The sequence below is a fragment of the Acinetobacter sp. AKBS16 genome (assembly GCF_002899995.1).
Lineage (GTDB): Bacteria > Pseudomonadota > Gammaproteobacteria > Pseudomonadales > Moraxellaceae > Acinetobacter > Acinetobacter baumannii.
In genome coordinates this window covers 1-51,615 of record NZ_POYH01000031.1, presented here as the reverse complement: position 1 = coordinate 51,615, position 51,615 = coordinate 1, and the positions used below count along the sequence as shown (strand labels likewise).

General features: G+C 36.6%; 55 protein-coding genes and 1 pseudogene. 40 read left to right on the top strand and 16 right to left on the bottom strand.

Features of this window, described 5'->3' with window-relative positions; all coding sequences use genetic code 11:
- The 12 genes from C1642_RS20170 to C1642_RS05035 form a co-directional block, all read left to right on the top strand.
- Positions 1 to 152 (top strand): hypothetical protein (locus tag C1642_RS20170; protein WP_416202827.1); only part of this gene is annotated, 152 nt, incomplete at its 5' end.
- Between the two features lie 84 nt (positions 153 to 236).
- Complete coding sequence (locus tag C1642_RS05085; RefSeq protein WP_000018791.1) at positions 237 to 530, top strand: hypothetical protein; 294 nt, start codon at positions 237 to 239, stop codon at positions 528 to 530.
- Positions 531 to 2,054: a PepSY-associated TM helix domain-containing protein gene (locus C1642_RS05080; protein WP_103236007.1), complete on the top strand. Its 1,524-nt coding sequence runs from the start codon at positions 531 to 533 to the stop codon at positions 2,052 to 2,054.
- Positions 2,051 to 2,389: a hypothetical protein gene (locus tag C1642_RS05075; RefSeq protein WP_103236006.1), complete on the top strand. Its 339-nt coding sequence runs from the start codon at positions 2,051 to 2,053 to the stop codon at positions 2,387 to 2,389. The genes C1642_RS05080 and C1642_RS05075 overlap by 4 nt, the downstream gene beginning before the upstream one ends.
- A gap of 135 nt (positions 2,390 to 2,524) precedes the next feature.
- A complete protein-coding gene (locus tag C1642_RS05070; protein ID WP_000956973.1) occupies positions 2,525 to 3,145 on the top strand; it encodes a GNAT family N-acetyltransferase in 621 nt (206 codons plus the stop codon).
- Positions 3,146 to 3,476: 331 nt separating this feature from the next.
- Complete coding sequence (mtlD, locus tag C1642_RS05065; protein WP_213064252.1) at positions 3,477 to 5,624, top strand: bifunctional mannitol-1-phosphate dehydrogenase/phosphatase; 2,148 nt, start codon at positions 3,477 to 3,479, stop codon at positions 5,622 to 5,624.
- Between the two features lie 104 nt (positions 5,625 to 5,728).
- Positions 5,729 to 6,355 carry a 2'-5' RNA ligase family protein gene (locus tag C1642_RS05060; RefSeq protein ID WP_103236004.1) on the top strand — a complete coding sequence of 209 codons (627 nt, stop codon included), beginning with the start codon at positions 5,729 to 5,731 and terminating at the stop codon, positions 6,353 to 6,355.
- Positions 6,343 to 6,861: a bifunctional adenosylcobinamide kinase/adenosylcobinamide-phosphate guanylyltransferase gene (gene cobU / locus C1642_RS05055; RefSeq protein ID WP_000939717.1), complete on the top strand. Its 519-nt coding sequence runs from the start codon at positions 6,343 to 6,345 to the stop codon at positions 6,859 to 6,861. Before C1642_RS05060 ends, cobU begins: the two co-directional genes overlap by 13 nt.
- Positions 6,862 to 6,863: 2 nt before the next feature.
- Positions 6,864 to 7,919, top strand: coding sequence for a nicotinate-nucleotide--dimethylbenzimidazole phosphoribosyltransferase (gene cobT, locus C1642_RS05050; RefSeq protein WP_103236003.1), 1,056 nt, complete (start codon positions 6,864 to 6,866; stop codon positions 7,917 to 7,919).
- Entirely contained in the window at positions 7,912 to 8,511 is a 600-nt protein-coding gene (locus C1642_RS05045) for a histidine phosphatase family protein (protein WP_103236002.1), read from the top strand. Before cobT ends, C1642_RS05045 begins: the two co-directional genes overlap by 8 nt.
- Before the next feature lie 124 nt (positions 8,512 to 8,635).
- On the top strand, positions 8,636 to 10,204 hold the full coding sequence (locus tag C1642_RS05040; protein ID WP_103236001.1) for a histidine-type phosphatase: 1,569 nt from the start codon (positions 8,636 to 8,638) through the stop codon (positions 10,202 to 10,204).
- A gap of 106 nt (positions 10,205 to 10,310) precedes the next feature.
- Positions 10,311 to 11,054 carry an adenosylcobinamide-GDP ribazoletransferase gene (locus C1642_RS05035; RefSeq protein WP_103236000.1) on the top strand — a complete coding sequence of 248 codons (744 nt, stop codon included), beginning with the start codon at positions 10,311 to 10,313 and terminating at the stop codon, positions 11,052 to 11,054.
- Between the two features lie 74 nt (positions 11,055 to 11,128).
- Here the strand turns inward: C1642_RS05035 and C1642_RS05030 are convergent, their stop codons facing one another.
- From C1642_RS05030 to C1642_RS05005, 6 genes are all read right to left on the bottom strand, one after another.
- Positions 11,129 to 12,238, bottom strand: coding sequence for a 3-deoxy-7-phosphoheptulonate synthase (locus C1642_RS05030; RefSeq protein WP_000572397.1), 1,110 nt, complete (start codon positions 12,236 to 12,238; stop codon positions 11,129 to 11,131).
- 96 nt (positions 12,239 to 12,334) lie between these two features.
- Positions 12,335 to 13,222 carry a sulfite exporter TauE/SafE family protein gene (locus tag C1642_RS05025; protein ID WP_023896794.1) on the bottom strand — a complete coding sequence of 296 codons (888 nt, stop codon included), beginning with the start codon at positions 13,220 to 13,222 and terminating at the stop codon, positions 12,335 to 12,337.
- 132 nt (positions 13,223 to 13,354) lie between these two features.
- Positions 13,355 to 13,657 (bottom strand): hypothetical protein, encoded by a 303-nt coding sequence (locus C1642_RS05020; RefSeq protein WP_000971114.1) that lies wholly within the window; start codon positions 13,655 to 13,657, stop codon positions 13,355 to 13,357.
- Complete coding sequence (locus tag C1642_RS05015) at positions 13,654 to 15,210, bottom strand: PepSY-associated TM helix domain-containing protein (protein WP_103235999.1); 1,557 nt, start codon at positions 15,208 to 15,210, stop codon at positions 13,654 to 13,656. The genes C1642_RS05020 and C1642_RS05015 overlap by 4 nt, the downstream gene beginning before the upstream one ends.
- Positions 15,203 to 15,502 (bottom strand): hypothetical protein, encoded by a 300-nt coding sequence (locus C1642_RS05010; RefSeq protein ID WP_000091759.1) that lies wholly within the window; start codon positions 15,500 to 15,502, stop codon positions 15,203 to 15,205. Before C1642_RS05010 ends, C1642_RS05015 begins: the two co-directional genes overlap by 8 nt.
- A 60-nt stretch (positions 15,503 to 15,562) precedes the next feature.
- The gene (locus C1642_RS05005; RefSeq protein ID WP_103235998.1) at positions 15,563 to 17,662 is read right to left on the bottom strand and encodes a TonB-dependent siderophore receptor; all 2,100 of its coding nucleotides are present in this window, start codon (positions 17,660 to 17,662) and stop codon (positions 15,563 to 15,565) included.
- 221 nt (positions 17,663 to 17,883) lie between these two features.
- Here C1642_RS05005 and lpxB point away from each other — a divergent pair, with 221 nt between their 5' ends.
- Positions 17,884 to 19,059, top strand: coding sequence for a lipid-A-disaccharide synthase (lpxB, locus tag C1642_RS05000; RefSeq protein WP_002064783.1), 1,176 nt, complete (start codon positions 17,884 to 17,886; stop codon positions 19,057 to 19,059).
- On the opposite strand, the gene C1642_RS04995 is transcribed toward lpxB, so the two are convergent.
- Entirely contained in the window at positions 19,056 to 19,703 is a 648-nt protein-coding gene (locus C1642_RS04995) for a TetR/AcrR family transcriptional regulator (protein ID WP_000091621.1), read from the bottom strand. The two genes, lpxB and C1642_RS04995, sit on opposite strands and share 4 nt — an antisense overlap.
- A gap of 118 nt (positions 19,704 to 19,821) precedes the next feature.
- Here C1642_RS04995 and C1642_RS04990 point away from each other — a divergent pair, with 118 nt between their 5' ends.
- The 4 genes from C1642_RS04990 to C1642_RS04975 are packed head-to-tail and all read left to right on the top strand — an operon-like array spanning position 19,822 to position 24,855.
- Positions 19,822 to 20,844, top strand: coding sequence for an HlyD family efflux transporter periplasmic adaptor subunit (locus C1642_RS04990; protein WP_103235997.1), 1,023 nt, complete (start codon positions 19,822 to 19,824; stop codon positions 20,842 to 20,844).
- A complete protein-coding gene (locus tag C1642_RS04985; protein ID WP_103235996.1) occupies positions 20,837 to 22,597 on the top strand; it encodes an ATP-binding cassette domain-containing protein in 1,761 nt (586 codons plus the stop codon). Before C1642_RS04990 ends, C1642_RS04985 begins: the two co-directional genes overlap by 8 nt.
- A gap of 10 nt (positions 22,598 to 22,607) precedes the next feature.
- Complete coding sequence (locus tag C1642_RS04980; protein ID WP_000006393.1) at positions 22,608 to 23,732, top strand: ABC transporter permease; 1,125 nt, start codon at positions 22,608 to 22,610, stop codon at positions 23,730 to 23,732.
- Positions 23,733 to 23,736: 4 nt separating this feature from the next.
- Positions 23,737 to 24,855, top strand: coding sequence for an ABC transporter permease (locus tag C1642_RS04975; RefSeq protein WP_103235995.1), 1,119 nt, complete (start codon positions 23,737 to 23,739; stop codon positions 24,853 to 24,855).
- Between the two features lie 49 nt (positions 24,856 to 24,904).
- On the opposite strand, the gene C1642_RS04970 is transcribed toward C1642_RS04975, so the two are convergent.
- Positions 24,905 to 25,774, bottom strand: coding sequence for a DUF2797 domain-containing protein (locus tag C1642_RS04970; protein WP_065709160.1), 870 nt, complete (start codon positions 25,772 to 25,774; stop codon positions 24,905 to 24,907).
- Positions 25,775 to 25,813: 39 nt separating this feature from the next.
- Here C1642_RS04970 and C1642_RS04965 point away from each other — a divergent pair, with 39 nt between their 5' ends.
- Positions 25,814 to 26,275, top strand: a complete 462-nt coding sequence (locus C1642_RS04965) for a DUF6231 family protein (protein WP_000840537.1) — start codon at positions 25,814 to 25,816, stop codon at positions 26,273 to 26,275.
- Positions 26,276 to 26,374: 99 nt separating this feature from the next.
- Positions 26,375 to 26,965, top strand: a complete 591-nt coding sequence (locus C1642_RS04960) for a YidB family protein (protein WP_000183451.1) — start codon at positions 26,375 to 26,377, stop codon at positions 26,963 to 26,965.
- Between the two features lie 108 nt (positions 26,966 to 27,073).
- Here the strand turns inward: C1642_RS04960 and C1642_RS04955 are convergent, their stop codons facing one another.
- The 3 genes from C1642_RS04955 to C1642_RS04945 form a co-directional block, all read right to left on the bottom strand.
- The gene (locus tag C1642_RS04955) at positions 27,074 to 28,180 is read right to left on the bottom strand and encodes a porin (protein WP_032030261.1); all 1,107 of its coding nucleotides are present in this window, start codon (positions 28,178 to 28,180) and stop codon (positions 27,074 to 27,076) included.
- A gap of 254 nt (positions 28,181 to 28,434) precedes the next feature.
- Entirely contained in the window at positions 28,435 to 28,848 is a 414-nt protein-coding gene (locus C1642_RS04950) for an HIT family protein (RefSeq protein WP_103235994.1), read from the bottom strand.
- 18 nt (positions 28,849 to 28,866) lie between these two features.
- A complete protein-coding gene (locus tag C1642_RS04945) occupies positions 28,867 to 29,136 on the bottom strand; it encodes a YARHG domain-containing protein (protein WP_001037927.1) in 270 nt (89 codons plus the stop codon).
- 264 nt (positions 29,137 to 29,400) lie between these two features.
- Between C1642_RS04945 and C1642_RS04940 the strand changes: the two genes are divergently transcribed.
- The 5 genes from C1642_RS04940 (at position 29,401) to C1642_RS04920 (ending at position 32,374) form a co-directional block, all read left to right on the top strand.
- A complete protein-coding gene (locus C1642_RS04940) occupies positions 29,401 to 29,826 on the top strand; it encodes a GFA family protein (protein ID WP_103235993.1) in 426 nt (141 codons plus the stop codon).
- A 130-nt stretch (positions 29,827 to 29,956) separates the two neighbouring features.
- Positions 29,957 to 30,157 carry a hypothetical protein gene (locus C1642_RS04935; protein ID WP_000564581.1) on the top strand — a complete coding sequence of 67 codons (201 nt, stop codon included), beginning with the start codon at positions 29,957 to 29,959 and terminating at the stop codon, positions 30,155 to 30,157.
- Positions 30,158 to 30,655: 498 nt separating this feature from the next.
- Entirely contained in the window at positions 30,656 to 30,880 is a 225-nt protein-coding gene (locus C1642_RS04930) for a hypothetical protein (RefSeq protein ID WP_103235992.1), read from the top strand.
- A gap of 178 nt (positions 30,881 to 31,058) precedes the next feature.
- On the top strand, positions 31,059 to 31,433 hold the full coding sequence (locus C1642_RS04925; protein WP_103235991.1) for a TonB C-terminal domain-containing protein: 375 nt from the start codon (positions 31,059 to 31,061) through the stop codon (positions 31,431 to 31,433).
- A 173-nt stretch (positions 31,434 to 31,606) separates the two neighbouring features.
- Entirely contained in the window at positions 31,607 to 32,374 is a 768-nt protein-coding gene (locus tag C1642_RS04920; RefSeq protein ID WP_000934177.1) for a class I SAM-dependent methyltransferase, read from the top strand.
- A gap of 80 nt (positions 32,375 to 32,454) precedes the next feature.
- Here C1642_RS04920 and C1642_RS04915 read toward each other — a convergent pair whose 3' ends face one another.
- Complete coding sequence (locus tag C1642_RS04915) at positions 32,455 to 33,540, bottom strand: alpha/beta fold hydrolase (RefSeq protein ID WP_103235990.1); 1,086 nt, start codon at positions 33,538 to 33,540, stop codon at positions 32,455 to 32,457.
- A 133-nt stretch (positions 33,541 to 33,673) separates the two neighbouring features.
- Between C1642_RS04915 and C1642_RS04910 the strand changes: the two genes are divergently transcribed.
- The 7 genes from C1642_RS04910 to C1642_RS04880 all read left to right on the top strand — a co-directional run bounded on the left by C1642_RS04910 (position 33,674) and on the right by C1642_RS04880 (position 39,137).
- A complete protein-coding gene (locus tag C1642_RS04910) occupies positions 33,674 to 34,852 on the top strand; it encodes an O-succinylhomoserine sulfhydrylase (protein ID WP_213064251.1) in 1,179 nt (392 codons plus the stop codon).
- A 177-nt stretch (positions 34,853 to 35,029) separates the two neighbouring features.
- Positions 35,030 to 35,266 carry a hypothetical protein gene (locus C1642_RS04905; protein ID WP_000917295.1) on the top strand — a complete coding sequence of 79 codons (237 nt, stop codon included), beginning with the start codon at positions 35,030 to 35,032 and terminating at the stop codon, positions 35,264 to 35,266.
- Between the two features lie 265 nt (positions 35,267 to 35,531).
- Positions 35,532 to 35,861, top strand: a complete 330-nt coding sequence (locus tag C1642_RS04900) for a YbaB/EbfC family nucleoid-associated protein (RefSeq protein WP_001024697.1) — start codon at positions 35,532 to 35,534, stop codon at positions 35,859 to 35,861.
- A gap of 9 nt (positions 35,862 to 35,870) precedes the next feature.
- Entirely contained in the window at positions 35,871 to 36,467 is a 597-nt protein-coding gene (recR, locus tag C1642_RS04895; protein WP_000490551.1) for a recombination mediator RecR, read from the top strand.
- A 304-nt stretch (positions 36,468 to 36,771) separates the two neighbouring features.
- The gene (locus tag C1642_RS04890) at positions 36,772 to 37,896 is read left to right on the top strand and encodes a ribonuclease D (RefSeq protein WP_000486120.1); all 1,125 of its coding nucleotides are present in this window, start codon (positions 36,772 to 36,774) and stop codon (positions 37,894 to 37,896) included.
- Positions 37,897 to 38,398: 502 nt separating this feature from the next.
- Positions 38,399 to 38,665, top strand: a complete 267-nt coding sequence (locus tag C1642_RS04885; RefSeq protein WP_000183704.1) for a hypothetical protein — start codon at positions 38,399 to 38,401, stop codon at positions 38,663 to 38,665.
- Positions 38,666 to 38,795: 130 nt separating this feature from the next.
- Positions 38,796 to 39,137: a hypothetical protein gene (locus C1642_RS04880; protein ID WP_103235988.1), complete on the top strand. Its 342-nt coding sequence runs from the start codon at positions 38,796 to 38,798 to the stop codon at positions 39,135 to 39,137.
- A gap of 70 nt (positions 39,138 to 39,207) precedes the next feature.
- Here the strand turns inward: C1642_RS04880 and C1642_RS04875 are convergent, their stop codons facing one another.
- On the bottom strand, positions 39,208 to 39,372 hold the full coding sequence (locus C1642_RS04875) for a hypothetical protein (RefSeq protein WP_000086293.1): 165 nt from the start codon (positions 39,370 to 39,372) through the stop codon (positions 39,208 to 39,210).
- A 442-nt stretch (positions 39,373 to 39,814) separates the two neighbouring features.
- On the opposite strand from C1642_RS04875, the gene C1642_RS04870 reads away from it, so the two are divergent.
- From C1642_RS04870 to aroC, 7 genes and pseudogenes are all read left to right on the top strand, one after another.
- Positions 39,815 to 40,120: a YcgL domain-containing protein gene (locus C1642_RS04870; RefSeq protein WP_000543500.1), complete on the top strand. Its 306-nt coding sequence runs from the start codon at positions 39,815 to 39,817 to the stop codon at positions 40,118 to 40,120.
- Positions 40,113 to 40,499: a hypothetical protein gene (locus C1642_RS04865; RefSeq protein ID WP_001206390.1), complete on the top strand. Its 387-nt coding sequence runs from the start codon at positions 40,113 to 40,115 to the stop codon at positions 40,497 to 40,499. The genes C1642_RS04870 and C1642_RS04865 overlap by 8 nt, the downstream gene beginning before the upstream one ends.
- Before the next feature lie 29 nt (positions 40,500 to 40,528).
- Entirely contained in the window at positions 40,529 to 41,380 is an 852-nt protein-coding gene (locus C1642_RS04860; RefSeq protein ID WP_001271636.1) for an AAA family ATPase, read from the top strand.
- 15 nt (positions 41,381 to 41,395) lie between these two features.
- The gene (locus C1642_RS04855; protein ID WP_000498059.1) at positions 41,396 to 42,583 is read left to right on the top strand and encodes a vWA domain-containing protein; all 1,188 of its coding nucleotides are present in this window, start codon (positions 41,396 to 41,398) and stop codon (positions 42,581 to 42,583) included.
- Positions 42,584 to 42,619: 36 nt separating this feature from the next.
- Positions 42,620 to 43,825: a tryptophan synthase subunit beta gene (gene trpB / locus C1642_RS04850; RefSeq protein ID WP_001164655.1), complete on the top strand. Its 1,206-nt coding sequence runs from the start codon at positions 42,620 to 42,622 to the stop codon at positions 43,823 to 43,825.
- Between the two features lie 236 nt (positions 43,826 to 44,061).
- Positions 44,062 to 45,066 (top strand): 50S ribosomal protein L3 N(5)-glutamine methyltransferase, encoded by a 1,005-nt coding sequence (prmB, locus tag C1642_RS04845; RefSeq protein WP_000441019.1) that lies wholly within the window; start codon positions 44,062 to 44,064, stop codon positions 45,064 to 45,066.
- A gap of 12 nt (positions 45,067 to 45,078) precedes the next feature.
- A pseudogene (aroC, locus tag C1642_RS04840) lies at positions 45,079 to 46,169 on the top strand (chorismate synthase).
- A 96-nt stretch (positions 46,170 to 46,265) separates the two neighbouring features.
- On the opposite strand, the gene C1642_RS04835 reads toward aroC, so the two are convergent.
- Complete coding sequence (locus C1642_RS04835) at positions 46,266 to 47,495, bottom strand: GGDEF domain-containing protein (protein WP_000775755.1); 1,230 nt, start codon at positions 47,493 to 47,495, stop codon at positions 46,266 to 46,268.
- Positions 47,496 to 47,815: 320 nt separating this feature from the next.
- Here C1642_RS04835 and C1642_RS04830 point away from each other — a divergent pair, with 320 nt between their 5' ends.
- Positions 47,816 to 48,568 (top strand): TenA family transcriptional regulator, encoded by a 753-nt coding sequence (locus tag C1642_RS04830; RefSeq protein WP_000126114.1) that lies wholly within the window; start codon positions 47,816 to 47,818, stop codon positions 48,566 to 48,568.
- Positions 48,569 to 48,614: 46 nt separating this feature from the next.
- Here the strand turns inward: C1642_RS04830 and C1642_RS04825 are convergent, their stop codons facing one another.
- Both C1642_RS04825 and lipA read right to left on the bottom strand, forming a co-directional pair.
- A complete protein-coding gene (locus C1642_RS04825) occupies positions 48,615 to 49,754 on the bottom strand; it encodes a helix-turn-helix domain-containing protein (protein ID WP_103235987.1) in 1,140 nt (379 codons plus the stop codon).
- Positions 49,755 to 49,911: 157 nt separating this feature from the next.
- On the bottom strand, positions 49,912 to 50,898 hold the full coding sequence (gene lipA / locus C1642_RS04820; RefSeq protein WP_000364554.1) for a lipoyl synthase: 987 nt from the start codon (positions 50,896 to 50,898) through the stop codon (positions 49,912 to 49,914).
- Between the two features lie 364 nt (positions 50,899 to 51,262).
- On the opposite strand from lipA, the gene C1642_RS04815 reads away from it, so the two are divergent.
- Positions 51,263 to 51,615, top strand: a 353-nt coding sequence (locus C1642_RS04815) for a thiamine pyrophosphate-dependent enzyme (RefSeq protein ID WP_265734988.1), incomplete at its 3' end; no start/stop codon positions are given.

Sequence of the window (51,615 nt, the reverse complement as noted above, 5' to 3'; positions counted from 1 at the left end):
AAGGTCGTGTAGATTTTGGTGTTTATAATGTGTGGAACCGTCAGTATCGAACAGTATTTGCTCAGCAAGCAGCCGTCTCTAATGCTAATCCGTTGTTAGCAATCCCTGCAGAAGGCCGTACTTATGGTTTAAGTTATACTTTTAACTATTAATGCAACTAACGAAAGAGATACCTGTATAGAGCAGGTATTTCTTTCAATCAAATCTGGCATATTTAAATTTTTAAGGCCATTTAAATGAGTCATCTAAAAAAACAAGAAAATTTTAATTTTACGTATAGCAGGATCTTTTTTATCTGTTTAGCCGCTTATTGCTACAGTTCATGGCTCAGCCTTGTTTTGGCTAAATGGTTACCTTTTGCTAAAGCAGAGAATGTTTATTTTTCGGTATTTATCAGTTTTATCTTTTTTATTTTTTATATTGTCTTTACGAGTTCCATTTTATCAAAACTATGGTTTTGGATGATCAATAGCTTAGGCGTAGTGTTATTAGTGAGCTATTGGCTATTAGCTAAATGGGGAGTGGCTTAAATGAATTTTCGTCAAATTCAGGCAATACTACATAGTTGGTTTGGAATTATTGTTCTTTGGGTTATCTTTTTCATTTTTTTTACGGGCTCTATTGCTTATTTTCGAACGGAAATTAATGTTTGGGCACAGCCAGAAGCAATCAGCCATATTCAAACAATCCCTTCTGCACAACATTCTGCGCAAACTGCGTTTAACTATCTCAATCAACATGCACCAAATGCCAAAAGATGGCGAGTCACAGTAGCCAATGAGCGGATGCCTGTGAATCTACTTCAATGGCAGGATAAAGAGGGGAAACATCAAGAGCTACAAAATCCTAATACCGGAGAGCTATTGGGGCCTGTACGGAAGACTTTGGGTGGAGATTTCTTTTTCAAACTACATTACACGCTTTATCCTTTGCCAAGCACGTTCGGTAGCTTAGTTGTAGCAGTTGTTGCCTTAATTCTATTAATTAGTTTAATCACAGGTGTGATTACACATAAGAAAATTATTAAAGAGTTTTTTACCTTTAGGGCTTTTAAAGGACAGCGTTCTTTATTAGATCTTCATCACATAACAGGAGTTATCACTTTTCCTTTTTATTTGGTGATGGCCTTTACTGGACTGTTGATTTTATTTTATCTAGTTTTACCATGGGGGTTATCGGAACAATATGGTAAAGCTGGTATACCTAAGTTCTATAATGAAATGCAGTTTACCGAGGTGGCAAAACCTCGAGAACCTTCCTTAACAGAAGCGATGCAACCTTTTAATCAATTCATGGCACAAATGCCTAAGCGAACAGAATCTGGAGCTATTTTAGATAAATTTGAAGTTCAAAAGCCTAATACAGCCGATGGCATGATTACATTTGACTATAACTATAAAAATATTATTACCTTAAATACTCCTCAATATATTTTTGCAACAAATACGGCTGAACGACTCAATCAGCCACGAAATTTAAGTGCAATTGCACAATTAGGTTCATCAAGTTATGGGATTCATTTAGGTTACTTTGCTTCTATCTGGATGCGTTTTATTTTGGCTTGTTTAGGAATAATAGGATGTGTCATGTTGGTTGCAGGCGCATTACTATGGCAAAAAAAGCGCATCAAAGAACAAAAGAAATTTGGATATAGATTAGTAAGACATTTGAACTTTTTTACTTTCTTAGGGCTGCCTTTTGCCTCAGCCTTTTATTTAATGGTTAGTCGGATTATACCTGCTTCATTTGAGCCGAGGGAACTATACGAGGTTTCAGCATTTTATATAGCATGGCTATTAAGCTTATTGATTAGCTTTAGCTGCTCAATAAGGAAGGGAATAATCATCATGCTATATATTACGGCTGCTGTTTTATTCCTTATTCCAGTTATTAGTGTCGTTCTGGTGCCAGAAGCCTCTTTATTAAATAGTTTAAAGTCTGTGCATTGGTCTCTTGCTGGTGTTGATCTGGCGCTCATACTGCTCGGGCTATTCTATTTAGTAGTACTACGCTTCTACCAAACCAAATTTATTACGTTAGGAGAGGCCAAATGAGCTTTGCATCATTATTTTGGGCTATTGCTGCCATGATGCAAGCATGCATGCTCAGCCAATTTGGTCAGAAAAAGCTTCAATATAGCTGGCTTAAAAGTACATCTAGACGAATTTTATATGGAACAACCATATTATTTTTGCTTAGTTCATTGTTTTGGAATTGCTCCTTTGAAGGAAGCTCTGTAGGAGCCTTATCATGGTTTTTTGCCATAATCACAACCGCTTTCTTTTTTCAAATTATTGTTTTTTATTTTTTTAGAAAATATTTTATTCCTATTTGGTTAATGGTAATCGTCGTTGCAATTATTTTCTCGATTGTTGAGTGGGTACCTTAAATATTAGTAGAGGGAAAGCTGAATTTTTTGTCCATGATTTATGCAATAAAAAAAATAGTAAAAATAAGCTTGCATCTTAAATAAAAATGATTATCATTATCAATTATAGGTTGTGTCATAGCAAGGACCGTTATAATGCTTACGCTTTCACAAAAGCTCCCAGATTATTTTGAATATATTGAAAATGATGTTAGCTACTCATTACGTCAGGTTCAGTATCCTCAAGATATACCACTATTACACCGCTGGATGCATGAGCCACACGTTATTCCTCAGTGGCAATTAAATAAAAGCGAAATAGAACTCAAAGTTTATTTTGAAAAAATGCTAGCTGATGATCATCAACGTTTAATGATTGTAGGAATCAATGGTCAAGACGTGGGTTATGCCGAAATTTATGAAGGGAAACGTGATCGCCTAGCTCGTTATTATAAAGGTGAAGACAATGATTTAGGTTGGCATTTACTATTTGGGGAGAAATCTGCTTTTGGTCAAGGCTTTTTGCGCCCAACAATTCGTTTATTGAATTTCTATATTTTTGAAAATTCCCCAACAAATAGAATTGTAGGAGAACCTGATCATACAGTGAAGCCTTATGCGGCTGTAGTAGAAGACATGTGCTATGAAGAGCAGGGCTTAATTCCAATGCCGGAAAAAACGGCAATGTTGTATTACTGTTTCCGTGAAAAGTTCTATGACAGATTTTTTGAGTTATACCAGGCATCGCAACAAAAATTACAGCAAAAAGCGAGTTAATTTCTGGTATGGGTAGACCTGCAAGACATAATAAAAACAATGCAGGTTTGTTTAGCAGTAAATGGACCTAAGAAAAATAAACATGATCAGCGCATAAAAAGAAGAAGCAAAAGTAGCAAGCGAGGAAGGCTTGCTACTTTTGTGTTTAAACTCAGTTTCAGAATTATCTATATTGTTCAACCTTTTTGAGTGTTTTAACTCTTCTCAGTAACAGATTGCTTATATTTTTGATTAAAAAATAACCACTAATGTTTCATTTATTATCATCCTGCCTTTTTTAGCAATTTTTTGTATACCCTGAATAAAACATGATCAAAAAAGAGGTAAAAACGTGCTTATTTTTCATGGAAAACCTGTTCATGGAGCTATCTTCGATATGGATGGGACAATGTTTGATACTGAACGGTTACGGTTTCAAACATTGCAACAGGCATCTCAAGAACTCATTGGGCAGGAGTTTTCACACGAATATTTAATGCAATGTTTGGGGTTAAGTGCGACTACAGCGGAAAAGCTTGCACAACGTTTATACGGAGTAGATGTTCCATATAAGGAAATTCGAAAACGTGCCGATGAGATGGAACTAGAACATATTCGAAAACACGGCGTACCTATTAAAAAAGGTTTGGTTCAAGTTCTAGAGCGTTTAAGAAAATCTGGTTTAAGAATGGCTGTGGCTACTTCAAGCCGTAGAGCAATTGCCGAAGAATATTTAATTAATGCAAATGTTTATAAATTTTTTGATGTCATTACTTGTGGGGATGAAGTAGAACAAGGGAAGCCACATCCAGAAATCTTTTTAAAAGCGGCTAGTCAACTTCATTTAGACGCTAACCAGTGTCTTATGTTTGAAGATTCGGAAAATGGTTTAACTTCAGCACATACATCGAAAGGTTTAACGATTTTATTAAAAGATATTAAAGAACCAAATGATGAAATGCTGGAAAAAGCGCATTTTTATTATGATCAGATGTATGACTTTTTAACCGACCTTGACCAATTTATTCCCGTTATGGACATGCCAGAAATGCAGGAACCTTTTCCGCAAAGTCTGAATCAGCTTACTGTTGGAATACATGGTTTCGGTGCTATTGGCGGTGGTTATATAGCGCAGATCTTGTCACATTGGGATGGTTATACGAAACCAAAACGTATAATTGCGTCAACACGAAATAGTCTTTTCCGCGAAGCTGTAAATGCGTTTGGAACCTATAGTATTCGCTATGGGCAATTTTCTTATGATGAACGTATTGAGAATATGACCATTGTTGATTCTGACAATGAACAACAAATGTTAGAGATGTATACTCATTCAAGTTTGATTGCATTATGTTTGCCTGAGCAAGCGATCGAACCTGAATCAAAGATAATTGCAAAAGGGTTATATGCGCGTTTTAATTCGCAACTTGAAACATGTATAGAACCTTTAACCTTTCTAATTATTTTAAATAAGGTTGGTGCGAAATATTTGGTTATGAAGCATCTTAAAGAAGCTCTACTAGAGTTAACCAACGATGAAGATGTAACCGAGCATATTTTAAAAGAGCATTACTTTTGCGACACCGTAGTTAATCGCATGGTTTCAAAACTTTCTAATCAGAATTTATATCGTCAACTTCGTATTAAACATAATTTCCTTGAACAGCATTTAGAAGATGTGGAGCAAGAAGACCAAATCGAAATTGAAGACTGTAATAAACTGAATCAAGATCAACTAAATCAGGCTTCTATCTATGTTGATAACATGCGCCGTAATTTCCAGCCGGGACATATCTTACAAAGCATGGATTTAATCTTGTTCCATAGTGAAACTGATATGCCAATCTATGTAGAGAAAGGCAGTCCTTTACTTGAAAAGTTGCGTCAGGTGGTATTGGTTGATCAAATTACTGACATTCAACTCATTAAAAATCGTTTATGGAATGGTGTACATGCGATGCTTGCTTGGTATGCATCTTTAATGGGTTATGAATCTATTGGTGTTGCCATGGGTGATCATTCAGTTAAAGCATTTGCAGAGAACTTAATTGCAGAAGTGAAGCAGGGACTTGCAATTGTATTACCTAATTATGCAAAAGATCTGGATCGAATGTCACAAAGTTTTCTAGACTCATGTGAATATGCATTTAAAGATCCTTGTCAACGCGTAGCAAGAGATCCACTACGCAAACTCAATCATAATGAGCGTGTCATGGCATCAATTGCTGTGAATATTCGTCATGATTTGTCTTATAAAAACTTAGTAAAAGGTGCTGCTTTAGGTTATGCCTATGCGATTCAATTTTTAGAAATTGAAGAGACTAAAGCTGTTGAACATCTGCAGCAGCAAATTCAGAACCTAGACTTGAGTACAACTCAAAGAAGACAGTTTGAAGCTGAATTGGTTCAACTTATCCAATATTTGTTTTCTGAACAAGGTAAACAACCTTTGGACATTAAGCTGAACAATACCAAAACTACATCAAATCAATATGTTTGAGTTTGCTTATTGAATTAACCTCAACAATTGAAAGACAAACATGTTTTAATACAAAATTTGAATAATTTTGAATTAAAACTGTGCTGTTAAAACCCTCCACACTCATGGTGCCAACACCTATACGGGATTATCCCGAATGGCACCTTGGGCGTCAAAATTACGCATTGTGGTATCTAGAAATTAATGATCAGAAATTAGTTCATTATCTAGATCAATTGCGTGCGCATTTTTCAGAATTTCTAGTAGAACCTAATCATCGTCAATATCATGTCACGCTGTTTATATGTGGTTTCTTGACTCATGAAACTAAAGTTCACTGTGATGATTTTAGTTTTACTGAATTTGAGCAGCATAAGAAAGTTCTAATACAAGAAAATTTTGCACCATTCCAATTAAAAATTGGTTCAGTTGATAGCTTTAGTAGTGCTTTATTTGTAGAAGTCCAAGACACCGAAAATAACTTATCTCTCATACGGCAAAAATTAGGTACAGTTTCTAATGAAATTGCCGCTTTAGATTACTGTCCGCACATTACATTGGGTTTGTATAAGAAAGACTATAGTAGTAATTTGATTTTACAAAAAATTTCTCAATTACCTGTACAATACACACAGGCTGAATTTGATCTTAAAGTTGAGCATTTAAGCTTTGGCTATTATCAAGCTCAAATTTTACAAGGTCAGCTGTATCCGTATCAGCATTCGTTTTTAGGTGATTCATGTTGCAATTGATTTTAGGTGGTGCCCGTTCTGGCAAAAGCCGACTGGCTGAACAAACGGCCATATCTATGCAATTAGCTGTCACTTATGTGGCTACGGCACAAGCGCTTGATCCAGAAATGCAAAGCCGAATCGTCCATCATCAAAATCAGCGTCCTGCTCACTGGTCTTTAGTTGAAGAACCATTATTTTTAGCAAAAACTCTGCAAGAAATTGATCGACCTAACCAAATTATTCTGGTGGATTGCTTAACACTTTGGCTAACCAATTTGTTACTTTTAGAAGATCAAAATATTCAACAATTTGAGTGTGAGCAGCTGTTAAGAGTTTTACCCACACTTCAGTCAGAAATTATTTTAGTAAGTAATGAAACGGGTTTAGGCGTTGTGCCACTTGGTGAAATTAGCCGCCGTTTTGTCGATGAAGCAGGAAGGCTACATCAGGCTCTAGGGCAAATTGCAGATAAAGTTGTGTTTTGTGTGGCTGGTTTTCCAATGATTTTAAAAGGTGAGAAATAAAAATGAACTGGTGGTTACAATCTGTGCAGCAACCTAATTTAGATACAAAACAACAAGCTGAGCAACATCAACTCCAACTTACCAAACCTACAGGTGCCTTAGGTGATTTAGAGCAGATTGCAATCACACTTGCCAGTTTACAGTCAAATGCGCATCCACAAGTTAACCATCCATGGATTACGATTTTTGCAGGTGATCATGGCGTAGTTGAAGAAAATATCTCTGCATATCCCCAAGCTGTTACCCGTCAAATGTTGCAAAACTTCACAACTGGCGGTGCGGCAATTAGTGTCATTGCCAAATATCATCAAGCTCATTTGCAAGTGATTGACTGCGGTACAGCAGGCGAAGCATACGAATATGCAGGTGTTGAACGTCATTGTATTCGTGCCGGCACAGCAAATTTTGCCAAACAAGCTGCAATGAATCTAGATGAATGTCGTGCTGCCTTAGAGTTAGGGAAAAAAAGTGTAGATACTGCTAAAGCGAATAGAGCAGATATTTATATTGCGGGTGAAATGGGGATTGGAAATACCTGTTCTGCCTCTGCTTTAGCATGCCTTTTATTAAATGATACTGCCGAGCAATTGACTGGAGTAGGTACAGGAATTGGTGCTGATCAGTTAAGACATAAAATTGAAGTAATTGAAAAGGCAATTGAACTTCATCACAAACATGTCATTGGTGATGTCTTCAAAAAACTATGTGCTGTAGGTGGTTTGGAAATTGCGGCAATTACAGGTGCTTATATCCGCTGTGCGCAAGTGGGTTTACCTGTGATTGTAGACGGTTTTATTAGTTCTGTAGCCGCTTTATGTGCTGTGCGGATGAATCCTCAAGTGCGTGACTGGATGCTTTTTGGCCATCAATCGGCAGAATATGGACACCAACGTATTTTACAAGAACTCAATGCTGAGCCGATTTTAAATATGAATTTGCGTTTAGGTGAAGGTAGCGGTGCTGGTACTGCCTTAGCATTGGTTAAAATGGCCTGCGCTTTACATAACCAAATGGCTACCTTCGCTCAAGCGGCTGTAAGTGGGAATAAAATTGGCTAAATTTAGGATCGATTTGCTCAGACATGGCGAAAGTCAATATAGCCATACTTTACGTGGTCATTTAGATGATGAGTTAACAGCAAAAGGTTGGCAGCAAATGCAGTCAACCATTGAGCAAGTTACAAACCAGACATGGGATGTCATTGTAAGTTCATCATTAAAAAGATGTGCTTGTTTTGCCGAGCAACTGGCCAAAACAGCAGAACTCCCTTTACTTGTAAATCATGACTTAAAAGAAATGTATTTTGGTGAATGGGAAGGCGTCCCAACTCAGCAAATTTATGAAACCTCACCCGAATTACTGGCAAACTTTTGGCAAAAACCAAGTCAATATTGTCCACCTCGCGCAGAAACATTAAACCAGTTTCAAACAAGGGTTCTTAAAGGTTTTCAGAATTTGCTGGAGCAGATGCAAAAGCAAAACTTACAGCATGCTTTAGTCATTACTCATGGAGGTGTAATTAAGCTATTGGCTTGTTTAGCCAGACAACAGCCTCTAGATGACTTACTTAAAATGCCGGCAGAGCTTGGAAAATTATATTCACTCGAATTTTCTGAAGCAGATGGTCAATTAACTTTTAAGTTAAGATAGTAGTTTTATATTTTTATACACTTGTAAGTTATTATTTTTAAAATGTTATTTTAGCCTGTGTAATAGAACTGTCATTGCTAGTATCTAAGCTATTGGCATTTCTTATTAACCATACATCTGGCTTATGAATATTTTATTTAAAACAACTGTGCTTGCAGCATCATTATTGCTCGCGGCTTGTAATAACAATGATGATCAAGAAGCTCAAACTGCACCATCTACAAACCCATCAAAATATTATCAAACGAAAACGCCTTACCAACCTCAACAAGACTTAAAAAGCTATGAACAAGCGCCGACTGGGTTCCAGCCAGTTTTTACAGAGTTAGTGGCACGTCACGGTTCGAGAGGTTTATCAAGTCTGAAATATGATTTAGCACTTTATAATTTATGGAAACAGGCGAAAGTAGAAAATGCCTTAACGCCACTAGGTGAGCAATTAGGTGCTGATTTAGAAGCAATGATGAAAGCGAATATTTTGTTAGGTTATGGTGTTGAAGGGATCCGTCAGTACGGTTATGGAAATGAAACCATGACTGGTATTTTAGAACACCGCGGTATTGCCGATCGATTATTACAGCGCTTACCAACTCTTTTAAATACGCAGGCGTCTATATTGGTACAAAGTTCTGGGGTGGATCGTGCGGTAGATAGTGCTAAATTTTTCACTGCTGAACTCATTAAACAACAACCCCAACTGAAAGATAAAATTGTTCCATTGTCTTATACCAATTTATCGAGTGAAAACGTGCCAAGTATTGAAGATGGTGGCGTTGATCGTTTTAAACTTTATTTTCATAGCTTGAATGCAGACGAAGACTTAGCTCAACCACTTAGTGTTAGCCAACAAAAAATTTATGATGCAAGTCAGGCTTATCAAGATTTTGAAGAAAATAATAAAGATTTAGCTCAAAAGTTAGATGAGTTATCAAAAAATACTCAGGCTGAAAAAACTGCCCAACTGGTACTCAGCCCGATTTTTAAAGCTGACTTCATTAAAAAGCTCGGTACCACGGGTTATAGCTTTAGCAATACCGGATCATTTACAGTAACTTCACCGAAAGGTGAGCAAATTACAGAAAAAGGTAAGGGAAAAAATACAATTGCCAGCGCAGTTGATGCAGCGGCTTATATTTATGAACTCTATTCAATTTCTGGTGGTATGAAAGATGAGTTAAAAGGTATTGATTTTGATAAATATATGCCTTTGGAAGCCGCAAAATTTTATGCTGAATTTAATGACGCCAATGATTTTTACGAAAAAGGCCCAAGCTTTACAGAATCAAATCAAGTCACCAGTGAAATCGCCCAAGGACTTAAACAGGATCTGTTCCAACAAGTTGATGCTGTGGTGAATAAAGCCCAGCCTTATAAAGCAGTTTTACGTTTTGCCCATGCTGAAATTATTATTCCTTTAGCAACCAGCCTAGATTTGCATAATATGATGCAGCCGTTACCACTACGCCAGACTTATAATTACTCGACAAGTGCATGGCGTGGTGAAGTAGTTTCACCTATGGCGGCAAATTTACAATGGGATATTTACCAAAATAGCCAAGGCAATACTTTGGTAAAAATGCTTTATAACGAAAAAGAAACTTTATTTAAACCTACATGTAATTATGCACGTTATACACCAACCAGTTTTTACTATGACTACATCAAATTGAAACAGTGCTATCAAATGCAATAGATTTTCAGTTTTTGAAGTCTTTAATGGGAATAGGGATTGCTATTCCCATTTTTATTTCTTCATAATTCAATTTGTTTTTAGATATAGATCAGTTAGAGACTTGGATATGACACCTTTTTGGATAGCATTGCAATTTTTAACTGTTCTGCCTATTGAGCTAAAAACAATACCAACGGCACAACAAAATGGTCGAGCTATTCTGTTTTATCCTCTAATCGGCCTGATTATTGGGGGCATACTTTTTCTTGTTACCTGTATTTTTGTTAAATTACCCGCTCTTTTACTTGCGGCAATCGTACTCTCTTTATGGATTTGGCTGACAGGTGGATTGCATTTAGATGGGCTAGCAGATACGGCCGATGCGTGGGTAGGTGGTTTTGGAGATAAACTACGTACTTTACAAATCATGAAGGATCCAAGTTGTGGTCCAATTGGAGTCCTCAGCTTAGTTATCATATGTTTGCTCAAATTTGCACTAGTTTATGTGTTGATTGAACAGCATCAATCTTTATTTTTAATATGCATTCCTATCCTTGGGCGTGTGGTGCCATCTATTTTGTTTTTAACTACACCATATGTCCGCGAAAAAGGCTTAGGCCGTTCTTTGACAGACCATTTACCCAAAACTGCTTCATGGATAATAACTGGGTTCGTTCTGTTATTACCTTTGTATTGGGAGTGGCAAGGGCTTATTGCCATCATTAGTTTTTTAATCAGTCTTGTTTATTTAAGACATGTGTTTATAAAAAGGATTGGCGGTATTACAGGGGATACCGTCGGTGCAGCGATTGAAATAGGTGAAACTGTACTGATTTTTACTTTTGTCGTAAGTTATTTTTATTTAGTTTGATGTTAAATTCCACCTCAATAAAATAAAAAGCCCTCAAAAAATGAGGGCTTAATTTTCAATCTCAAAAAGATGAATTAGCGGTTTGGTAAAACTTCTTTTAAAGCTTCATGCATTTCAAGCAATGTCTTTTCAGTAGTTTCCCAGTCAATACAACCATCCGTTACTGATTTGCCATATTCAAGGTCACAAAGATTGTCAGGAATATCTTGACGGCCGCCTTTTAGATGACTTTCGACCATAATACCTACAATTGACTTATTGCCGTCTAAAATCTGTTCAGTAATGTTTTTAAGAACAAGCGGCTGTAAGTAAGGGTCTTTATTCGAGTTAGCGTGGCTTGCATCAATCATAATTTTGTTGCTCACTTTTGCTTTCGCTAAAGCGTTTTCTGCTTCTGCAACAGAGCCAGCATCGTAGTTTGGTTTACCATTACCGCCACGTAATACCACGTGTGCATAAGGGTTACCTTTTGTATTAATGATTGAAACCTGACCGTCTTCATTTAAGCCTAAGAAACTGTGGCCATATTTAACAGACTGCATGGCATTGGTTGCGACAGTTAAACCGCCGTCTGTACCATTTTTAAAACCTACTGGTGATGATAGACCAGAAGACATTTCGCGGTGAGTTTGGCTTTCGGTTGTACGTGCACCAATTGCAGACCATGAAATTAAGTCTTGATAGTACTGTGGAGAGTTAGGGTCAAGTGCTTCTGTTGCACAAGGTAAGCCTTTTTCATTTAACTCAAGCAAAAGTTTACGACCAATACGTAAACCTTTTTCGATGTTAAATGAGTCATTCATATCCGGATCATTAATTAAGCCTTTCCAGCCAATTGTAGTACGTGGTTTTTCAAAATATACACGCATAACCAGATATAAAGTATCTTTAACCTTTTCGCTTAGCGCTTTTAGGCGATCAGCATATTCGTGAGCAGCTTTTGGATCATGAATAGAGCAAGGACCAATAACGACAAATAAACGTTTATCTGAACCATCTAAAATATTACGAATAGTTTCGCGGCCTTTTAGAACAGTTTGTGAAGCAACATCAGATAACGGAAGTTCTGATTTAAGCTCAGCTGGTGTTACAAGAGTTTGGATGCTTTTAATGTTAACGTCGTCGATATCTGGCTTGGAAACGGAATTTGAATGTGTAGTCATTGCTGTCACTGGTTCGATCATACTAAAGGTTGTTTTGTGTACTGAATATACCATGAAATAATTATGAAAATACTACATCTCATGGCAATTCAGTTTGGAAAAATCCCATTGATTTTACTATCTTTCGGTCGAGTTGCCTGTTTTTTCAGCAACTAATGCTTGTTGTTGTACCACAGCTGCTTTTGGTTTGGCTTTGACTGGGTGGACCATAAAGTTAACACCAAGAGCAAATAGTGTAATACCCAAAATTTTACGGATTAAACGTTCCGGCATACGTGAGCTAATTAATGTGCCAATAATAATTGCCGGAATTGAACCTACTAATAACCACATAAGCAGCACAAAGTCGACATTACCGGCACTCATATGCCCAAGACCTGCGACTAGGGTTAAGAGTACAGCGTGTACGACATCGGAACCAATAATACGAATCATGGGTAAGTTAGGGAACATGATTACAAGTGCCATAATTCCAAAGGCACCAGCGCCGACTGAGGATAGTGTTACGAATACGCCCAAAATAATACCCATAATCACAATATAGGTGCGTTTATTTTGAACAGCTAATTGCTCATTTTCAGTTTGAGTATTCTCTTTATTTCGGAATTTATTAAAGAACTTTTCAATCCGAGTACGGAAAATGATAGAAACACCAGTTAAGGTCAACATAAAGCCTAATACCATGGTTAATACAGCTTTATAATGAGTTGACTGACTTAAATAATGCTCAAGTACCCACGCAGTACCAAAAGATGCAGGAATACTACCGACTGCTAGCCATAAAACAATCGGCCAGACGATATTAAGTTTTTTTGCGTGAACCATCGATCCACAGAACTTAGAGATCGCGGCGTAAAGTAAATCAGTACCAATTGCGATATGCGGTTCAATCCTAAAAAGACCAATTAAAATTGGTGTCATTAATGATCCACCACCAACTCCTGTAATACCTACACAGAAGCCAACTAACATACCTGCCAAGATAAATTCAAAAGCACCAGACATCTTTATCGCCACTTATCACGAAACGCAGATATCTTATTCCTTTTAGAGATAAACAGTTGTCATGAATAATGATTTACTTATGCAAAAAAAAGCTAAGCAATCAAAATCATGCTTAGCTTGAGGAAATTTTATTCAAATTGATGACTTAGAGGAAGTTTTTGATGGCTTGAGCGGATTAAGCCAAAGTATCAGCAAAAAGGTTAAGGGTGTTGCAAAGATCCACCAGCTGACAAAACCAATTGAAAAACCATATTTTTTGATGAGAATAAACCCGCTCAACGCAAATAGTAAAAAGGCCAATATCCTCAACAATGAATAATATTTTTGAGCTAAAGGTTTGAAATGACCAGTTGATTTCGGTGAGCGATATTTTTCAGTCGATATGAATAGTAAATACATGCCTAGTAAAGTCAGGATAAACACAAAGAACATCATGAATTCACCTCAATATTTAACTTACTCAGCTTTTTTTGAATTTTATCTGAAGCTTTATTTTGAATAGGCTTAATTTTAAGAAATATAAAAAAGGCTAAAGCTGCAAATAACCAGAAAAATATATCTATACGTGCAAAATCCCAATAACCACTAAAGTTTTGAATATAATTGTTTTTTAGTAAATAACTTATATTCAAGATAGGGAGTGCAATACTAAGCAGAATAAAAATACCTAGCTGAGTTGGCCATAAATATTGTTTTTTAGTGATGAGCGCAATAATAAAGCTCATGAGCCACACGAAGAAGAAACTATAAATTTCATAATTAACAGTGGTGGCCGTGACAGTAAACAATCGATTCGCATACAAATAAGCAAGAGTTGCACAAGGCAAACCTACAAAGGTAGCAACATTTAAACGGTCAACTAAATAGTGCCCTAAATGAAACTGACTATTTTTACTTTGAAGTTGGCGTTTAAGACTCCAAAGCAACAAGCCAGAGGCAATCATTACACAGCCTAAAATGCCAGAGAAAAACAATCCTAAGCGAAGTAGAGGCTGAGCAAAAGTTGCCATATGTAGGCCATATACTCCCGCATAAAGTGTGGCAATAGGACTATGATTACGTGTATCACCCAAGACTTTAGCAGTTGTAGCATCTAATGTGATTTGTGCTTGATTACGGGTAATAGAATGGTCTTCTTGCTGAATAAACGTAATTTGAGCCTGATTCGTATTTGGGTTTTTAACACTCATAGTTGCTAAAGTTTGATTTCCCCAACGCTGTTTAAGTTGGGCTAATAGCTTTTCAACTGGTAAATTCTGTGCAGGATGCGGTGTTGTACTTTCTGTGACTGTTTTTGTACGTATATCATTGAAATATTGATATGGATTCTCTGGATAGAGTTTTTGCATTCCCCAAGGTAAATATAAATAGAAGAAAATAGCCAAGCCAGTAAAAGTAACTGTTAAAAAGAAGGGTAGAGCAATAACAGATGAAACATTATGAAAATCTAACCATGAGCGCTGCGACTTAAAGGTGCGCAAGGTAAAAAAATCGGTGAAGATTTTTTTATGAGTAATAATGCCTGAGATTAAGGCAATCAACATAATAAAAGCTGCTAAAGATACGACCAACCGCCCAATTAATATCGGGACACCAAAAAGTTGATAATGGAAACGGTAGAAAAAGTCACCGCCTTCAGTCGCAGAAAGTTTTAATTCTTGACCAGTGTTTGCATCGAGGGTTGCATTTCCATAACTACCATCTGGTTTTTCCCAATACATCGTATTTACCGGACTTTCAGATGTAGCAACAGTTAAATACCAAGATTTAGCATCTGAAGCGTGTTCTTGTAAGTATTGATATGCCGTTTTAATTGCCACATCTTGTTTTATTTCAAATTGTGCAAGGGGTGGTTGCATCCACAAATTAATTTCATGGCGGTAATAAGACAAACTTCCCATTAAAAAAATAGCAAATACGAGCCATCCAAAAATTAAACCAGTCCACGAGTGGAGCCATGCCATAGATTGACGTATACCTTTATGCATAACCTACCGTCCGTGTCACAATAAAGAAAAGGGCAAATAATGCGATTGATAAAATGGTCAGTCGCAATAATGATTGGATGCAGAAACCAACAATCACGAAAAATACATAAAACAAAATAGAAATAAAGGCCGCCAAATAGATAGCTTCTGGTTTGTCTAAGTTCAAATGGAAAATTTCAGTTAGTCCAAGACTTAAGTACGCCATACAGGCATAACCCATACCGAAAACAATTAAGAATCGATAGAAAACTTTTATGCGATATAACATCGGAAGATTTAAAGTTCTGGACATATTTACTGACACATAAAAAATAAAAAGAAAGCCAACCCCAAATTGGGATTGGCTACGCTATTAATATTTAAACTTTACAGCAACTGTATAGTTGGCTGGGGCACCATAGTAACCCTGACCACCAGATAAACCTGTCAAATACTTTTCATTTGTTAGATTATTGCCATTCACTTGGAACATTACATGTTCGTTTAAATCATAGCTGGCCATAACATTAAGCAATGCGTAAGCATCTTGTTTTACAGTTGAATAAGAGGTGTCATGTATATCATCTTGCCATTTAATGCTTGCACCAACTTTCAATTTTGGAATTTGGGGAACAGTATAAGAAGCTAAAACGTTAAGTGTTTGAGTTGGGATATTTGGTCTACCTCTTTCACCTGATTCCATATTTTTTAGACTAAATGTTGAGAAACCAAAAACTAAATCTAAGTTATCAGTTAATTTTCCAGTTAATCCAACTTCAACCCCTTGCGATCTAATCGTTCCTATTGGTGACGAGTATTTATTATAGAGCGGATCCCATAATGGGTTTAGTGCAAAGTTATCTTCGTCTGTTCTAAAGATAGCGATATTTCCAGTTAAAGCACCATCTAACCAAGAGCTTTTTACACCTACTTCATAACTTTCACCCTCTACTGGTACAGCGGTTTGTTTAGTAGAAAGATCGATAACCGTTTGTGGCCTAAAAATAGAGGTATAACTCATATAACCTGTGTATTCAGGAGTAAAGTTATATGTAATACCCGCATACGGGGAAACTTTATTCTTTTTATAATCCAAAGTTTCGATTTCAGTATAGTTAGCACCTAAGATAAATTTCAGATCCTCACCTAGATGAAGACGTGTGGCACCGTAAACAGACTTCATTACTCTTTCTTCTGGGTCAGCATAGGTAAAGTCTCCCCAAGTCGGTTCTTCAGGTGTCCAGCTTGGTAAGTCTGTAGTAATAACGCCTAAACTACTACCATACGAATAAACACTTTGAGCATTATACTTTGACCAGTTATAACCAATATTTGCTTCGTGTTGCTGCCCTAATAAATTAAACGTACCTTGAATATCTGCATTTGCTGTAGTTTCTTTAAATTTTTGATTATAAATTTCTGGTAATAGTGAAATACCAGATGTATTGTCTGTAGCAGAAGGAGAACCATTGAGATAAAGCATTTTATCTTTAACCTCTGATTTTTTAAGGTTATAACCTAACCTTAGCTTCCAGTCTCCCCATAAATTTTGTTCAATATTGGCAAAATAATTATCAATTTCCCAATCGTAGTATGTCCATGATGGTGCATAATTATAGTTGCGTGAATAATTTAATGGTTCTCCTTTTGAGTTAACTAAGGGTAGTGCACCCCATTGCGAACCATTAGCGTATTGACGAGTTTTTGAATATCCTGCTGAAATAGTTGTAGTGTCTGTAACGTCAGCTTCTAAAATTCCTTGAAAACCGTTTTTTTCTTCTGAATAGCGGTCTAGATAAGAATCTCCGACTTTCTCATAACCTACGAGACGTCCTCGTACTCGCCCATCTTGTGTAAGAGAACCTGAGATATCAGCTTCATAGCGCTGCGTATCCCATGAACCATAGCTCACCCCAGCATTTGCTTGAAATTCTTTAGTAGGGCGTTTACGGATATAGTTAATTGTAGCCCCAGGATCACCTAGAGCATTTGTTAGAGCATCAGCACCTTTTACAATTTCAATGCGATCATAGAAATAGCTATCTGCATCACTATTATTATAATTATAGCTATCAACTTGAGGGATACCGATTCCGTCAACCAAAATATTTGAAATATCAAAACCACGAGCAGTATAAGTTGTTCGGTTTGTTTCTAATCCAGTTACTGTCACACCTGGTGTATTACTTAAAACATCACGAGTACTGGTAAGGCCAAAATCTTCAATTTGCTGACGAGTAACGACATTAATGGTTTGGGGTGTTTCCTTAGCCTCAATATTAAGCTTGGTTGCACTACTTGAGTTTTTAACATTATATGCCTTGGTCTGTTCAGAAGACTGCTCAGCATTTGATGCTTTGACTTGAATCGTTTGCAAAGCTTGTACCTGTGCATCTTGGGCATAGGTAAGGTTGGCATAACAAATCGCGCAGGCGATTACAGACAACTTAAATGGTCGAGGTGGGATATTCATAAGATTAAAGATAATGTAAATAATTCTCATTTATTTTATTGTTTGTAAATGTAAGCTACAATTCAAATAACATTGTTAATTTAGATTAAAAGATAGTGTATGAATGTAATTTTAGATAGTGATTTGCTAGGGCTAGGTTTAGCTGGAATTGATTAGGTAAGTTCAAGATTAATAAGTCTCTATGCTAGAATGCGTTATTTCAAATTCTTGGGTAAATCGCCTTGGCAAACCGAAAACTTAAAATAGGCATTGTAGTTGGAGAAGTTTCTGGAGATACGCTCGGCGTAAAACTCATGCGTAGTTTTCGTGAGCAGGGAGTCGATGCTGAATTTGAGGGAATCGGTGGCCCTCAAATGATTGCGGAAGGTTTTAACAGTTATTACCCAATGGAAACTCTGTCTGTGATGGGCATTGTTGAGGTATTAAAAGACTTAAAAAAACTATTCGCCGTACGTGATGGCTTAATTAATCAATGGACTCAGCATCCAGTTGATATTTTTATTGGTATTGATGCACCAGACTTTAACCTCAGACTTTCGAAAAGTATCAAAGAAAAGAATCTTCCAATAAAAACAGTTCAATATGTGAGTCCATCAGTTTGGGCATGGCGCCAAGGGCGAGTACATGGCATCAAACAAAGTATAGATTTAGTACTTTGCTTATTTCCTTTTGAAAAAGTTTTTTATGAACAATATGAAGTGCCAGCGGCATTTGTAGGCCATCCACTAGCTAAACAATTACCGCTTGAGAACCCTATTCAAATTGCTAAACAAGAATTGGGTGTTGATGAAAATCAAAAACATATTGCTTTGTTGCCTGGTAGCCGCAAAGGTGAAGTAGAAAGACTTCTTCCTATGCTATTGGGGGCAGCCAATATTTTGCATACAAAATATCCAGATATTCAGTTTTTAATTCCGGCAATTAATGATGCGCGCAAACAGCAGATTGAGCAGGGGGTTGAACAATTAGCACCGCAGCTAAAAGCAAAAATTCATATTTTAGAAAATACGGATAGCGAATCGAAAATTGGTCGTATGGTCATGAACGCGAGTGACATTATTGCCTTAGCGTCTGGAACGGCGACATTAGAAGCCATGCTCATGCATAGACCAATGGTCACTTTCTATAAACTGCATTGGTTAACTTATTTAATTGCTAAATTCTTGGTGAAAATACCTTATTACTCCTTGCCAAATATCATCGCGGGTAAAAAAGTAATTGAAGAGCTGATTCAGGCAGATGCAACACCTGAAAATTTAGCGGCTGAAATAGAAAAACTAATGAATGTTGAAACCGCTCAAATTCAAGTAATGCAACATTTAACTATGCATAAACAGCTTATTTCTGGAAATACAGAAGATCCGGTTCAAGCCATTTTGCAATGTTTGAATAGCTAATTTTTAAGATTTGATTGGCTAATTGCTTTTAATCCAGCTAATGAAAATTTTTTAAAGTGTTCAACTAAATCATGTAAGGGCATCTGAGCAATATTTTTAAGTGGCTCAGGTGCTTGAGCATTAGGCCCGGCAATAATAAGCATCATGCAAGGGGTCATCACGCTTAAAATACAAGGTAAAACGGCCGGATCATTTTCATCTAAGTTCGCCACTTGACTAATCAACTTTCGAATAAGAAAAAATTTTCTCATACCAGTTAATTCAATAAAACTTAATAAATGCTCAGAAGGTGAAAACAGTTCGCGAATAAAAACTTTGCCATGCCAAACATCTTTTTCCGTCAACTTATGTAATAAAGTTTCAAGTAATAAACTCAATTTTTCTTCGGGAGGGTAAGTACTTTCAACAAGTTCTAGTAAGTATTGTTCATCTAGATAATGGGCATGAGCTTCCATTAACACTGCTTGATATAGCCCATCTCGACCATCAAAGTGATAATTAATTGCTGCTAAATCGACATTTGCTACTTTGGCAATTGTTTTGTTTGCTGTTTTTGCAAAACCATATTGGGCGATTAAGGGTCCTGCTGCCTCAATAATTTTAGTCTTTGTTAAGTCACCATCACTTCGTCTAGATCTGGACATGTTTAAACCTAATTTTATTTCATCATAAAAGTATATCTTTTATTCACAGATTAAGTTAATTTAAATTTAAATTGAATTTAAACTATGTAAATTTGAATTTAATAAGAAGGCCAAAAAGATGAATAAAAAAGTGATTGCCGGCATTTTAGTTGTTATAGCTGTAGTTGCCATCGGCTTTTGGGTATGGGGATATAATCATAAAAAACAATTAGATAATAATGTATTAACTTTATATGGAAATGTGGATATCCGCCAAGTTTCACTTGCATTTGAACAGTCTGGCCGTATTCAGAAACTTTTAGTTCAAGAGGGCGATAAAGTTCAAGCAGGTCAAGTACTGGCAACCCTTAATACCAATGCATTACAAATTCAGGCAAAGCAAGCTCAAGCACAACTTAAAGCTCAACAAGAGGCAATTATTAAACAAGAGATTGGAGCTCGCCCTGAAGAAATCACCCAAGCAAAAGCTCAACTTGCGTCTGCCCAAGCTGAACTTGATAAAACCAATAAAAACTTGCAACGCTTACAAATTTTGGTAAGTAGTACCGATGGTCGAGCAATTAGCCAACAAGAACTCGACTATGCCAAAAGTAATCAACATAGTGCTGAGGCAGCGGTCCGTGAAAGACAAGCCAATTTAGAATTATTAATTAAAGGTGCACGAAAAGAAGATCGTGAAGCAACCAGAGCACAGTATGAAGTGACTAAGGCTAATTTAGATTTAATTAACTATAACCTTACTCAAGCAGAACTAAGGTCTCCTGTAAATGCAGTGGTACGAGCTCGGTTGCAAGAAGTTGGCGACATGACAACTGCTCAAAAGGCCGTTTATACATTAGCCTTGACCAATCTAAAATGGATTCGTGTGTATGTAAATGAACAAGATTTAAGTTCAATTAAAATGGGAGGCACGGCTCAAGTCATTCGTGATGCTTATCCCAATCAGCCTATGAATGGAAAAATTGGCTATATATCTTCAGTGGCTGAGTTCACACCTAAAACAGTACAGACAGAAGAGATTAGAACAACACTTGTTTACGAAGTTCGGGTGTATGTAAATGATCCGAATGATCAATTAAAAATGGGTCAACCCGTGACAGTAAAAGTCCCACTTGCTTTAAGTGAGAAAGCCCATGATTGATAGTAAAGCAGTGGTTCAAGCCCTTAATTTATTCATGACTTTTAAAGCCGAAAATAAAAATTCAGCAGATATTAGTGCAATTTTTGATTTGAATATGCAAATCAAAAAAGGAGAACTTACCGCTTTAGTCGGTCCAGATGGTGCGGGTAAAACAACTTTATTAAGGTTAATTGCAGGATTATATAAAGCGAGTTCAGGTTCTCTTCATGTGCTTGGGTTTGATATTGAAAAACATCCTCAAGTTGTCCAAGACCGTATTAGTTATATGCCACAACGTTTTGGACTCTATGAAGACTTAAGTGTACAAGAGAATCTAAATTTATATGCCGACTTACACGGCGTTCCAAAAAATGTACGTAACCAAAGATTTAAACGTTTATTGGAGATAACGGATCTTACTCAGTTTACTCAACGTCTAGCAGGGCAACTTTCTGGTGGAATGAAGCAAAAGCTAGGATTGGCATGTACTCTAGTTCGTTCCCCAGAGTTACTGTTGCTCGATGAACCTAGTGTTGGAGTAGACCCTTTATCACGACGGGATTTATGGATCATTATTGAACAACTTGTTCAGGAAGAAAATTTAAGTGTAATTATAAGTACCGCTTATATGGATGAAGCAGAAAAGTGCGCTTACGTGTATATCATGCACGAAGGCAAAATTTTAAGACAAGGTTCACCTGAGCAATTAAAAGCGTTAGTACATGAGCAAACATGGCAAATAAAGCCTTCAGAGCAGATTAAGACTCGGATTGTACAAGCCCAGTTGCTTGGAAATTCTGGAGAGATTATTGATGCAGTGCCAAGAGGAGAGCAAGTAAACTTTATTAGTCGCCAAAAAGAACTATCAACAAATATTTTACCTCTGGGACTAGTGGCAAATAGGCGACCACCTGAACTCGAAGATGCTTTTATGATGTTGTTACAGCAAAATCAAAAACAACAAATCTCTATTTCTCAGCAGGCTTTTCGATTCGAACAAAACAATAATTCGCAATCCGACCAAGCGGTCATTGTAGTTAAAGATTTAGTCAGAACTTTTGGAGATTTTACTGCTGTTGCCAACACGTCATTTACTGTACAGCGTGGAGAGATCTTTGGGTTACTTGGGCCAAATGGAGCTGGTAAAACCACGACATTTCGCATGTTATGTGGGTTACTACCGGCAAGTAGCGGTTACCTAGAAGTTGCAGGTAAAAACTTACGGACGGCCCGTGCTGAAGCAAGAGCTAAAGTAGGCTACGTCTCTCAAAAATTTGCACTGTATAGCAATTTAACTGTGTTGGAAAACTTAAAGTTTTTTGGTGGAGCCTATGGTTTATCGGGCAAAAAACTAGATCAACAAATTGATAAAGCTTTACAGCAATATGATTTAAAGCCGCAAATTAAAAGCGGTGATTTACCTGGTGGTTATAAACAGCGCTTATCTATGGCGGCTGCATTATTACATGAACCAGAAATTTTATTTTTAGACGAACCTACGAGTGGAATAGACCCGCTTGCACGGCGTTCATTTTGGTACAGTATTGGTAAACTCGCAAATCAAGGCATTACCATCATTATTACCACCCATTTTATGGAGGAAGCAGAATATTGTGACCGCATTGCTATACAAGATGCAGGAAAGTTACTAGCCCTAGGTTCTCCTCAACAGGTCCGCGAATTGGCAAGTAAAGATAAACATATTATTGTTGATATGAATGAGGCTTTTATTGCAATAGTGGAACAAGCACGTGCATTAAGGCATGCGGGTTAGGAGACCTACAATGAGCTTTGCATTTTGGAGTCGCTTGAAAGCCTTAGTTCGGAAAGAAACTAAACAGCTTCTTCGTGACAAAAGCAGTCTCGGAATTGGCCTAGTTTTGCCTGTTATCTTAATTTTACTATTTGGTTATGGACTTTCTTTTGACTTGAACCAAGCACGAGTTGGTGTTGTAGTTGATCAGTCCTCGCCGCAGGTCAATCAGGTCTTAGCTGGCTTAAATGGATCGCGATATTTAACCAGTCTAGAATTTCATAATTTGCCTGAAGCAGAACAGGCCATTCGAAATGGCAAAATTGATGCGATTTTGCATTTGCCTTCCGATTTTGCAAATCAGGCCCAACAAGGTAACGCAAAGGTTCAATTGCTATTAAATGGTAGATCGACCACCATAGCAACTGCTTTAGAGGGGTATGTCGCGGGTGCTTTGGCTACCGCGCCATCAATACAAATTGATCGTAGCCCCATATTAGCATCTGCAAGCGCCGTTAAAATTGAACAAAGAATATGGTTTAACGAATCTGGTAACAGTACTTGGTTTTTAGTGCCGGGTTTAATGGTACTCATTTTAACTTTAATTGGCGCATTTTTAACGGGTCTGCTTATTGCCCGTGAAAGGGAACGGGGAACATTAGAAGCCTTATTTGTCACACCAGTACGGCCATTTGAAATTGTGTTGGCAAAACTCATTCCGTACGTTGTTGTCGGCATGATTGATATCGTTATTTGTATTGTTGCTGCACATTTTATTTTTGAAGTACCTATGCGCGGTTCATTATTCTCAATTTTATCTGCTTCATTTCTATATTTAATCGTTTCATTATTACTTGGTTTAACTATATCTGGCTTTGCCCAAAGTCAGTTTCAGGCGAGTCAAATTGCTTTGTTGGCAAGTTTTATGCCAGCACTGATGCTTTCCGGATTTGTTTTTGATACACGCAACTTGCCTTTGGTTGTGCAAATTATTAGCCAGTTACTTCCAGCGACGCATTTTATGGTTTTAATTAAAACTTTATTTATGGGAGGTGATGATTGGAGACTATGGTTTAAAGAGTGCGGTATTTTATTGGGATATATCGTTGTTTTGATATGTGCTGTGAACTTTTCACTGAAAAAACGGTTGAGATAAAGTTATGTGGCAGCAATTAATCACGTGGCTGAAACACTTAAGTTTTTTAGTCAAAAAAGAATTCTTAACCATTTTTAGTGATCCTGCAAATAGGGCTATTCTATTTGTACCCGCCCTGATGCAAGCACTTTTATTTGGCTATGCGGCTACTTATGACGTTAACCATGTAGATTATGCAATTTTAGATCAGAGCAACGGGCAGGTTTCACATGAGCTGATCTCGAAGCTCGATGGCTCTGGTATTTTTAAGCGTGCTGCCACACTGGAATATACCGAACAAATCAAACAGGTTATTGATAATCGTCAGGCATTGCTCGCAATTACGATCCCCAATGATTTCGAGAGTAAATTAAATAATAACCAAAGCGCTCCTATACAGGTCATTGTTGATGGCAGGAATTCATCTACAGCTATGGTCGCAGGGTCATATCTAAGTAAAATTATTGGTCAATTTAATCAGCAAAAGTTTAATTCAGCTTTACCGATTAGCCTTGAAACAAGAACATGGTACAACCCAAATCAGGAATCTCGTTGGAGCTTAATGCCTGCATTAATTGCAGCATTAAGTATGATGCAGACATTACTTTTATCTGCTTTATCAGTTGCGCGTGAACGTGAGCAGGGTACGTTTGATCAATTATTAGTGACACCTTATACGCCATTACAAATTATGATTGGTAAGGCTTTGCCGCCGATTTTTGTAGGCTTGATGCAATCGACCATTATTTTATTGATTATTTTGTTCTGGTTTAAAATTCCAATGAATGGCTCTATTGGACTGCTTTATTTTGGATTATTCAGCTTTAACGTGGCAGTAGTTGGTGTGGGCTTATCAATTTCAGCTTTATCTTTAAATATGCAACAAGCTATGCTTTTTACATTTTTATTGATTATGCCTTTAATGTTACTTTCAGGCTTACTGACACCTGTAGAAAATATGCCAAAAGCATTACAAGTAGCAACTTATGCAAATCCATTAAGATTTGGAATTAACTTAGTACAGCGGGTTTATTTAGAAGGTGCAAGCTTTGCCCAAGTCAAATTGAATTTTTTACCAATGATTGTGCTGGGGATAGTAACTTTACCTTTAGCAGCTTGGTTGTTTAGAAATAGATTATCTTAATTATATTGATTAAAAAGCCCCATTTTTATGGGGCTTTTTTTAAATTGACTTATGCACGTACAATCAGCTCGTAACCTGTATATTTACGGATATTAATAACACCAATATCAAAAATTAAATATTGGCCCTTAATACCTTGCAATACTCCACGAATTTTTGGTGTTTTATCTAAGTTTAAAGACTTAATTTTTTCAGGATATTGTTCAACTGGGTAAACAAACTCACGTGGCAATTCATTTTCTAGTAATTCAACCGTTTCGTTAAATTCAAGATTTTGGCTAAATTCTTCACGAATAGTTTGAATTTTAGGAGCGAATTCTTCAATTAACTGATCACGTTGTTCAATCAAATTTAGAGGTTCAGCTTCGCCTTTGAGAAGTTTACGCCAATCTGTCTTATCCGCAATTAAGGAACCAAACATGGTTTCAAGCTGGCCAGATAAACGACGTGAACCAACTTTTAAAATAGGTAAGGCTTGAGTTGCCCCTTGATCTAACCAACGACCAGGCATATGGCTAACGCGAGTAATACCTACTTTTAAAGCACTTGAATTTGCCAAATACACAATATGAGGCTGGAAACATACGCGGTGGGCAAAATCATCTTCACGACATGTACCCAAATGGTAGTGGCATGTTTCAGGTTTCATAATGCAAAGGTCACATTCCGCTTTTGTTTTAAAGCATTTAAAGCAGTGGCCTTGCGAATAAGACTTTGGTGTTTTAGCACCACAAGAGGTGCAATAAATATTACCTGTCCATTCGATTTCTAGTTCTTGTCCTAAATTAAAAGGAAGATCAATTTCTGAACGGTCTAATACAAATTTGTATTCAACATTTGCCTTGGTTGTCTGTTGATCAGTTACACTAGCATCTTTTAGGCCTGCATGCATTTTATGGCAAATGCCTTGTAGTTCCATAAAGTTTAAACTCACATCTTTCAATTAAGGGTTGCAGTTATGGCTGAACAAAATGTCATCACTTCTATGCTAGACGATTTATCAAACGAACAGCCTATTCATACTGCACTTTGTATTGGCCAGAAAATTGACCAGAATAACGCAATTCAATGGCACTATTTTACCGTAACTGAGCTGTTAAGTCTGCCTTTTACTCAGCGTTATGATTTGGGTTTTGTATTGTTTGATACTGATGAAATGCAGGACATCAGCGATGTGCAAAAATCACAATTATTAGTAAAGCTAAGAGATTTATTAGCAAAACGAATTGTTGTAGTAAGCAAACGCAGTGATGAACAGCTTCTGCGTTCTTTAGGTTTTACCCAACTTATTGATAAGACTTCACATGATAGTGATTTTGCTTTATGGCAATTTAATATTTTGACCTATAAGCATGTACCAGATTGGTTTAATTCAAAATTTTGGGCAAATCCAGAAAATTGGAATAAATTCCGTTGGTAAAAGACCTTGTAATCTCTTTCAAAATTTAACAATTTGATTTTTGCTGTCTTAACAAAAAAACGCGTATGCTCATGTATAAACCATACATAAGAGTTACTCATGACAAATTTAAGCAACATTGTAGAAGTTTTGGCTAAGCAAGCTTTAGGTGGGAATCAGCAAGCGTCAGGTCAAGGTGGTTTAGGTGGAATTTTAGGTTCTGTACTAGGACAAATGGGTGGTAATACTTCATCTGGTGCCCAAGGTGGTCTTGGTGGAGTATTGGGTTCTGTATTGGGACAAGTCACTGGTAATAACAACACACCTCAAACTGGTGGTGGTGTACAAAGTTTATTAATTGCAGTGGTACCTTTAATCTTAGGTTGGGTTCAGCAACAAGGTGGTTTACAAGCTGCTCTTGAGAAATTAAAAGGCGCTGGCTTAGGTAGCCAAGTTCAAAGTTGGGTTGATCCAAACCAAAGTAATAGTGAAGTTCCGACCCAGCAATTACAAAGTCTGTTTAATCCAGCAGACATTGAACAAGTTGCTCAGCAAGCTCAAGCACCAAAAGAACAAGTTTATGGTGCAATCGCTTCTGTCTTACCTCAAGTCATTGATTCTTTAACACCTCAAGGTGAGAGTACAGATCATCAAGAAGCTAACCAAGATATTCAAAATGTGATGAATCTTGTAAGTGGTTTCTTAAAATAAAATATAAATTTTTTAAAAGCCGATATTTTTATATCGGCTTTTTTGATAGCACAATAAAATAAAAGGGCATAAGCCCTTTTATTTTAGATATGAATCGAACATAACTGATTAGAAGTTATATTCAATACCAGTACCTACAACAGTTTGTTTGTCGTCGTCGTTCAACCAGTCACGTTTTTGTTGAGCAACGATACCGTAGAAGCGAGCTTGTTTATTGATTTGATAATCAAGACCTAAACCATACAAGTCAATTTTACGATCTGCCTGACCACTTACTTGTGTTTCAGCAGAAGCATATTCTGCTTTTACTTTAAGTTTAGTGTTAGGAATTTTATAAGCAGCAGTTACCGCGTATGCTTCTTCTTCTAAACCACGGTAAGCTTTACCAGCTTTATCGATTGAACCATCTGATTTATATGTTTGACCATATGCAGTCAAGTCATCAGTAGGTTCAGCATGTTGCCATAAAGCACCTACTACAAAACCAGATTTAGCAATGTCATAAGAACCAGTTACACGGTAAGCGTCTGTATAAACATCTTTCAAACCGTAAGCAGCATATTTACCTTTGATACCGAAGTCACCAGCAGCAGCGATTGCTAAACCTAAGTCTTTATTTTCATAACCTAGAGAAGTCGAAACTGAATCGAAGCTATCATTTTTGCTGTCTTTACCAGTTTCGCCTTTTTTACTATCAGAAGTGCTTTCACCAGTTTGAGCCATGATATTGAATGTCAAACCAGCTAATAATTTAGGGTCTAATTCAAAACCAACTACGTTATCTAAACGGTTTTCACCGTACATAATATTTGTAATATCTAAACGTGTGTCATCGTTAAAGATGTCTTGGTTGCTACCAGCAGAGGTTTTGAAGTAAGAGTCATATTTACCTACTTTTAACGTACCGACGCCTTCAGTTTTTAAACCAATAAAACGGTTACGGGCGCTAAGGTCAGTATCTGAACCAGAACCGTCAGTAGAAATTGCCCATTCAGCTAAATAAACAGCAGATAGCTTATCAGTCAACTTCTCTTCACCTTTTACCCCAATACGAGAAGAGTTTGAGTTAACTTCGGTAACGTCACTTTTACCATCGAAATTTTTGTTGTCAACTTGGTTAATGGAAACGTTTAGTTTGCCGTACAAAGTTGGCGCTGCTTGCACCGCGTTTATGCTCAAAGTTGCAACTGCGGCAGCGAGAAGCAATTTCTTCATTGAGATTTCTCCAAAAGGTATTTTTAAATGGCGTATGCCTAGCTAACTTTTATTTTTTAGTTGGCTTATGTACAAAAAGTTACAGAAGCTCACCAACTTGCTAAGAAGTATCTGTAAACTTTGTGACAATGGAGTGAAGAAGAAATGACAGTTTTATGACAATTAAAAATTGGAAATACTTTATTTTCTTTTGATTTTATTACACTTTTTAAATAAAAAAAGCGGAGTTTAAACTCCGCTTTTATCTCTTAAAATCAAAGTGCTGCTTTAATTTTCTCAGCCAAAGCTTTGATTTTATCTTGGTCTCCTAATTGCGTCGCATGTTTGCCAAGTTGGTGAACATTTGTCGGAATTAGATGAAAATGAACATGAGGGACAGTTTGTCCGGCAGCTGCTCCTGATAACTGCATGAGCACAATTCCATCCAAATTTAATGCAGTTTCCATTGCCTTAGCAATTTTTTGCACGATCTGGATGGTATAAGCTGCCGCTTCAGGAGGTAAATCAAGTAAAGTTACTGCAGGAGTTTTTGGAATAACTAATGCATGACCATCGGCTTGGGGCATAATATCCATAAAAGCTAGAACTTGATCATCTTCATAGAGTTTTATCGCTGGAAGTTCACCACGTAAAATTTTTGCGAAGATATTTTGATCATCATATGCCATGTATTATTCCTTTAAATACTATTTACATTTCAATTCTTTTTGACGTTCTTTGATTGCGTCTAGACGTTGCTGCTCTTTATCAGAGAATTTTGGCTTAGTCGTATGACAGTTTTCATTACCATATTTTTCTTTAGCATCTTGGTCTTTAAAACAAAAGCCTTTTGACGCATAAATCAAATTGTAATCATCTTGCAATTTTTGACATTCTTGCTCAGGTGTTGCAGCTTGAGCACTGAAACCGGCAAGGGTCACCATTCCAGCGAATACCGCAACCATTAATTTATTCATGAGCTTTTCCTCAGTTAAAGGTATGAACCTGTACTCAATATAAGGTTTATTCCCAATATTTCAATGACTATTAATTACTCAAGTGTTATTTAAAGTCACATTTCACCTTATAATATAAAAAAGCTTTATATATCAAGATCTTTTTTATAATCTGTTTTAAATCAAAAGATTAGATATATTTTATATTAAACAATTAAAATATATACTTAACCAATATTTAAAGTCATGATTAAAATTTTTATAGTAATGAAATAAGTACGTTATATGATTAACATCGGTTCTTGTTTATGCCATAAAGTAAAATTCTCTGTACCTTGTGAAATCAAAACGGTTTATCACTGCCATTGCAGCTTATGCCGAAAACAAACAGGTACTGGAGCGAATGCCGCTACTTTAGTAAAAGAAAATCAGTTTAACTGGTTGATGGGTAAGAAATATGTGGCTACCTATAAAAAAGAAACTGGTTTTACTTCATCATTTTGTAATAGATGTGGTTCGCCTGTCCCTAATAAAATTAATGGTACAAACTATATGTGGATACCGTTGGGGCTTCTCGAACAACCGTTTAAACCAGATTTAAAACTTAATTTTTGTATAGAGTCAAAACATGATTGGGTTGTGTTAGGGGATGCTCATAAAAACTTTGCACATTTACCTGAGTTAGAAGAGTTTTTAAAATATTTTGAATAACACTATTTAACTTTTTATATATTTTAATAATTTTTAAGTATTCTTTACATAAATGATGTGTGTTCACTGTTGAATATATCCGATATTTATTTGAGCATGAAATCACATAGCTTAAAAAAGGATGGTTCACATGATAGATGAAGAAAAGCCTTTAAATTTTGAAGATGATGACGAGCCTCTTGATTTTGAAGATGAAGAATTCATAGACGATAAAAAAGAGGACGAAATGTATAACTCGATTACTAAGGATGGCTCTAGTGTCGATCCTGCTGATGATGGGACACGACATATTCGTCCTGAAGACGGCGATCCGATTGAAATTGATGAGTAAATGCATCAGTTTAAAAAAGATTAGTCTTTTTAATCTTTAAGTATAAGTGTAATATCCGAGCGCTGTCACAAACAGCAAAAAGTCCTGAATGATCAGCGCAAAAAATCAAAAAGGGTAAAGCCTGCTTACAAAGCGGGCTTTTTTTGTATTTATAAAAATCTAGACTAAAGAAAGTAAGTAAACGCTTTTAAGAAAATAATTAATTTTTCAAAAATATTTAGCAGATGAGAAGAACAGATACAAATACCTAGTGTTTGTAATGAGCATTTAAGAGGAGTACAAAGGTAAATAACAAAAATAAGAAAAGTAAAAAGATCATAAGTTAAAACATATCATTAAATTATTTAGGTATTTTACACAATTTAACACTTTATGCAAATTACTTTACATTTCATTGAGTTTTTGTAAAGAATTGGCTAGTCCTAATCGTTTTAAAAATGTGACAATCAGTGGATAATTTGTTAGATTGTTTGATTTTTATAATAACAGGTGAGACAGATGAAGAGATTGTTACTTGTATTGGCTACAGGATTTGGTTTAGATGGGTGTGCATCGTTAACACAAAAAACAGATGAAAATTATATTACTAAATCGCCTGTTACTCCGGTCAATACTGCCTTTAATGCCACTAAAGTACTTGAACATGGAATTTTTACTGAGCAGGATATTGCTGATATGCCTGAACACTCAAGTATAAATTCCCGCTATAAAATATCTTTTTAAAACGATGCTGAAAATTATAATTAAATAGTTAAACTAAATTATCATCGTAAATTAGCTGAAATTTAGAATTTGCTAAGAACATATTTAGTAGTAGCTATTTAGCATAAAACCACCATTTAGGTGGTTTTTAAAAAGATAAAATGTTAAATTTTAATCGTTGAAAAAATTGGTTTTATAAATGAAAAACATCATTATTTTAACTTCTATATTGTTATTAAGTGGGTGCACAATTAATTCTAAGTTATTATCACCAGCAAAAAGTGATGATGAGAAAATTATTGTAGAAGCAGAAAAGTACAAGCAACAATATCAAAAAAAGATCTTTAAAATTTGGAATGTTCCGCCTTCTTCAGTGGGAATGAGTGCTAGCGTTAAAGTCTTTTTAAGTGATACTGGTGAGATTGAGCAAATTATTTTTCTAGATAAAGAAGACCAAAAGTTTAAGTCGAGTATTGAAAAGGCGATATGGCGTGCAAGTCCCTTTGTTTTACCTCCTAATCCGGAAGTTAGAAAACAAGTAAGAAAGTTCAACATTAAATTTACTGCAAAGTAATTTTTAAAAATGAACTTGGCCTTACATTAAAAAACCACCATATGGTGGTTTTTTATTAAGAATTGGTAGAGATACAAACTATAACTTTATTTTATTAATTATTGAAAAACTAATCATTATTTTTTATCTACTTTTTCTTTTATGGTTAACTCATCAAAGAAGAGGAATAAGCCATGTTGAATCAACATGAGATAAATTTAAAACAGTATCAAAATAAATCTTTAAGTTATTTGAATAGCACCGCTCACTCTGAAGGGGTCGAGTTTGATAAATTCATTAAAGAAATTGATGAATATCCAAATGCCGTTGTTTTAGATTTAGGTTGCGGTGGTGGTCATGTAGCTTATAACGTTGCTCGCCATGCAGATCTGGTTTTTGCTTATGATTTATCTCATGAAATGCTCGATACAGTGTCAAAAGCTGCCAATGCTCGAAAAATAAAAAATATTTTTGTACAACAAGGCATTGCTGAAGATATGCCTTTTACTGATGAACAGTTTGATGTAATTATTAGTCGTTATTCTGCCCATCATTGGCAGCATGTCCCAACAGCAATGAAAGAAATAAATCGTGTATTAAAGCCAAATGGCACTGTTATTTTTGTTGATATTATTAGCTCAAGTTTCCCTATTTTAGATACATTTTTACAGACTATAGAAGTGATTCGAGACCCTAGTCATGTAAGAAATTACAGTATTAAAGACTGGGTTCACTTTATTGAAGATGCTGGGTTTGAATTAACAACTTTAGAGAAACAAACCCTCAAACTAGATTTTGATAGTTGGGTACAGCGCATGAAGACACCTGAAGATCAAATAAAAACGCTTAGGTATCTCCAAGAAAATGCAGCAGATGTTGTTAAAAAGTATTTTAATATTCAAAAAGATGGAAGTTTTGAAAGTAAGGTCGGGTACTTTGTATTTAAAAAACTATCCTTCTAGTGAGTCTAAGCTTGGATTTGTGTTCATAGAGAAAATGTTAGATAAAAGCCCTCATATAGAGGGCTTTTTTATGTCTAAATTTAGATTTTTGTTGAACGCTCACTCAGCCATGTTGCTAGCTTTGGCCAGAATTCCTGCGCACTTGCTTGGCTTGACATTAGACCTAAATGACCGCCAGGAATAAGAGTAAATGTAACATCTTGGCTACTGGTTAACTGGCTTAATGGCTGAGCTGCATCAGACGTAACTAATTGATCACTACGGCCAGCTCCAACTAAGAGTGAACAGTCGATATTTTTTAATTCGATTTTTTTATCTTTTAACTGAATAGAACCTTGTCTTAATGGATTTTGCAGCCAAACATTAAATAACATGTCCTGATTAATACCTCCCGGATAATCAATCATATTGTTTAAAAAACTGCTTAATGTGGCATGTTCTTGTACGAACTGAAGGTCATTAAGGTTCTTAAGTAATTGAATATGACCATCGAACCAGCCTTTAGGGTCAAGAATTTTAAAGCCTAAAGAATTTAAAATGCCCGGAGTATGAATTAAACGCTTCGGTAAACCTGAGTAGATACGTTCCTGAAGCTTTTTATTGCGGGCAATAGTTTTGTTTATGGTTCGGTAGAGTTTTCCAATATAACCAGAAGCATAGCTATCGATTGGGCTACCTAAAACTATAAGGTTCTTGACATAATTTGGATGATTATGCGCTGTATATAAAGTAACGAATATGCCAGCCATACTCCATCCGTGTAGAGAAACTTGATCACTGCCTGAATGTGTGCGTACAAGCTCTATAGCTTTAGGAATAAAATCTTCAATAAACGATAAAAAGTTAAGATGTCTATCTTTAAAGCCTAAACGCCCCCAATCGACAAGGTATACGTCAAAACCTGCATTTTGGAAGTATTTGATAAGAGAACGATATGGATATAAATCATAAATCGCCATATTAATAGCTAAAGGTGCCACAAATACTAATGGTTCTCTAAAGTTCTTTTCTGTAGCTGCATAATATCGAACACGGGTTTGGTTGAATTCACCAATCACTTCAAACGGAGTGCTTTGTGACAATACTAATGTTTGAGGACGAAATAGTCGGGTAGAGAGGTGCTTGATTTGACTTTGTTCTGAGACAAGGGACTTTAAGCGTTTCATCTTGTTTTACCAACTATACTAAAGATTGATTGAAGTCTAAGCGATAATTTTCAGGTTTACCTTGACCTTAAATACCTTAGGCACTCAAAATGATGATAGTTTTTAGTACATGACCAGTAAAGGCGAACATTTAATGAACCAGTCTGATGATTTAGAATACCAACTTGATACTTTAGCCATTCGTACCGGACACACTCGTAGTTTTGAAGGTGAACATGGCGAACCAATTTTTTTGACTTCATCTTTTGTATATGAAAACGCTGCTGAAGCAGCTGCAAAATTTTCTGGTCAGGTTCAAGGAAATATCTATTCTCGTTTTACTAATCCGACTGTATCGATGTTCGAAAAACGTTTAGCGGCTTTAGATGGGGCTGAACGTGCCGTGGCTACAAGCTCAGGTATGGGAGCAATTCTATCGATTGCTATGGCGTATCTAAAAGCAGGTGATCATGTTATTTGCTCAAGAGCAGTTTTCGGTTCTATTGTCGCTTTATTTGAAAAATATATTGCCAAATTTGGTGTAGATATCACATTTGTTGATCTACGCGATTTAGATGCATGGAAAAATGCAGTACGTCCAGAAACTAAACTATTATTTGTTGAGTCACCGTCTAATCCATTAGCTGAAATCGCAGATATCCAAGCGCTTGCAGATATTGCGCATGCAAATGGCGCATTACTTGCTGTTGACAATAGTTTCTGTACACCGCAACCGTTAAAGTTGGGTGCAGATCTCGTGATTTACTCTGCGACTAAATATTTAGATGGTCAAGGCCGTGCGTTAGGTGGCGCAGTGGTAGGTAAACATCAACTCCTAGAAGAAGTTTTTAGCGTAGTGCGTACTTTAGGACCATCTATGAGTCCGTTTAATGCATGGATTTTCTTAAAAGGATTAGAAACTTTACGTTTACGTATGAAAGCGCACTGTGAAAATGCTCAAAAACTTGCCGAGTGGTTATCTACCCATGAAAAAGTAGAAAAGGTCTATTATGGCGGGCTTCCAACTCATGAAGGCCATGAACTTGCAGCAAAACAGCAAAATGGCTTTGGCGGGATTGTTTCTTTTGTAGTTAAAGGTGAGCGTGAAGGCGCGTGGAAGGTTATTGATAACACCAAATTTATTTCTATTACGGGTAATTTAGGTGATGTGAAATCAACAATTACGCATCCTGCCACAACCACACACGGCAAACTTTCTGCTGAAGCAAAACAAGCTGCTGGTATTCAAGAAGGCTTAATCCGCGTTTCGGTTGGCTTAGAAGATATTAACGATATTATTGGTGATATCTCACGTGGATTAGATTTGATCTAATAAAATTTATATATCTAAGAATTAAGCCACACTCATTTTAGTGTGGCTTTACTTTAAGGGAAGTTACTCACAAACAACGATTGAAATAAAAAAGCTACATTTTGTTGTAAATGAATTAAAAATCACAACGTATAAAAGTTCTAAATTTAATAAAAATAACAAAGTGAGTTTTTAACCATGCTTAAGCCTATAATTATTTTAGTTGCTATAGGGGCAATTGGTTTGGTTGGATACAAAGTATTTGCCCAAAAGGATGAACCGACTCAAATTAACGAAACTGTTCTATTGATTAATGATGCAAATAAATCAGTTGAAGAAGCTGATCATACAATAGAAAAAGCGAATGCCTCTTTTCAGAAAATTCCTTTGAATGAATACAAACCTGACAATAGCACCCTCCAAGCCTCGCAGTAGTTTAACTCAAATTTTATAACTGGCCTTCGCAGTAAAAAGTTTCGTATAGAAAGCTTTAAATGGATGAGTTACCTAAAAGAGTTTCATAGATACCAATAGAAAACATTAATTTATTGTGTCAGAATTGCGGATTAATTTTGATTTAAACGTACTGACCTCAATGATCTTATTGATCGATAGGGGCGTTCAAAGAGTTTAAGTTCCGAAGTGTTATATGACTATCAATAATACTTGAAATATTTGATAGAGATACGGAGTTAGGTTTATGAATATCAATATGCTCATGCAGCAAGCGCAGCGCATGCAAAAAGATATGGAATCAAATATAAAAAAGGCTAAAGAAGAGCTTGCTCAAACTGAAGTACACGCTGAAGCGGGTGGTGGTTTAGTTAAAGTAACAATGACTGGCCGTTATATCGTAAAACGTATCGAAATTAATCCAGAATTACTTCAAGACGAACCAGACATGATTGAAGACTTAATCGCAGCTGCGGTGAATGATGCTGTGCGTCAAGCTGAAGTAGTTTCTGAAGAAAAAATGCAAAAAGCTAACTCAGGTATGGGTTTACCTCCTGGTTTAGCAGGCATGTTCTAAGGAAAATCAGTGTTTAGTGATAGATTTGAACAACTCGTTCAAGCTTTACGTATTTTGCCTAGCGTTGGACCGAAGTCGGCCCAACGTATGGCTTTACATCTTTTGATGAAAAATCGTGAAGGTGCATTTGCTTTAGCACATGCTCTACATGAAGCATCAAGTTATATTCATGAATGTAGTGTTTGCCACTCTTTAACAGAGCACGAAATTTGTGATATTTGCGCTTCAACAGAAAGAGATGATCAATTGCTTTGTGTAGTTGAGTCTCCGGCAGATGTTATGGCAATCGAGCAAAGTGGTAGTTTTCGTGGCAAATACCATGTGTTGGGTGGACACCTTTCTCCATTAGATGGAATCGGGCCAGAAGAAATAGGCATTCCTTATCTAATCCAACGTTTAAGCCAAGGTACGATCGAAGAAGTCATTTTGGCAACTAATGCTACTGTGGAAGGTCAGGCGACAGCACATTATTTGGTTGAAGCGACGAAGCATTTACCTATTCACATGACACGTATTGCTCAAGGCGTACCACAAGGTGGCGAGCTTGAATATGTGGATAGTCATACCTTAAGTCAGGCTGTTCATAACCGTATGCGTATGAAATAAGTACCTCGGTGCTTATTTCAAATATTTTTTGAATAATATCGTATTATCAAAAAATCTTTTAAAAGACAAAAACATATTTTTAAAAATGACTCAGTGAATATATAAATTAAAAAAAGCTTTTGTAAAAAATAAACATTTAGAAGGATATTAAATTTGAAAAATTTTAAATAATGATCAAAAAATTATCTCTTTTTTGGAAAATTGTTCAAAAATAGATTATTCATCAAGGATTCAGTAGCATTTTTCTAATCCTATGTTATATATACCAGAGTTTAAAGCACTCTTTGCATTTACTTGAGAAAGCATGTTTCAGTTTATCCAACAGCAAACCGAATTGGTTGATGTTCTTCAACAAATGGATCAATGTTCAACTTATGGGCTTGATACAGAATTTATTAAGGTTGATACCCTTTGGCCTAAACTTGGAGTATGTCAAGTCAATGTCAACGGAAATGTATATTTGCTGGATGGAGTGTCTTTAGATTTAAGCGAGTTTTGGAAAAAAATCTTTCTTGCTCAACAAAATATTTTTCATGCATGTGGTGAAGATATTGATTTAATCTATCACTATGCCGATGAACAAAACCTATTAAATGTTTTTGATACTCAAGTTGGATTATCCTTTTTGGGACATGGTTTACAAGTAAGTTATCAAGGTGCATTAAAGCTTTGTTTAGAGATTGATATTGAAAAGGATCAGACTCGATCAGACTGGTTGGCACGTCCTTTATCTCCGCAACAGCTATGCTATGCGGCAAATGATGTTTTATACCTTATGCAATTGGCTAACCATATTAAAGATCAGCTCAAACAAAAAGGGCTTTATGAGTATGTTCTTGAGGATTGTAGTAGTTTAACCAAAGAAATTATTAGTGAAACACCAACCCCGTTGTTATATACAGATGTGGGCAATTATCGTCATTCACGTCGTCAATTAATGCAATTGCAAAATTTAAGTGAGTGGCGTGAAGAGGTGGTTAGAGCAACAAACCAGCCACGTAGTTTTATCCTTAGAAATTCGACGATGATTGATTTAGTCGAAAAAAATCCACGCAATAGTTTCCAATTATCTCAAGTAAAAGATATCCGTCCGAATGTTGTCCGTGAATATGGAAAGATTATTCTTGATCTTTTAAAAGACTTACCTGTTGAAGGACACTGGCCAGCTAAAATTGCTAAACCTTTTAAAATTACATCCAAAGAAACCCTAAATAAAATGGATGCATTGATTGCTAAAGCGATAGAACAAACCTCTATACCTAAAGAAGTTTTACTACGTAAGAAATGGTTAAATGCGATTCATCAGCATGTGCTTACTAAAGGTGATGAACAGGACCTCCCAGATTATTTATTGGGTTGGCGCTATGAGCTTTTAACTAAGCCGCTTATTCAGTTATTTAAAGAAGAGAAAGCCAGTCTTTTATTTTAGGTTTAGGTATTAAGAAAAATTTTCAGTTAAATTGAATTTTAAGATTCAAAATAACTTATCTGATTAATAACTGATCAGTTGGTGTTCGTTAATATAACTTTAAAATAAAATCATTTAATAAGTTAGTCTTTATAAGATTAACTTTTTGTTTAGTTTGAGTTTACATTCTGCCGATTTAATAAAGTTTAAATTATAAAAAGATGAGTTAATCTTAATTATAGAAAGTCATGCTGAATTAAATTAACTTTATTAGTGAGAAAAATTCAATTGTGTATATATACAGGTCTGTATATTCTTGGTAGCAAGAAAAACAATTTCAAAATAAACAATATATAACTATAAGTTTGTTTCGGTGCAGAAATATAGAGGCCTTCTCGGGGAGAGGAGGCCTCTAATTTTATATATGGAGGTGTAAAAAGTTTTTAAAATCAATAATAAGCTAATATTGAGATCAATTTTTTTATGTTATAAATGAAAACTACTAATAATTAGAGATATAAATATGACGAATAATTTTAATGCTGAACAGGCAAGAAAAAATGCGAAAGACGTAAAAATAGATCAAGCACTATTGTTAGAAAAAATTTTATCTGGAACCGAGGAAATCTCGAAAGAAGGTAAGCGACGGGCAGTTTTTCAATTTCCAATAGATGCTTTGCATCCTGAACATATCACACAGGTAGAGGAAGAGTTAAAAACACGAGGTTTTAATGTCTCAACCAATATTGAGCAATCAGGTACAACAGTCAATATTGAAGTCAGTTTCTAAGCTTTTGTTCAATGAAAACGCCCATAATTTTGGGCGTTTTTTATAATTTTTTACAATCTAAATTTATAATAATCAACATATTGTTTGACAGGTTTATCCTTCTTCTGTAGCTTTACTTTTTGAGTGGAATATGGATATGAACTTCCAAACAATACTTTCATCTTTCAAAAATCAATCTACTGGTACAGATGCATTTAAGAATTTAAAAAGTGCCTGTGAACACCATCTCAAACACTCATCAGACCTAAACGAAAAAGCTGTAATTTATCTCATTTATGGGTTTGCCCGTAGTTATGTCATCTTATATGAAGATGAAGCGGTAACTACCGAGTTCGCTCAAGCTTCGAAAGAAATGTTAGTGAATTACATGAATCGCTTAAATGAAGCCTTACGTACTCAAGATGGCCATATAATCTTAAATACTCTAAATCAGGTGAGTAATGATTATATGCAAGGCTCAAGAATCTTTTAATGCTTGAGTTAGAATGTTGAAAGATACTTCTTTAGTCATAGGCCAACTAAAGAAGTATCCAGTGGTAGTTTTAATGTGATTTTTTCTTGCCGCCGCCATCTTGTTTATTGACGGTAGACCATGCAATACGTTCAGCTTCTTCTTGAGAATGACCTCTATCTACTTCACTCTCAACAATATGTTTCGCCTGACGTTTTTGTTTTGCTGTATAAGATGATTTGTCGCCACGAGACATAGCATAGACCTCCATATTTTCTTTTAAGATCTTCTATTATTGAATCATATTAAAAATCAAAAACGGTTAAATAATGTCTTATCCTGTATACATAAGTTGAATCTAATTTAGGCCTTATTTAACTTTATACATAACCGTAAATTTATAAAATTCAATAGATTAAATCAAAGGCAATCTGCTTTAGCTCAAATTTTATTGTTTTTAAAATGTAAAATTTTTATTTTATAAAAGTCGACAAAAAGATTTTTTATGTAAAATTAAAGAGTTAATGAAGGTTGAAAATTTAAAACTTTGGAAAATTAAAAGTTATTTATCGACCTTAATGATTGTTGTAGGTTAATATTTCGCAAGAAAAGAAAAAACGACTGATGCGTAAACAAACCTGCGTGTGTCTGTCGTTTTTTTTCATGTATGCTGTCCTTAGTTCAAGAGTTGATTTGAAATGCACTGTGATATTTATAGATCGAGCAAAAAAGATGAAATGTACATTTATATTGCTCGTCCAAACTATCCTGATGAAACGGAGCAAGCCGATCCGTTTGAAAAAGTTCCAGAAGCTGTTTTACAAGCCTTTGGCCGTGCAACGTTTGTCATGCATTTAGAATTGGCTCCAACACGTAAATTAGCGCGTGTAAATGTTTTACATGTTCTAGACTCATTACAAACAAAAGGCTTCTTTATTCAGATGCCGCCAGAAGGGTTAATTAACCCAAATGCAGTTGAACCAGAGGGCTTACGTGGTGCGTGAAGATCAAGCTGGAATTTTAAATCAATTACTTTCTTCTCTCGATGCGATTCCTGAAGAGATTATTGCTTTAACAGCTTATGGCGTTGGCGCTATTATTGCCTTGTGGTGCTGGTGGCGTTTAATGCGCCGCTTACCTACCACTTTGGGCGCAATAAGCTGGTTAGTTGTTTTTGCTATTTTGGTGACACCGACTGTTTCGGAAGGGCCTAATGCATCTGTAGCGCCAGCTATTTTTGGACTACTATTTGGTGTTTTAACTAAAGACAGTCCTTTAATCTGGTCAAATTTATCCTTAATTCTGTTTGTAATCGGTCTAGGTTTGGTTATTGGCTATTGTTGGTCAAAATATATAACAAACAAAAGCATGCGTTCCATCTAACCATTGAAATAGAAAAATAAGGTCTCTACATGTCTGCTGATACCCAACATTTTACCGGTACAGATCAATATATCGCGACTGATAGTCTTAAACTTGCTGTAAAAGCAGCTCGTGCTTTGCAAAAGCCTTTATTGGTTAAAGGTGAGCCGGGTACAGGTAAGACTTTACTTGCCGAGCAAGTGGCAGAAAGTCTTGGTTTAAAACTCATTACTTGGCACATCAAGTCAACGACTAAGGCACAGCAAGGCTTATATGAATACGATGCTGTTTCTCGTTTACGTGATAGCCAACTTGGTGATGATCGTGTTTACGATATTAAGAACTATATTAAGCCCGGTAAATTGTGGGAAGCTTTCACCAGTGAAGAGCGCTGTGTGCTTTTAATTGATGAAATTGATAAGGCAGACATTGAGTTTCCAAATGACCTGTTACATGAACTTGATAAAATGTCTTTTTATGTTTATGAAACAGGCGAAACAATTACGGCTACTCAACGTCCAATCGTAATTATTACTTCAAATAATGAAAAAGAATTACCAGATGCTTTCTTGCGTCGCTGTTTCTTCCATTACATTGAGTTCCCAGATGAAGCAACGATGCGCGAAATTATCTCGGTACATTTCCCGAATATCTCTGCAACTTTGGTAAATGAAGCGCTTCAAGTTTTCTTTAAGCTCCGTGAAATTCCTAACTTGAAGAAACCACCATCTACATCTGAACTGATCGATTGGTTGAGTCTGCTTATGGCAGATGATATGCCTGAAGATGTACTACGTAATCGAGATACATCAAAAGCTATTCCACCTTTGTATGGCGCACTCATTAAAAACGAACAAGATGTACAACTGCTTGAACGTTTGGCTTTCATGTCGCGACGTTAAAGGAGGGAATAACCCATGTTTGTGCGGTTATTTTACACCTTACGAAAATATGGTGTTCCAGTCACGACTCGTGAATTGATTGATTTAAATCGTGCAGTAAGCGAAGGGCTAGTTTTTGCCGATCAAGAAGAGTTCTATCAACTTGCTAAAACCATTTTAGTTAAAGATGAACGTTTTTTTGATAAGTTCGATCGTGCCATGAAAGATTACTTTGATGGCATAGAAACCTTTGATATTGATGAGTTACTCAAACAAGTTCATAAATTACCAAAAGACTGGTTCGACTTAGAACTTCTAGAAAAGCATTTAACACCAGAGCAAAGAGCTGAACTTCAAAAAGCAGGTTCTTTAGAAGAACTGATGAAAATGCTAGAAGAGCGTTTACGTGAACAGCATAAAAAACATCAAGGTGGTAACCGTATGGTTGGCACGGGTGGAACTTCACCTTTTGGTGCTTTTGGTGACCATCCGGAAGGCGTCAGAATTGGTGGGCCGGGCCGTAAGCGTTCGGCGGTTAAAGTTTGGGAACAGCGTAAATACCAAAATCTAGATGATGACCAAGTTCTTGGTACCCGCCAAATGCAAATTGCTTTACGACGTTTACGTAAATTTGCAAGACAAGGTGCTGCCGAAGAGTTAGACGTTGACGGTACAATCCGTGAAACGGCCAAGCAGGGTATTCTTGACGTTCAAATGGTACCAGAGCGTCGAAATCGAATCAAAGTGCTCATGTTGTTTGATGTAGGCGGTTCGATGGATGCACACATTGCCCAATGTGAAAAGTTATTTAGCGCAGCTAAAACAGAATTTAAAACGCTTGAATACTTTTATTTTCATAACTGTCTTTATGACTATGTTTGGAAAGATAACTACCGAAGAACAGCTACTCGCATGAACACATGGGACTTGTTTCATACCTATGGACGTGACTATCGTGTAATTGTCGTAGGTGATGCCAGTATGGCACCGTATGAGCTGAAATCGGTAGGTGGTTCGGTTGAATATATGAATGATGAAGCAGGTGAAGTTTGGTTACGTCGCCTACGTCAGCATTTTGATAAAACAGCATGGTTAAACCCTGAAACAGAAGGGTATTGGCATTACACTCAAACAATTGGTTGGATTAAAGAGATTTTTGAAAACCATATGTATCCAATGACCCTAAAAGGCATTGAGGATTTGACGCGTTACCTTTCTCGATAAACTTGATAACTTTAATAATTTAAAAAGAGGGATGATATGCAACATCAAATTAATGGTATTGCTTTACCGAATGAACAAGGATTTTTTGGTGAATATGGAGGGCAATTTATTCCTCCACATTTAAAAGAAGCAATGGATGAAATTAATGTTGCTTATGAAGAAATTCGCCATACGCCAGAATTTCAAAATGAATTAGCAGACCTCTTTGCAAATTATGTCGGCCGTCCAAGTCCTTTATTTTATGCAAAACGCCTTTCAGAACAGTTAGGTGGCGCGCAAATTTATTTAAAACGTGAAGACTTAAATCATACCGGTGCCCATAAAATTAATCACTGTTTAGGTGAGGCTCTACTTGCTAAATATATGGGCAAAAAGAAAGTTATCGCCGAGACTGGTGCGGGTCAACATGGGGTTGCTTTAGCAACGGCTTGTGCTCTAGTGGGTATTCCATGTGAAATCCACATGGGGCAAGTTGATATTGAAAAAGAACATCCAAATGTGGTCAAAATGAAAATTTTGGGCGCTCATTTGGTGTCAGTAACTCGCGGTACAGCAACGTTAAAAGATGCTGTAGATAGCGCGTTTGAAGAATATTTAAAAGATCCTAAAAACTTTATTTATGCGATTGGTTCTGTGGTTGGTCCACATCCATTTCCTAAAATGGTTCGAGATTTTCAATCAATTATTGGTAAGGAAATTAAAGAGCAGACGCATCAACGATTTGGAAAAAATCCGAATTATGTAGTGGCATGTGTGGGTGGTGGTTCAAATGCAATCGGTGCCTTTACAGCTTTTTTAAATGATTCAGATGTGAAACTTGTAGGAGTTGAACCTGCTGGGCATGGGCTAGATACAAATATGCATTCGGCAACCCTAACATTAGGTAAACCAAGCCAAATTCATGGTATGGCATGTTATGTTCTTGAAAATGAGGCTGGTGAACCTTTACCTGTGCATTCTATCGCTTCAGGATTGGACTATCCTGGTGTTGGGCCACAACATAGTTTCTTAAAAGATTTAGGCCGTGTGGAATATAGCACTGCAACTGACCAAGAATGTTTAGATGCGTTTATGACCTTATCACGAGTTGAAGGTATTGTTCCTGCGCTTGAAAGCTCACATGCTGTCGCATGGGCAATACGTGAAGCGCCAAAACTGCCGAAAGAAACCATGATCGTGGTGAATCTGTCGGGTCGTGGCGATAAAGATTCTGATTATGTGGCAGAAAAACTTAAGCTTTAAACTAAATATACTTAAAGAGCGGCCCATTTTGAAAGGCCGCTTTTTTATTTTATAGACTAAATTTCACCCTACTTAAAAGTTCATTATTTCTTAATTAAAACAAAGTATTTTGTTTTTGAGCCATGACTGTTCGAGATAGATATGTAAAACACTGGTTCACAAGGCAAAGCGTTGCTTTGCATTACCTCACTCAGTAGAATAGTCACTTTGCAAAATTTGCCTTTGGAGACGCCTAAGTGGAGCGACCGACGATTAGCCCTGAACATTTACAGGAAGCTGCTGAAAATTTATCAACAATTCGAGATTTTATTCGTTTTGGGGTGTCAGCATTACGTCAATATGATGCACATTTAGGACAAGGTACTGAAGATTATTTCGCAGAAAGCTCTGCATTAGTTTTACAAACCTTATCTCTTGAATGGTCAGCAGATTCAGAGATTTTAGATGCGAAGCTTTTACCAAGTGAAAAAGCAGAATTCTTAAGCTTGTTGGAACGCCGTATTAATGAGCGTATTCCGACTTCTTATTTATTAAATTTAGCTTATTTCTTTAATAAGCCATTTTATGTGGATGAGCGCGTACTTATTCCTCGCTCACCAATTGCAGAGTTAATTGAGCAACGTTTTGCGCCATATTGTTTAGATGAAAATGGCCAAATGCGTGAAGCGCTTAATAACTTACCAGAAAATACCAAGCCTAAAACTCCACAACGTATTTTAGATATGTGTACAGGTTCTGGCTGTATTGCGGTAGCTTTAGCTTATGCTTATCCAGATGCAGAAGTAGATGCAACAGACATCTCTAAAGAAGCTTTAGAAGTAGCATCAATTAACGTTGAACATCACAATAAACAATACCAAGTTGCATTACTTGAGTCGGATTTATTTGAAAAAATTCCAGCTGAAAACCAGTACGATTTAATTGTAAGTAACCCTCCGTATGTTGATGCCGAAGACATGGCTGACTTGCCGGAAGAGTTTTTACATGAACCTGAACTTGCATTAGCAGCAGGTCAGGATGGTTTAGACTTGGTTCGTAAAATGCTTGCTCAAGCGGCAGATTACTTAACGGAAGATGGTCTTATAGTTATTGAAGTCGGTAACTCTGAATGGGCAATGCGCCAAAACTTTAATACAGTTGATTTCAATTGGCTTACTTTCCAAAAAGGTGGTTCAGGTATTTTTGCTTTGACTGCTGAACAATGTCGTCGTTATAGAAAATTATTTGAAGAACAAGTTTAAGGAGTTGTACATATGGCAGGGAACAGTATTGGACAACTCTTTCGTGTGACAACATGCGGTGAATCGCATGGGGTTGGTTTAATGGCAATTGTTGATGGGGTGCCACCAGGCCTTGCATTAACCGAAGAAGATTTGCAAAAAGATCTGGATCGCCGTAAGCCGGGAACCTCGAAATTTGCGACGCAGCGTAAAGAGCCTGATCAGGTTGAAATCATTTCTGGTGTGTTTGAGGGTAAAACTACTGGTACGCCAATTGGTTTACTCATTCGCAATACAGACCAAAAATCGAAAGATTATGGAAATATTGCACAAACTTTTAGACCGGGTCACGCAGATTACACTTATACGCAAAAGTATGGTTTCCGCGATTATCGTGGCGGTGGCCGTTCAAGTGCTCGTGAAACTGCTATGCGTGTTGCAGCGGGTGCTATTGCGAAGAAATATCTAGCAGAAAAATTTGGTGTTCTGATCCGCGGTCATGTGACTCAAATTGGTAATGAAGTTGCTGAAAAACTGGATTGGAATGAAGTTCTAAATAATCCATTTTTCTGTGGCGATGTAGATGCTGTTCCTCGTTTTGAAGCATTAGTTACATCTTTACGTGAGCAAGGTACAAGTTGCGTGCTAAGTTAGAAATTTTAGCCGAAAAAGTTCCTGTAGGTTGGGGTGAGCCTGTCTTTGATCGTTTAGATGCTGATATTGCACATGCAATGATGAGTATTAATGCGGTTAAAGGTGTTGAAATTGGCGATGGTTTTGCTGTAGCAGGACAGTTCGGACATGAAACACGTGACGAATTGACTAGTCATGGCTTCTTGGCAAATCATGCTGGTGGTATTTTAGGTGGTATTTCAAGTGGCCAGACCATTCGTGTGGCGATTGCACTAAAACCAACAGCAAGTATTACTACTTCGGGTAAAACGATTAATTTAAATCGTGAAGATACTGATGTGTTAACTAAAGGCCGTCATGACCCGTGCGTGGGCGTTCGAGCAACTCCAATTGCGGAAGCAATGTTGGCAATTGTACTAATGGATCATTTCTTACGCCACCGTGCTCAAAACGCGGATGTTGTTCCTCCATTTGCGCCAATTGAACCATAGTTAGTTCTAATCAGCGTATTAAAAAAGCCACATAATCAAAATTATGTGGCTTTTCTATTTTTATTGAAATCACATGATTACCTTAAAAATAAATCATTAAGTTAGATCTACAATTTGTTCTTCATTCAAAGCAATTTGATATTGGTTGCGGCCATTTGTTTTTGCCTGATAGAGCGCATGATCAGCACGACTAACAAAAGCAGAAATTGAATCATTTAAACGTGGAATTGTGGTCGCCACGCCAACACTAATAGTTACGTATGGTGAAACACTACTACATGGATGAACAATAGCAATTTTCTTAATTGCATTCATTAATCTTTCGGCCTGAATTTTGGCTTGTTGTGCATTTGTCATTGGGAACAGAAGTAAGAATTCTTCACCGCCATAACGGGCAACCAAATCGCCACTACGAGCAGCAATTGAGGAAATTGCAGTCGCAATATCTTTTAAACACTGATCACCCTTGAGATGGCCTAAGCTATCGTTATATGGTTTAAAGAAGTCGATATCAACCATCATAATAGTAAGAGGAGTCTCATGGCGTAATGCGCGTCGCCATTCATTATCAAGTGTTTCATCAAGATAACGTCGGTTAGCAAGTCCGGTTAAAGCATCTTGTTGAGAAAGCAGTGACAGTTGTTGAGCTTGTTGCATGAGTTCAATACGATTGAGCTCAATCATACAGTTTTGTAAATAGTTTTCACGGTGCTGACGATCCGTAGCATAGGCAAGGGTCATGCCTAAGAAACTACTAAACGTATATGTACGGTTCAGGAAGGTCCAGTCTATGTCTCCGTTCAAATAGGTACTTACCAAAATACCAATAAGACCGCCGACCCATCCTGCAATAATGGCAGTATAAAAACGCATGCCTACCGCACCATAGATAATTACAATGGCATACATCATTGCTGCATGAAAAAGTACATTATCTTGGCCATTTTCTAAAACGTTAATTAAGATAAATGTTATGGCAACGGCAGCGGAAGAACCAATTCCGACATAATAATCAAACCACTGATTTAATTTTTTAATAAATGATAAAATCCAGGCGATTAAAACAATTATGCCTACCCAAGAATAATAGCTTAACCAGGATAAAACTTGTTCGGTTGGTAAAACTTGGTATATACCAAAGCTTAAAAATAAATATAATATTAAAATAATAGGTGCTCTATAGCGAAACTCATAGGCTGCACCATTTTGATATTGAAAACGATATATCGTTTCAAGTTGCTTTGGAAACCATACGAAATTTAATCCGCGTGTGGTTAATAAATCTATTTGTTCCTGTCCCAATATATTGGAACCTTGCAACTTCATAATTAATGCTCTCTATATTGGAAGTTGGCATAAAATGAGACTTGTTTTATTAAAGTTCCATCTAAAAGTATTGGTTATATAATGTGTGGTTTATTTAAAATAATAATACAGATTTTTTAAAAAAGTAATGATTTTTACGACCCCTAATTGTGATAAAAATCACGACATTTCAATGATTAGCGTCACAATTATCTAAAGATTCGAAACCTTTGAGAAAAAATTACAAATGGTCGATTAAAGATTGTATCTTTATCATTTTCGGATAGACTTATAGCCGTGAAGTACAGATGATTGCTGTCATATAAATAGGAAAATTAGCAATGACTGCTCTAAATCAATATGGAATGAGTTTAGAAATTACGCCGCATAATGGATGGTCTCAGCGGTTTTGGGAGGATCTTTTACCAGTGAAGGAGCGGGTGAGTAAACATCCGTTTTTTACTGAAATGGCCAATGGGGGATTGAGCCTAGAAAGTTTCCGTTATGCTTTACTTAATTTCTATCCATTAGTAGCGCATTTCCCGTCATATATGGCTGGTGCGTTAGCTAAAGCAACTGCTTTTGCAGAACCTGGCGTTACTGAAACAAGAGATTGGTTAATTCAAAATATTAAGGTCGAAGAGCGCCATTTACAGTGGTATCGGGATTGGGCTAGAGGTTTTGGATTAACGGTAGAACAACTCGATAGTGTTCGCCCACCAGCTTCGATGAATGCGGTGAATCATTTTCTTTGGAATATGAGTCATCGTGGCAACTTGGCTGAATGTCTGGCAGCGACCAATTTAGCAATTGAATGGGCGACAGGTGACTGGTCTATTCAAGTCTATAAAGGCATACACGCTTATACGGATCATCCGGAAGTTACCATTGATAAGCGTTCTTTAGCCTGGTTACGTGCACATGCTCATTATGATGATTTACATCCTTATGAAGCCATGGAGCTGATTAAACGTTTGTGTAATGAACGTCCTGATTGGCAGCAAAAAGCATTTCATGCGGCGGAAGAAGGGCTGCGGTATTATGAATTAGCTTTAGACGATTGCTATAGAGTACAGCTTCAAGCCTCTGCTTGATCTCAACTTAAAAAGGGAGAATATTCTACATATTCTCCCTTTTATTTTATTCAAGCAATTTTAAGAGCTTTGCCCGATACGGTGTTTCTTCGGGCAGAAGTTCAAGTAAGCGTTCAACGGCATCAACACGGTCGGGAACACGGCTAACCACACGTAATAGTTGGTCTACATCATCAATTTGATAGATAACATGACTCAAGCGGGCGTCAAAGCAATCTCTCCAAGCACACAAAAACGGACTTTCTGACTTGGCTAAAAAACTACCTCTATACAGTGTTAAAGTGGTTGCAGTAAAACCTAAGTTTAGTGCTTGCTCAGCCATGAGAAAGTCACATTGAATTTCACAGTTAAGTCTATATGGTCGTGACTCGATCACATCGGGAATCAGGTTTCGAAGCTGTGAGAGCTCAGCTTTTAGTGTAGTGGTACTCACTGGTCGATCGCCATATAAGGCATAGTGAAGCTCTTCTAGGTTTATGCCTTCCGGACATAAAGCAAGAATACATAAAATTTCGATTTGGCGCTGCGTGAGTGTCAAGCCATGTTGATTGTATTGAACCTTAGGCGTGCCTAGCGCCTTAATATATAAAATGTTCTTTTGATGAAGTTGAATGGCTTGTTTTACAATATCGGCACAGCGTTCAACAGCTAAAATTCCAAGTGAGTTATGCTTTTGATATTTAGTTGATAAGTTCATAATGCCATAAAACTGGCCTGTATTTGCGTCAGTGATCGGGGCTGCATAACATACCCAGTCTCTAACACTGTTCATCTGGTTTTCATGTGAATAAACACAGCTTGCAGAATGTGTATTTAGGGCAAGACCAATTGCATTTTGACCAACTGCTTGGGTTGACCATTGTCCACCTTCAACAAAATGGACTTGCTCAGCAGATGAACGCATAGGTGTACTACTCCATGTCCAGAGTAAAGTACCGTGAGGGTCAGTCACCCCAATTGCCATATCTGCATCTTCAGCAATATGCATCAAATTTCTATGGCACTCTTGGATTGAACGACCAAATAAGGAATGTTGCCATTCCTGATCTAGATCAAATATAGGAGCCGCATCTAGATCGAGTGACGGCTTTTTTCCTAAACAAGGGGATTCAGAGATTGTTTCCGGTCTAAAGAAAGACGGAAGGTTATCTGTAGAAGGCAATAATAATTGTTTTGACATATCCATATCGAAGTTCCTTTATCGTTGAAATGGCGTATCCGTGGCCGCTCAACAGGTTTAGCTTTCTTATTGTGACTATTTCCTCGTTATTTCATTTACCTTAAATAATTTTAAACGGTTTGACTATTATCCTATTGGGTAAGTTTTGTTATTTCGCCTCGCCCTATGACAAAACATCCTCTCTTGAAAATGGCTTTGGGGCAGGTTCTCCGAAATATTGCCGATCGGCAAAATAGCTAGAACGGACCATCGGCGCACTCCAGATATTTTTAAAGCCTAAACGCTGACCATGCTGAGTGTATCTTTCAAATTCTTGTAAATTCACAAACCGGTGAATAGGGGCATGTGATTTAGAGGGCTGTAAATATTGTCCAATAGTCACTAAATCTACATCATGATCTTTTAAATCGTTGAGTAGAGCAATAACCTCAGCTTCAATTTCTCCTAGCCCTACCATTAGACCGCATTTAGTTTTGATATCAGGACAGTATTTTTTAAAACGTTTTAATAAATTTAATGAATGCTGATAGTCAGAACCGGGACGCATTGCTTTATATAAACGCGGTACTGTCTCAATATTATGATTAAATACATCGGGTGGTGATAAGCTTAATGTAGAGAGTGCTGTTTCTAAACGGCCACGAAAGTCCGGAACTAAAATTTCAATTAGCGTATCTGGACAACGGTTTCTGATTTCTTCAATACACTTCACAAAATGTGCTGCGCCCCCATCATGTAGATCATCACGGTCTACAGAGGTAATGACTACATATTTTAAGTTTAGGTTAGCGACCGTCTCAGCTAGATGTTTAGGTTCATTTTCATCTAAAGGCATTGGACGACCATGTGCTACATCGCAGAAAGGGCAACGTCTTGTACAAATATCTCCCATAATCATAAATGTTGCCGTACCACCACCAAAACATTCAGGTAGATTTGGACATGCAGCTTCTTCGCAAACACTATGTAACTTTTGTTGGCGTAATAAATTTTTGATACGTTGAATTTCTTCGAAATCAGTTATTTTTGCTCGAATCCATTCAGGTTTTTTAGGTAGTTCTTCGGTAGGTAAAATTTTAATAGGAATACGAGAAACTTTATCTATTCCTCTTAACTTAATACCTGTCTCTATTTGCCTTTTTAAGTCCATATATAAAATTCCATTTTATATTAAATAAATTTGCAACTAGACTAGTTATAATAAAAAACCTTATTTCTATAAATAAGAAATAAAGAATTTATTAATGCGTATAGTGCACAGCAAATATTATAAATTAATAAAGGTTGGTTAAAGGTTTGTTTTACAAGTATATGAAATGAATTAAAATTTTTTAATTTTATTTTTGTGGCGTAAGTTTGTGAAAAATAAAAATTAATAGCTAAAAAACTTATTTTAAACTTTTTAGTCTAATAGCATATTAAATTAAATTGAGCTTTATTATTTATAGCGAAATATATAAAACTCGCTGAAACTTGGTTGATTTTTAATAATCAAGATAATAAAGGAAAAGGATATGCAATTAACGGAAGAGCAATTACTCGCAGCATATAAACGCATGCGTGATATTCGTGAATTTGAAGATCGACTTCATGAAGAAAATACCAATGGTGATATTCCAGGCTTTATTCACTTATATAGCGGAGAAGAAGCTGTAGCAGTCGGGATTTGCGAAAACTTAACCGACAAAGACTATATCACTTCAACACACCGTGGACATGGACACTGTATTGCAAAAGGCTGTGATATTCACGCCATGATGCTGGAAATTTTCGGTAAAGATGACGGACTATGCCGTGGAAAAGGCGGTTCTATGCATATTGCCGATTTAGATAAAGGTATGCTCGGTGCCAACGGGAGTGTGGGTGG

Bases quoted from the DNA above. Each gene is read 5' to 3' on its own strand.
- C1642_RS04960 (WP_000183451.1), top strand. From the start codon at position 26,375: ATGACAAATTTAAGCAACATTGTAGAAGTTTTGGCTAAGCAAGCTTTA.
- lipA (WP_000364554.1), bottom strand. From the start codon at position 50,898: ATGGACTTAAAAAGGCAAATAGAGACAGGTATTAAGTTAAGAGGAATA.
- C1642_RS04920 (WP_000934177.1), top strand. From the start codon at position 31,607: ATGTTGAATCAACATGAGATAAATTTAAAACAGTATCAAAATAAATCT.
- C1642_RS04915 (WP_103235990.1), bottom strand. From the start codon at position 33,540: ATGAAACGCTTAAAGTCCCTTGTCTCAGAACAAAGTCAAATCAAGCAC.
- C1642_RS05010 (WP_000091759.1), bottom strand. From the start codon at position 15,502: ATGTCCAGAACTTTAAATCTTCCGATGTTATATCGCATAAAAGTTTTC.
- C1642_RS04875 (WP_000086293.1), bottom strand. From the start codon at position 39,372: ATGTCTCGTGGCGACAAATCATCTTATACAGCAAAACAAAAACGTCAG.
- C1642_RS04925 (WP_103235991.1), top strand. From the start codon at position 31,059: ATGAAAAACATCATTATTTTAACTTCTATATTGTTATTAAGTGGGTGC.
- C1642_RS05080 (WP_103236007.1), top strand. From the start codon at position 531: ATGAATTTTCGTCAAATTCAGGCAATACTACATAGTTGGTTTGGAATT.
- C1642_RS05035 (WP_103236000.1), top strand. From the start codon at position 10,311: ATGACACCTTTTTGGATAGCATTGCAATTTTTAACTGTTCTGCCTATT.
- C1642_RS05025 (WP_023896794.1), bottom strand. From the start codon at position 13,222: ATGTCTGGTGCTTTTGAATTTATCTTGGCAGGTATGTTAGTTGGCTTC.
- C1642_RS04890 (WP_000486120.1), top strand. From the start codon at position 36,772: ATGTTTCAGTTTATCCAACAGCAAACCGAATTGGTTGATGTTCTTCAA.
- C1642_RS04945 (WP_001037927.1), bottom strand. From the start codon at position 29,136: ATGAATAAATTAATGGTTGCGGTATTCGCTGGAATGGTGACCCTTGCC.
- C1642_RS04905 (WP_000917295.1), top strand. From the start codon at position 35,030: ATGCTTAAGCCTATAATTATTTTAGTTGCTATAGGGGCAATTGGTTTG.
- C1642_RS05075 (WP_103236006.1), top strand. From the start codon at position 2,051: ATGAGCTTTGCATCATTATTTTGGGCTATTGCTGCCATGATGCAAGCA.
- trpB (WP_001164655.1), top strand. From the start codon at position 42,620: ATGCAACATCAAATTAATGGTATTGCTTTACCGAATGAACAAGGATTT.
- C1642_RS04985 (WP_103235996.1), top strand. From the start codon at position 20,837: ATGATTGATAGTAAAGCAGTGGTTCAAGCCCTTAATTTATTCATGACT.
- C1642_RS04940 (WP_103235993.1), top strand. From the start codon at position 29,401: ATGATTAACATCGGTTCTTGTTTATGCCATAAAGTAAAATTCTCTGTA.
- C1642_RS04995 (WP_000091621.1), bottom strand. From the start codon at position 19,703: ATGTCCAGATCTAGACGAAGTGATGGTGACTTAACAAAGACTAAAATT.
- C1642_RS05005 (WP_103235998.1), bottom strand. From the start codon at position 17,662: ATGAATATCCCACCTCGACCATTTAAGTTGTCTGTAATCGCCTGCGCG.
- C1642_RS05060 (WP_103236004.1), top strand. From the start codon at position 5,729: ATGGTGCCAACACCTATACGGGATTATCCCGAATGGCACCTTGGGCGT.
- C1642_RS04885 (WP_000183704.1), top strand. From the start codon at position 38,399: ATGACGAATAATTTTAATGCTGAACAGGCAAGAAAAAATGCGAAAGAC.
- C1642_RS04980 (WP_000006393.1), top strand. From the start codon at position 22,608: ATGAGCTTTGCATTTTGGAGTCGCTTGAAAGCCTTAGTTCGGAAAGAA.
- cobU (WP_000939717.1), top strand. From the start codon at position 6,343: ATGTTGCAATTGATTTTAGGTGGTGCCCGTTCTGGCAAAAGCCGACTG.
- C1642_RS04830 (WP_000126114.1), top strand. From the start codon at position 47,816: ATGACTGCTCTAAATCAATATGGAATGAGTTTAGAAATTACGCCGCAT.
- C1642_RS04975 (WP_103235995.1), top strand. From the start codon at position 23,737: ATGTGGCAGCAATTAATCACGTGGCTGAAACACTTAAGTTTTTTAGTC.
- C1642_RS04825 (WP_103235987.1), bottom strand. From the start codon at position 49,754: ATGGATATGTCAAAACAATTATTATTGCCTTCTACAGATAACCTTCCG.
- C1642_RS04965 (WP_000840537.1), top strand. From the start codon at position 25,814: ATGGCTGAACAAAATGTCATCACTTCTATGCTAGACGATTTATCAAAC.
- C1642_RS04870 (WP_000543500.1), top strand. From the start codon at position 39,815: ATGCACTGTGATATTTATAGATCGAGCAAAAAAGATGAAATGTACATT.
- C1642_RS04835 (WP_000775755.1), bottom strand. From the start codon at position 47,495: ATGAAGTTGCAAGGTTCCAATATATTGGGACAGGAACAAATAGATTTA.
- C1642_RS04970 (WP_065709160.1), bottom strand. From the start codon at position 25,774: ATGGAACTACAAGGCATTTGCCATAAAATGCATGCAGGCCTAAAAGAT.
- C1642_RS05020 (WP_000971114.1), bottom strand. From the start codon at position 13,657: ATGATGTTCTTTGTGTTTATCCTGACTTTACTAGGCATGTATTTACTA.
- C1642_RS04880 (WP_103235988.1), top strand. From the start codon at position 38,796: ATGGATATGAACTTCCAAACAATACTTTCATCTTTCAAAAATCAATCT.
- C1642_RS04900 (WP_001024697.1), top strand. From the start codon at position 35,532: ATGAATATCAATATGCTCATGCAGCAAGCGCAGCGCATGCAAAAAGAT.
- C1642_RS05070 (WP_000956973.1), top strand. From the start codon at position 2,525: ATGCTTACGCTTTCACAAAAGCTCCCAGATTATTTTGAATATATTGAA.
- C1642_RS04910 (WP_213064251.1), top strand. From the start codon at position 33,674: ATGAACCAGTCTGATGATTTAGAATACCAACTTGATACTTTAGCCATT.
- C1642_RS05030 (WP_000572397.1), bottom strand. From the start codon at position 12,238: ATGATCGAACCAGTGACAGCAATGACTACACATTCAAATTCCGTTTCC.
- C1642_RS04955 (WP_032030261.1), bottom strand. From the start codon at position 28,180: ATGAAGAAATTGCTTCTCGCTGCCGCAGTTGCAACTTTGAGCATAAAC.
- C1642_RS04935 (WP_000564581.1), top strand. From the start codon at position 29,957: ATGATAGATGAAGAAAAGCCTTTAAATTTTGAAGATGATGACGAGCCT.
- C1642_RS04990 (WP_103235997.1), top strand. From the start codon at position 19,822: ATGAATAAAAAAGTGATTGCCGGCATTTTAGTTGTTATAGCTGTAGTT.
- C1642_RS05015 (WP_103235999.1), bottom strand. From the start codon at position 15,210: ATGCATAAAGGTATACGTCAATCTATGGCATGGCTCCACTCGTGGACT.
- C1642_RS05085 (WP_000018791.1), top strand. From the start codon at position 237: ATGAGTCATCTAAAAAAACAAGAAAATTTTAATTTTACGTATAGCAGG.
- cobT (WP_103236003.1), top strand. From the start codon at position 6,864: ATGAACTGGTGGTTACAATCTGTGCAGCAACCTAATTTAGATACAAAA.
- C1642_RS05040 (WP_103236001.1), top strand. From the start codon at position 8,636: ATGAATATTTTATTTAAAACAACTGTGCTTGCAGCATCATTATTGCTC.
- C1642_RS04860 (WP_001271636.1), top strand. From the start codon at position 40,529: ATGTCTGCTGATACCCAACATTTTACCGGTACAGATCAATATATCGCG.
- C1642_RS04950 (WP_103235994.1), bottom strand. From the start codon at position 28,848: ATGGCATATGATGATCAAAATATCTTCGCAAAAATTTTACGTGGTGAA.
- C1642_RS04855 (WP_000498059.1), top strand. From the start codon at position 41,396: ATGTTTGTGCGGTTATTTTACACCTTACGAAAATATGGTGTTCCAGTC.
- C1642_RS04930 (WP_103235992.1), top strand. From the start codon at position 30,656: ATGAAGAGATTGTTACTTGTATTGGCTACAGGATTTGGTTTAGATGGG.